The organism is Pseudomonas sp. Sample_21, assembly GCF_004307525.1.
Classification (GTDB): Bacteria; Pseudomonadota; Gammaproteobacteria; order Pseudomonadales; family Pseudomonadaceae; genus Aquipseudomonas; species Aquipseudomonas atacamensis.
This window is the reverse complement of the sequence record NZ_RCNZ01000044.1, coordinates 1-53,382: the sequence shown is the minus strand read 5'-3', so window position 1 is coordinate 53,382 and position 53,382 is coordinate 1. Positions and strand designations below refer to the sequence as shown.

General features: G+C 61.2%; 47 protein-coding genes. 19 read left to right on the top strand and 28 right to left on the bottom strand.

What is annotated here, in order from left to right; translation table 11 throughout:
* Positions 1-707: 707 nt before the first annotated feature.
* The 9 genes from D8U71_RS06425 to D8U71_RS06385 all read right to left on the bottom strand — a co-directional run bounded on the left by D8U71_RS06425 (position 708) and on the right by D8U71_RS06385 (position 8,898).
* A complete protein-coding gene (locus tag D8U71_RS06425) occupies positions 708-1,748 on the bottom strand; it encodes an AI-2E family transporter (protein ID WP_024013952.1) in 1,041 nt (346 codons plus the stop codon).
* A 69-nt stretch (positions 1,749-1,817) separates the two neighbouring features.
* Positions 1,818-2,624, bottom strand: coding sequence for a DUF4892 domain-containing protein (locus D8U71_RS06420; protein WP_130887413.1), 807 nt, complete (start codon positions 2,622-2,624; stop codon positions 1,818-1,820).
* Between the two features lie 115 nt (positions 2,625-2,739).
* Complete coding sequence (locus D8U71_RS06415; RefSeq protein WP_130887412.1) at positions 2,740-3,594, bottom strand: alpha/beta hydrolase; 855 nt, start codon at positions 3,592-3,594, stop codon at positions 2,740-2,742.
* Complete coding sequence (locus D8U71_RS06410; protein WP_130887411.1) at positions 3,591-4,397, bottom strand: alpha/beta hydrolase; 807 nt, start codon at positions 4,395-4,397, stop codon at positions 3,591-3,593. The genes D8U71_RS06415 and D8U71_RS06410 overlap by 4 nt, the downstream gene beginning before the upstream one ends.
* Positions 4,398-4,710: 313 nt before the next feature.
* Positions 4,711-5,154, bottom strand: a complete 444-nt coding sequence (locus tag D8U71_RS06405; RefSeq protein WP_016773655.1) for a hotdog fold thioesterase — start codon at positions 5,152-5,154, stop codon at positions 4,711-4,713.
* Between the two features lie 31 nt (positions 5,155-5,185).
* Positions 5,186-6,841: an AMP-binding protein gene (locus D8U71_RS06400; RefSeq protein ID WP_130887410.1), complete on the bottom strand. Its 1,656-nt coding sequence runs from the start codon at positions 6,839-6,841 to the stop codon at positions 5,186-5,188.
* Between the two features lie 204 nt (positions 6,842-7,045).
* Positions 7,046-7,498, bottom strand: a complete 453-nt coding sequence (gene sixA / locus D8U71_RS06395; protein WP_125926509.1) for a phosphohistidine phosphatase SixA — start codon at positions 7,496-7,498, stop codon at positions 7,046-7,048.
* The gene (locus D8U71_RS06390) at positions 7,495-7,842 is read right to left on the bottom strand and encodes a DUF4389 domain-containing protein (RefSeq protein ID WP_122507621.1); all 348 of its coding nucleotides are present in this window, start codon (positions 7,840-7,842) and stop codon (positions 7,495-7,497) included. The genes sixA and D8U71_RS06390 overlap by 4 nt, the downstream gene beginning before the upstream one ends.
* A gap of 30 nt (positions 7,843-7,872) precedes the next feature.
* Positions 7,873-8,898, bottom strand: a complete 1,026-nt coding sequence (locus D8U71_RS06385) for an NAD(P)H-dependent glycerol-3-phosphate dehydrogenase (protein ID WP_024013958.1) — start codon at positions 8,896-8,898, stop codon at positions 7,873-7,875.
* Positions 8,899-9,095: 197 nt separating this feature from the next.
* On the opposite strand from D8U71_RS06385, the gene D8U71_RS06380 reads away from it, so the two are divergent.
* The 6 genes from D8U71_RS06380 to D8U71_RS06355 all read left to right on the top strand — a co-directional run bounded on the left by D8U71_RS06380 (position 9,096) and on the right by D8U71_RS06355 (position 16,655).
* Positions 9,096-11,219: a TonB-dependent receptor gene (locus tag D8U71_RS06380; RefSeq protein WP_130887409.1), complete on the top strand. Its 2,124-nt coding sequence runs from the start codon at positions 9,096-9,098 to the stop codon at positions 11,217-11,219.
* A gap of 1 nt (position 11,220) precedes the next feature.
* A complete protein-coding gene (locus D8U71_RS06375) occupies positions 11,221-12,153 on the top strand; it encodes an ABC transporter substrate-binding protein (protein ID WP_130887408.1) in 933 nt (310 codons plus the stop codon).
* Positions 12,150-14,054, top strand: coding sequence for an ATP-binding protein (locus D8U71_RS06370; RefSeq protein WP_125926507.1), 1,905 nt, complete (start codon positions 12,150-12,152; stop codon positions 14,052-14,054). Before D8U71_RS06375 ends, D8U71_RS06370 begins: the two co-directional genes overlap by 4 nt.
* Before the next feature lie 247 nt (positions 14,055-14,301).
* Entirely contained in the window at positions 14,302-14,817 is a 516-nt protein-coding gene (gene fabA, locus D8U71_RS06365) for a 3-hydroxyacyl-[acyl-carrier-protein] dehydratase FabA (RefSeq protein ID WP_024013962.1), read from the top strand.
* A gap of 11 nt (positions 14,818-14,828) precedes the next feature.
* Entirely contained in the window at positions 14,829-16,049 is a 1,221-nt protein-coding gene (fabB, locus tag D8U71_RS06360; RefSeq protein ID WP_016773647.1) for a beta-ketoacyl-ACP synthase I, read from the top strand.
* A 417-nt stretch (positions 16,050-16,466) separates the two neighbouring features.
* A complete protein-coding gene (locus D8U71_RS06355) occupies positions 16,467-16,655 on the top strand; it encodes a hypothetical protein (RefSeq protein ID WP_016773646.1) in 189 nt (62 codons plus the stop codon).
* Between the two features lie 68 nt (positions 16,656-16,723).
* Here the strand turns inward: D8U71_RS06355 and D8U71_RS06350 are convergent, their stop codons facing one another.
* The 7 genes from D8U71_RS06350 to D8U71_RS06320 all read right to left on the bottom strand — a co-directional run bounded on the left by D8U71_RS06350 (position 16,724) and on the right by D8U71_RS06320 (position 25,225).
* The gene (locus D8U71_RS06350) at positions 16,724-17,266 is read right to left on the bottom strand and encodes a DUF2058 domain-containing protein (RefSeq protein ID WP_016773645.1); all 543 of its coding nucleotides are present in this window, start codon (positions 17,264-17,266) and stop codon (positions 16,724-16,726) included.
* A 26-nt stretch (positions 17,267-17,292) separates the two neighbouring features.
* A complete protein-coding gene (mazG, locus tag D8U71_RS06345; protein WP_130887407.1) occupies positions 17,293-18,126 on the bottom strand; it encodes a nucleoside triphosphate pyrophosphohydrolase in 834 nt (277 codons plus the stop codon).
* 133 nt (positions 18,127-18,259) lie between these two features.
* Entirely contained in the window at positions 18,260-20,503 is a 2,244-nt protein-coding gene (relA, locus tag D8U71_RS06340; protein WP_041479585.1) for a GTP diphosphokinase, read from the bottom strand.
* A 101-nt stretch (positions 20,504-20,604) separates the two neighbouring features.
* Positions 20,605-21,981, bottom strand: a complete 1,377-nt coding sequence (rlmD, locus tag D8U71_RS06335) for a 23S rRNA (uracil(1939)-C(5))-methyltransferase RlmD (RefSeq protein WP_130887406.1) — start codon at positions 21,979-21,981, stop codon at positions 20,605-20,607.
* Entirely contained in the window at positions 21,981-22,883 is a 903-nt protein-coding gene (cysM, locus tag D8U71_RS06330) for a cysteine synthase CysM (RefSeq protein WP_039757833.1), read from the bottom strand. The genes rlmD and cysM overlap by 1 nt, the downstream gene beginning before the upstream one ends.
* Positions 22,884-23,091: 208 nt before the next feature.
* Positions 23,092-24,516 (bottom strand): sensor histidine kinase, encoded by a 1,425-nt coding sequence (locus tag D8U71_RS06325; RefSeq protein ID WP_130887405.1) that lies wholly within the window; start codon positions 24,514-24,516, stop codon positions 23,092-23,094.
* The gene (locus D8U71_RS06320; RefSeq protein WP_130887404.1) at positions 24,503-25,225 is read right to left on the bottom strand and encodes a response regulator transcription factor; all 723 of its coding nucleotides are present in this window, start codon (positions 25,223-25,225) and stop codon (positions 24,503-24,505) included. Before D8U71_RS06320 ends, D8U71_RS06325 begins: the two co-directional genes overlap by 14 nt.
* A 206-nt stretch (positions 25,226-25,431) precedes the next feature.
* On the opposite strand from D8U71_RS06320, the gene D8U71_RS06315 reads away from it, so the two are divergent.
* Positions 25,432-28,185 carry a response regulator gene (locus tag D8U71_RS06315; RefSeq protein ID WP_051600774.1) on the top strand — a complete coding sequence of 918 codons (2,754 nt, stop codon included), beginning with the start codon at positions 25,432-25,434 and terminating at the stop codon, positions 28,183-28,185.
* Positions 28,186-28,266: 81 nt separating this feature from the next.
* Positions 28,267-29,256 (top strand): 2-hydroxyacid dehydrogenase, encoded by a 990-nt coding sequence (locus D8U71_RS06310; protein ID WP_024013969.1) that lies wholly within the window; start codon positions 28,267-28,269, stop codon positions 29,254-29,256.
* A 6-nt stretch (positions 29,257-29,262) separates the two neighbouring features.
* On the opposite strand, the gene D8U71_RS06305 is transcribed toward D8U71_RS06310, so the two are convergent.
* Complete coding sequence (locus D8U71_RS06305; RefSeq protein WP_130887403.1) at positions 29,263-29,721, bottom strand: hypothetical protein; 459 nt, start codon at positions 29,719-29,721, stop codon at positions 29,263-29,265.
* 134 nt (positions 29,722-29,855) lie between these two features.
* Here D8U71_RS06305 and D8U71_RS06300 point away from each other — a divergent pair, with 134 nt between their 5' ends.
* Both D8U71_RS06300 and D8U71_RS06295 read left to right on the top strand, forming a co-directional pair.
* The gene (locus D8U71_RS06300; protein WP_016773638.1) at positions 29,856-30,290 is read left to right on the top strand and encodes a hypothetical protein; all 435 of its coding nucleotides are present in this window, start codon (positions 29,856-29,858) and stop codon (positions 30,288-30,290) included.
* Positions 30,290-30,694 (top strand): META domain-containing protein, encoded by a 405-nt coding sequence (locus D8U71_RS06295; protein ID WP_130887402.1) that lies wholly within the window; start codon positions 30,290-30,292, stop codon positions 30,692-30,694. Before D8U71_RS06300 ends, D8U71_RS06295 begins: the two co-directional genes overlap by 1 nt.
* Positions 30,695-30,839: 145 nt before the next feature.
* Here D8U71_RS06295 and D8U71_RS06290 read toward each other — a convergent pair whose 3' ends face one another.
* The gene (locus tag D8U71_RS06290; protein ID WP_073472190.1) at positions 30,840-31,304 is read right to left on the bottom strand and encodes a TlpA disulfide reductase family protein; all 465 of its coding nucleotides are present in this window, start codon (positions 31,302-31,304) and stop codon (positions 30,840-30,842) included.
* 113 nt (positions 31,305-31,417) lie between these two features.
* On the opposite strand from D8U71_RS06290, the gene arsC reads away from it, so the two are divergent.
* Genes arsC through D8U71_RS06275 form a run of 3 tightly spaced genes read left to right on the top strand, consistent with a single transcriptional unit; the run spans position 31,418 to position 32,789 of the window.
* Positions 31,418-31,771, top strand: coding sequence for an arsenate reductase (glutaredoxin) (gene arsC, locus D8U71_RS06285; RefSeq protein ID WP_125926502.1), 354 nt, complete (start codon positions 31,418-31,420; stop codon positions 31,769-31,771).
* Positions 31,768-32,364: an NAD(P)H:quinone oxidoreductase gene (wrbA, locus tag D8U71_RS06280; RefSeq protein ID WP_041479575.1), complete on the top strand. Its 597-nt coding sequence runs from the start codon at positions 31,768-31,770 to the stop codon at positions 32,362-32,364. Before arsC ends, wrbA begins: the two co-directional genes overlap by 4 nt.
* A complete protein-coding gene (locus tag D8U71_RS06275) occupies positions 32,364-32,789 on the top strand; it encodes a DUF2069 domain-containing protein (RefSeq protein ID WP_073472188.1) in 426 nt (141 codons plus the stop codon). The genes wrbA and D8U71_RS06275 overlap by 1 nt, the downstream gene beginning before the upstream one ends.
* A gap of 135 nt (positions 32,790-32,924) precedes the next feature.
* On the opposite strand, the gene D8U71_RS06270 is transcribed toward D8U71_RS06275, so the two are convergent.
* Together D8U71_RS06270 and ttcA are read right to left on the bottom strand one after the other, a co-directional pair.
* The gene (locus tag D8U71_RS06270; RefSeq protein WP_016773632.1) at positions 32,925-33,599 is read right to left on the bottom strand and encodes a DNA-3-methyladenine glycosylase I; all 675 of its coding nucleotides are present in this window, start codon (positions 33,597-33,599) and stop codon (positions 32,925-32,927) included.
* A 167-nt stretch (positions 33,600-33,766) separates the two neighbouring features.
* On the bottom strand, positions 33,767-34,591 hold the full coding sequence (gene ttcA, locus D8U71_RS06265; protein ID WP_024013975.1) for a tRNA 2-thiocytidine(32) synthetase TtcA: 825 nt from the start codon (positions 34,589-34,591) through the stop codon (positions 33,767-33,769).
* A 425-nt stretch (positions 34,592-35,016) separates the two neighbouring features.
* On the opposite strand from ttcA, the gene D8U71_RS06260 reads away from it, so the two are divergent.
* Positions 35,017-35,619: a Yip1 family protein gene (locus D8U71_RS06260; RefSeq protein WP_016773629.1), complete on the top strand. Its 603-nt coding sequence runs from the start codon at positions 35,017-35,019 to the stop codon at positions 35,617-35,619.
* Between the two features lie 148 nt (positions 35,620-35,767).
* On the top strand, positions 35,768-36,262 hold the full coding sequence (locus tag D8U71_RS06255) for a SprT family zinc-dependent metalloprotease (protein ID WP_130887401.1): 495 nt from the start codon (positions 35,768-35,770) through the stop codon (positions 36,260-36,262).
* Between the two features lie 109 nt (positions 36,263-36,371).
* On the opposite strand, the gene D8U71_RS06250 is transcribed toward D8U71_RS06255, so the two are convergent.
* Together D8U71_RS06250 and D8U71_RS06245 are read right to left on the bottom strand one after the other, a co-directional pair.
* Positions 36,372-37,553, bottom strand: coding sequence for a CaiB/BaiF CoA-transferase family protein (locus tag D8U71_RS06250; protein WP_024013977.1), 1,182 nt, complete (start codon positions 37,551-37,553; stop codon positions 36,372-36,374).
* A 267-nt stretch (positions 37,554-37,820) separates the two neighbouring features.
* Complete coding sequence (locus D8U71_RS06245; RefSeq protein WP_024013978.1) at positions 37,821-39,155, bottom strand: dicarboxylate/amino acid:cation symporter; 1,335 nt, start codon at positions 39,153-39,155, stop codon at positions 37,821-37,823.
* Between the two features lie 346 nt (positions 39,156-39,501).
* On the opposite strand from D8U71_RS06245, the gene D8U71_RS06240 reads away from it, so the two are divergent.
* Positions 39,502-40,512 carry an AraC family transcriptional regulator gene (locus tag D8U71_RS06240; protein ID WP_130887400.1) on the top strand — a complete coding sequence of 337 codons (1,011 nt, stop codon included), beginning with the start codon at positions 39,502-39,504 and terminating at the stop codon, positions 40,510-40,512.
* On the opposite strand, the gene D8U71_RS06235 is transcribed toward D8U71_RS06240, so the two are convergent.
* From D8U71_RS06235 to D8U71_RS06220, 4 genes are all read right to left on the bottom strand, one after another.
* Positions 40,503-42,104: a hypothetical protein gene (locus D8U71_RS06235; protein ID WP_125926500.1), complete on the bottom strand. Its 1,602-nt coding sequence runs from the start codon at positions 42,102-42,104 to the stop codon at positions 40,503-40,505. The two genes, D8U71_RS06240 and D8U71_RS06235, sit on opposite strands and share 10 nt — an antisense overlap.
* 590 nt (positions 42,105-42,694) lie before the next feature.
* On the bottom strand, positions 42,695-44,041 hold the full coding sequence (locus tag D8U71_RS06230; RefSeq protein WP_130887399.1) for an ATP-binding protein: 1,347 nt from the start codon (positions 44,039-44,041) through the stop codon (positions 42,695-42,697).
* Positions 44,038-44,715 (bottom strand): response regulator transcription factor, encoded by a 678-nt coding sequence (locus D8U71_RS06225; protein WP_016773623.1) that lies wholly within the window; start codon positions 44,713-44,715, stop codon positions 44,038-44,040. Before D8U71_RS06225 ends, D8U71_RS06230 begins: the two co-directional genes overlap by 4 nt.
* A 148-nt stretch (positions 44,716-44,863) precedes the next feature.
* Positions 44,864-45,469 (bottom strand): hypothetical protein, encoded by a 606-nt coding sequence (locus tag D8U71_RS06220; RefSeq protein WP_122707481.1) that lies wholly within the window; start codon positions 45,467-45,469, stop codon positions 44,864-44,866.
* A gap of 143 nt (positions 45,470-45,612) precedes the next feature.
* Here D8U71_RS06220 and D8U71_RS06215 point away from each other — a divergent pair, with 143 nt between their 5' ends.
* Together D8U71_RS06215 and D8U71_RS06210 are read left to right on the top strand one after the other, a co-directional pair.
* Positions 45,613-46,404 carry a dienelactone hydrolase family protein gene (locus tag D8U71_RS06215; protein WP_130887398.1) on the top strand — a complete coding sequence of 264 codons (792 nt, stop codon included), beginning with the start codon at positions 45,613-45,615 and terminating at the stop codon, positions 46,402-46,404.
* Positions 46,405-46,556: 152 nt separating this feature from the next.
* Positions 46,557-47,282 (top strand): 4'-phosphopantetheinyl transferase superfamily protein, encoded by a 726-nt coding sequence (locus D8U71_RS06210; RefSeq protein ID WP_125926498.1) that lies wholly within the window; start codon positions 46,557-46,559, stop codon positions 47,280-47,282.
* Between the two features lie 107 nt (positions 47,283-47,389).
* Here the strand turns inward: D8U71_RS06210 and D8U71_RS06205 are convergent, their stop codons facing one another.
* A complete protein-coding gene (locus tag D8U71_RS06205; RefSeq protein ID WP_125926497.1) occupies positions 47,390-49,000 on the bottom strand; it encodes an ATP-binding protein in 1,611 nt (536 codons plus the stop codon).
* Positions 48,997-49,719 carry a response regulator gene (locus D8U71_RS06200; RefSeq protein ID WP_056788095.1) on the bottom strand — a complete coding sequence of 241 codons (723 nt, stop codon included), beginning with the start codon at positions 49,717-49,719 and terminating at the stop codon, positions 48,997-48,999. Before D8U71_RS06200 ends, D8U71_RS06205 begins: the two co-directional genes overlap by 4 nt.
* Positions 49,720-50,578: 859 nt before the next feature.
* Between D8U71_RS06200 and D8U71_RS06195 the strand changes: the two genes are divergently transcribed.
* Positions 50,579-53,382 (top strand): ribonucleoside-diphosphate reductase subunit alpha (locus D8U71_RS06195; protein WP_130887397.1); only part of this gene is annotated, 2,804 nt, incomplete at its 3' end.

Here is a 53,382-nt window from a genome sequence, read left to right as displayed (position 1 = left end):
GGCTCGCTCCCACAATGAAACTGAGTGTATTCGGTAGATATTGGTTGGATGTGAGGGCGCTATCGCTGGCAAGCCAGCTCCCACAGGGATCGAGTGGTTTCAGAGAGAGATGGGTTGGCTGCCAGGCCGCCTTCGCGAGCAGGCTCGCTCCCACAATGAAACTGAGTGTATTCGGTAGATATTGGTTGGATGTGAGGGCGCTATCGCTGGCAAGCCAGCTCCCACAGGGATCGAGTGGTTTCAGAGAGAGATGGGTTGGCTGCCAGGCCGCCTTCGCGAGCAGGCTCGCTCCCACAAAATCAAAAGCAAAAGCAAAGCAGCGCAGCTGCCCGCGGCGAAGCCGCCCCACTCAACAATGAGCGCAAGCTCGAGTGCTCTTGATCTTGATCCACCGGCGACGTCGGAAGGCTGAGTGGAGGGATTGATCCGGGCGTGGGAGCGCAGCGACCGTCTGGCGCAGCCAGACACAGCGGAAGGAGGTGCAGCGAAGCAAACCGGAGCCGCTGCGCCCGGATCAGTCCCGGAGCGAAGGGACCCGAGCCTGCGAGGGCCGAACGCAGGAGCTAGCGTTTTTTGCTTACTTTTTTTGGCGCTTGTAAAAAAGTAAGTCGCCGTCAGGCGAAACCGCCAGCCGCCGCAGCGAACCCTTCGGATATTCACACCAGACAAACCCAAGCATGGTCGGCCCAAAGGCCGCCAAGCCCCCCCTAGACCCGAGCCTGACTCTTACTCCAATCCGTCAAAAGACTATAAGCCACCGCCAACAAAGTAGGCCCAATAAACAACCCGATAAACCCAAACGCAATCAACCCACCAAACACCCCGAGCAACACAATCACCAATGGCAGATTGCCGCCACGGCTGATCAGATACGGCTTGAGCACATTGTCCACGCCACTGATGATGAACGTCCCCCAGATCCCGAGAAAGATCGCCATCCCGTACTCACCCTTCCACACCAGCCAAGCCGTGGCCGGCACCCACACCAGCGGTGGCCCCATCGGAATCAGACTCAGCATAAACGTGACGATCCCCAGCACCAGCGCCCCCGGCACCCCGGCAATGAAAAAGCCGATCAACGCCAGCACCGCCTGCGCCGCCGCCGTACCAATCACGCCGTTGACCACCCGCTGCACCGTGCCCGCCACCAATTCGATGTAATAACCGGCACGATCGCCAATCAAGCGCTGCAGCAGACTGTGCACAAACGCCGCCAGTCGTGGCCCGTCACGGTAGAAAAAGAACACGAACACCAGGCTCAGCGTCAGCTCGAGAATCCCGCCGCCGATCTGCGCACTGCGCGCCAGCAGCCAGTTACCGACCTGGCCCAGATACGGCTTGATCGAGACCATCAACGCCGCGCCCTGCTGATCGATGCTGTCCCACATCGCCACCAGTCGCTCACCAACCAAAGGCACGCTGCCAAGCCAGGTGGGCGCTTCCGGCAAGCCGTCGACCTGCACATCCTTGATCAATGCCGTGGCATCGCGCACATGATCGGCAAGATTGAAGCCCAGCCACACCAGCGGCGCCGCCACCAGCAACATCCAGCCCAGTGTCAGGATCAACGCGGCCAGCGATTCGCGGCCATTGAGCGCGCGGGTCAACAAACGCATCAGCGGCCAACTGGCGAACGCCAGCACCGCGCCCCAGAACAGCGCCGACCAGAACGGCGCCATCACCCACAGGCTGGCACCGAATAACACCAGCAGCAGAATCTGCACCAGCAGGCGATCGTTATTGAGCATGGGAAGTCTCGGCAAAGTCAGTCAGCGAAAGAGTAGGCGAACACTGCGTGCATGCTCGCCCGGCACAGCTTATCGCAACAGGTCGATGCGCAGGCCAGAGCCTTCGAGATTGCCGGTCTCCAGACGCGCCGCCCGCACACCCTGAGTGATCAACGCCTGGCGCCAGGCTTCGGCCTTGGGCCCGGAAACCGTGACCCGCAAGGTCGTGTCGAGATTCAGGCCACGGGAAATCAGGCGCAGCCAGGTGGCATTCGGCTCATCAGCGAGTTTCGGGAAATCCAGCTCGCGGGTGCTTTTCAACTGGCGCAGCAGGGTTGCCGAGGTCGGCAGCAGTTCGCCCAACGGCGCAGTCGCCTCGAACTGTTCGACATGCAGATAGGCTTTGCGATTGCCGCGAGTGATGCTGTAGAGCGCCACCAGCGTGTTGTCCTTTGGCGCCGCCAGCCGGAGCAACAGATAAGCCTGCTGCTCGTCAGCGCCATACAGCTTGGCGTTGCCGAACACCTCGTTGGCCCACAGGCTGCTTTCGCCGCAATCGCGGGCCTGGCACCAGAACAGCAACTCGGCGTCCTGCTGTTGCAGGGCTTCGCGGGCGGCGGTAAAGGCTTCGGTGGCGGAATGTTCCGGCGGCAACTCGTAAGTCACCGAGGTGGTCTGGCCACGGGCGGTGACCTGACCGTCGAAGCGCAACTGGCCGCTGATCTTGCGGATCGAGCCCAGCGGGTAGATGCGCTCCAGCTCGGCCGCCGGGCGATAGTCGACGATCTGTGCGTCGGCCAGACGCGGCACGATTTGCAGATCCTGGCTGCCCGGCACATCGGCAGCGAAGGACAAGGAGCTGAAGCAGCACAGCGCGAAAAGACTGAGTGGCCGCATAGTCAGGCTCACCGGACGGTCATAGCTGGGCGGGTCGGGGTCGCAGCGGTATAGAAATCCATCAAGTTTGTCTCCTGTTTCAACCCGCCCAGCCTCGGCAGTTGCCGGTAGCAAGTCAAGGCATGGCGAAGAAGCGATTGAAACAGTCTGCTACAAGACCTGCGCCAACCTCGTCATTCAGGTGCAGATGATGCCCGCCCGGCAACTGTTCGTGACCGAAGGGTAGACGCTGCAGCAACTCAGGATGCCTGGCCAGCATGCCATCCGCCGCGACCACCAGATGCGCCGGGCAACCGACGCGCGAGGCAAATGCCATTGCCTGTTCTTCCGTCAGGCGCAGCGGCGATGGCAGGGTCAGGCGATTGTCGGTGCGCCAGGTGTAACCGCCGGGCACCGGCATCAAACCGCGCTGGGCCAACAGTTCGGCGGCCTCGCGACTGACTGCCACCAGGCCTTTCATCCGCGCCTCGATGGCACGCTCAAGAGTGGTATAGACCGGTTTGCGCTTTTCCCGCAGATCAAGTTGCGCCTGTAGGGCCATGCCCATGCGCTCGGCGGCGTTTTCGCCTTTGTCTGTCGGAGGAATAACGCCATCGATGAGCGCCAGATGGCTGATGCGTTCAGGCAGCGAACCGGCCAGCACCATCGAGACAATCGCGCCCATCGAATGCCCGAGCAGGCCGAAACGCTTCCAGCCCAGCTGCTCGGCGACTTGCAGCACATCATGGGCGTAGTCCCACAGGGCATAACCGGCGCCGCTTGGCCGATGAGCGGAATGACCGTGGCCGGCCATGTCCAGCGCGACGATACGCAAACCGTGGAGCTTCGGCGCCAGCCGGGCAAAGCTGTTGGCGTTGTCGAGCCAACCGTGCAACGCGATCACCGGCAAACCGTCCTCGGGGCCGAACAGATGCACGGCCAACTCGATATGCGGCAGGTTCAGGCGCACTTCTTCGCAGGTCGCGCTCATGCGCAATCCTTGTTCTGCCGCTGTTCCCAGCGCATGAACAGGCTCTTAAGCAGCCGTGCCGTGTCCTGCGGGCGCTCCAGCGGGAACATGTGCCCGCCGGGCATGCTCAGCGCCTCGCCCTGGGGCAGGCGCGAGACGAAACGTGTGTGATGGCGCATGACCACCCGGCTCTTGTGCCCGCGCACGATGGCCAGCGGCACCTGCAACTGGCGGGTGCGCCCCGGACTGGTGTGCGGCACGCCGCGATAAATGCTGATTTCGGTGGCCGGGTCGAAACGCAGACGCAGCTTGTCGTCGACCTGATGCAAACCGTGTTGCAGGTAGGCATCGAAGCATTCCGGGTCGAAGCCGCGAAACAGGGTTTTGCCGGAAAAGTAACTGCGTGCACTGTCGAGATCGGCGAACTCTTCACGGCGTCCGAGGGTGCGCCCGGCCGGGGTCAGCCGGTCGATGAAACCAAAACGCTTGGCCGCGCGAATCACCCACTGATCGGTGCGGGTCAGCACCGGCGAGTCGAGCATCACCACGCCGCGATACAGCTCGGGACAGCGCAACGCCGCGTGCAAGTGCAGCAGACCGCCAAAGGAATGGCCAACGCCCCACACCGGCTGTTCCTGCAGCTCGAGGTGATGGATCAGTTCATCGACCAGGTTGTACCAGTTGTCGTCCGCCGGAAAACGCGGGTCATGGGCGTGCTGCTCCAGATGCACGACCCGATACTCCGGCGCCAGCGCCGCGAACAACTTGCCATAGGTCCCCGAAGGGAAGCCGTTGGCGTGGGCGAAAAAGATCGGTTGCGACATGCGGGCAAATCCATGAGCGGGAATCGTGGCGTTGATTGTCCGCAAGAGCCGGCGTCGCAGCAATGACTGTAAGTGCCAGGAATGATGACAGTCCGGTCAGGGTGATGTGCATCAGCGAGACCGCTGCCCCCTCACCCCAGCCCTCTCCCCCAAGGGGGCGAGGGGGAAAGGGAGCAGATCGGGGGAGTGTCCGGGACCTGAGCTCGACTCGAATTATCAGGTCGACGAGGATCGCGAAAACCACACGGCAGGCCCCCTCTCCCTCTGGGAGAGGGCTGGGGTGAGGGCTCGACCTGACGGAACCCGACAGATGTCAACGCAGCGGCGGCTGTTCCCCCAGCGGCACCACCGCCATGGTCAGGCGCGATACGCAACTGGCCTTGCCTTCGTCGCTGGTCAAACGGATGTCCCAGACATGCGTGGTGCGCCCGATATGGATCGGCGTGGCCACCGCCGTCACCCGCCCACTGCGCAAACCGCGCAAGTGATTGGCGTTGATCTCCAGGCCGACGCAATAGAATTTACTGGCATCGATGCACAGATAACTGGCCATCGAACCCACGGTTTCCGCCAGCACCACCGATGCGCCGCCATGCAGCAGGCCGTAAGGCTGGTGGGTGCGATGGTCGATGACCATGCTCGCGGTCAGCGACTGTTCGTCGAAGGCTTCGAAGCGAATATCCAGCACTTCGCCAATGGTGTTCTTCTGGATTGCGTTCAACTGTTCGATGTCGGGAGTAGTACGCCACAAGCTCATCGCAGACTTCCTTTGTTGTTGTAATCGATGCTCAATCCTGCCACAGCACCGCCTCGCTGCGCGCGCTCCATTCTTCGAAGCGTGCGCCGTAGCGGTCTTCGATGACGTTGCGTTTGATTTTCAGGGTTGGCGTGAGGAAGCCGTTATCCACCGCCCAGTTGTCCTTGACCACCACCAGCCGGCGCAGGCGTTCGTGCTTGTCGAGGGCGGCGTTGACCTCTTCCAGCAGCTTTTCCAGGCTCGCGTGCAGACTGGCACGAGGCTCTTGCTGATTGACCGTCGACAGCACGCACAACCCCAGCGGTGCACTCAGGCCATCGCCCACCACGCACACTTGTTCGATGCGTGAATGCACGGCCAGACGGTTTTCGATCGGTGCCGGCGCGACGTATTTGCCTTTGCTGGTCTTGAAGATTTCCTTGAGTCGCCCGGTCAGGCGCAGGCGCCCTTCGCTGTCCTGCTCACCCTTGTCGCCGGTGCGCAGAAAGCCGTCTGCGGTCAGCGTCTCGGCGGTTTTCTGCGGTTCCTTGAAATAGCCGAGCATGTTGGCCTGGCTGCGCACCTGCACTTCGCCGGACTCATCGATGCGCACCTCGACTTCCGGGCACGGCTGGCCGATCCAGCCCTGTTTGTATCGCCCCGGCAGGCAGATATGCGAATAGCCGCAGCCCTCGGTCATGCCGTACACCTCCAGCACATCGAGGCCAAGTTTCTGATACCAGGCGAGCAAGGTCTGCGGCACCGGCGCGGCACCGGACAACGCTACGCGCAAGGCATCCAGGCCGAGCCCGGCCAGCACTTTGTGCCCGACCCGCTTGCCGATGAAGGGCAACCCGAGGAGGAAGTCCAGACGCTGCGCCGGGATCTTGCTGTACACACCCATCTGGAATTTGGTCCAGATACGCGGCACGCCGAACATTGCCGTAGGCCGCGCGCGCTGCAGATCGGTGATGAAAGTCTCGAGGCTTTCGGCGAAGAACACGGTCTGTCCGGTGTAGATCGAGGCCAATTCGACAAACATGCGCTCGGCAACGTGGCACAGCGGTAGATACGACAGCAGCCGATCGTTCTCGTTGAGCCCGAACAGCTGCGTGCCACGACTGGTGGCGAAACCGAGATTGGCGAAACTGTGCATCACGCCTTTGGGCAGGCCGGTAGTACCGGAGGTGTAGATGATTGTCGCCAATTGCTCGGCGGCGGGACGTGGATCGTCCTGGATTGGCGAACAGCTCTGCAGGTCCGCCCAGCTGTAATCGAACTCGCCTGGCGGATGCAGTGGCAGGCTGATGGTCGGCAAACCCGTCGGCACGCCTTGCGCCATGCCTGCCCAGTCATCGAGCTTGCCGATGAACGCCAGCGCACTTTCCGAGTGAGTCAGCACTTGCGCAACGGATTCAGCGGTGAGATTGGGGTACAGCGGCACCGACACATGTCCGGCCATCCAGATCGCCAGGTCGGCGATGATCCAGTGCGCGCAGTTTTTCGAGATCAGCGCAATGTGGCTGCCGGGCGGCAGCTCCCGCGCCCGCAACCAGTGCGCGGCGCAGCGGGCCTGATGGCCGACATCGGCCCACGTCAGCGTCTCCACCTGACCACCGCCGATGGGCTGCACCAGAAAGCGCTGGCGCGGGTGCCGGGCTTCCCGTTCGTAGAACACGTCCAGCGGCAAACGGAAGGCGGCAGACATGCGACTCGCTCCTGTTTTTTTTGGTCTGGAGCAAGCGTAGTCAACCAAGCAAGTGCTTGGTTGGAATTTTCAAACAAATAATTTCATGGGTTGGCAGAAATCATTGTGGGAGCGAGCCTGCTCGCGAATGCAGTATGTCAGCCCCAAAAAGGGTGAATGACACGCCGCCTTCGCGAGCAGGCTCGCTCCCACAGGGATATGGCGTTAAGGGTGCTTGAGGCTGTTGAGCTTCATCGAGCCGATCAGCAGTTCGCTGTGCTCAAGCTCCGCCAGCCCCGCTGTACTGACCTTCTCCGACGGATGCCCGGCGCCGTGCTGCAGATAGCTGAGCAGATCGCCCACCAACGGGTTGTGACTGACCAGCAGCACATTGCTCACCGCGACCAATTGCTCGGCGACCTTGTCCGGATCGCTCTCCGGCGTCAGCCACTCGACCGTACGGATCTCCGGCTCGAACCCCAGCGCCTCGCGCACGATCTGCGCGGTCTGCTGCGCGCGCAGATAAGGGCTGGCGTAAATCGCCGTCAGCGGCTGGCCCATCAGATGCGCCGCGCTGCGCAGGACTTCTTTACGACCATGCTCGGTCAGCTCGCGCTCGGAATCGATTTTCGAGCCGTGAGGCACCGCCTCACCATGACGCAATACCCACAGTTTCATAGCTTGGGCTCCTCATCGCGCACCGGGTGCGCGGTCGGGGCGACGGTGTGCGGCGCTTCCCCTTCCGGGGTGCGCGGCGCTGGCCAGTCGGCGAACGGCCAGGGCTTCTGGTCACTGTGAAACGTGCCGAAGCGGCCGATCTGCGCGAGGAACTGGCTGAGGCTGTCGCCAAAATTCATCAGGCTGGCGCTCGGTGCGCCGTAGATCAGGCGGTAGATCAGTTGCACCAAGACCACCGCGCCGAGGATGAACTGCGCGACTTGCCAGACCAGCAGATAAACGATCATCCACAACACCCGCAGGAGGATGGATTCGTACTGGGTTTCGCTTTTCGAATCGTTCATGGCTTGCTTCCTGTCCGTGTAACAGCTGAATCAGTTGAAACCGCTGGTGGAAATAAAGTCGACGTCGGTTTTCGGCTCGGCACGCATCAGTAGACCGATCACCTGCTCCAGCGTGCGTCCTTCGAACAGGATCGCGTGCAGCCCGGCGACCAGCGGCATGTACACGCCGACTTCCTGGGACTTGGCCTTGAGCACCTTGAGGGTGTTGACCCCTTCGGCGACCTCGCCGAGACGCGACACCGCTTCATCGAGGCTCAAGCCCTGACCGAGGGCGAAACCGACCTGGTAGTTGCGGCTCTTGGGTGACGAACAGGTGACGATCAGATCGCCGACCCCGGCCAGACCAAGGAAGGTCATCGGGTTCGCGCCCTGATTCACCGCAAAGCGGGTCATCTCGGCCAAGGCGCGAGTGATCAGCATGCTCTTGGTGTTCTCGCCCATCTCCAGCGCCACCGCCATGCCGGCGATGATCGCGTAAACGTTTTTCAACGCCCCGCCCAGCTCGACACCGAAACGGTCGGCGCTGGCGTAAACGCGAAAGGTACGACCGTGCAGGGCGGCTTGCACCGCTTTGCACAGTTCTTCGTCTTCGCTGGCGACCACCGTGGCGGTCAGTGCGTGCTCGGCGATTTCCCGCGCCAGGTTCGGCCCGGACAACACGCCGATGCGCGCCTGCGGGGCGATCTCTTCGAGAATCTGGCTCATCAGCTTGAAGGTCTGCGCTTCGATGCCTTTGGTCAGGCTGACCAGCATCTTGCCGCTCAAGCGCTCGGCGTGGGCGGCGAGTACCGTGCGCAAGGCGCTGGATGGCAGCGCGACAAAGCACAGATCGCAGGCATCGAGAGTGGCTTGCAGGTCGGTGACAGCGGTCACCCCTGGCAAAATCTTGATGCCTTTGAGGTAACGCGGGTTTTCGCGATTGACCCGGATGGCCTCGGCCTGCTCGGGGTCACGCATCCACTGAAGGACTTGATGGCCGTTCTCGGCCAGCAGATTGGCCACGGCGGTACCAAAACTTCCGCCTCCCAGGACCGCAATCGGGCGCTGTTCAGTCATATGCAATCCGTTAATCCATACCAGTGGCGATGCCGGGCATTATACGGGGCGACCCGATGGCGGCCAGCCCCAGCAACAATTACCGACATTTGTAGGAAGAAGACCAATAAAACCTAGGAAAATGCCTGCAACGTCACTGGAAAAGTCGCCGCCCTCGGTTAACATGCGCGCCAATTCTTCTCTCTGCAGGCTGTGTCGTGTTTTCTGGCCCTCCTCCCCCGCGCTCGCCGCTGCTCCTGGCGCTGCTGTTCAGCCCGCTGGTGCTGGCGGACGATCTGTTCGTCGACAGCCAGACGCTGCCGCTGGTGCTGACGGCCACGCGACTGAAGCAGACGCCGGCGGAAGTGCCCGGAAGCATGACCGTTCTCGATAGCGAACTGATCAGCGCCAGCGGTGCCCGCGACATCAGCGAACTGCTGCGGCTGGTACCGGGAATGATGGTTGGCAGCATCAACGGCAATCAGCCGGCGGTGAACTACCACGGCACCAACGCCAGCGAAGCACGGCGCATGCAGGTGTTGATCGATGGCCGCTCGGTGTATCGCGCCGGCCTGGCGACGGTGGACTGGAGCGATATCCCGGTAGCGATGGAAGACATCGACCGGATCGAGGTATTTCGCGGCCCGAACACGGTCAGCTACGGCGCCAATGCGTTGATGGCGGTGATCAACATCATCACCCGCCACCCAGCCGACAGCCATGGCACGCGTTTGAAGATCACGCGCGGCCAGCGTGGCATCAACGACTTTTATGCCAGTCAGGGCACCGGTTGGGACGGCGGTGATCTGCGCCTGTCGCTGTCCGGCCAGGAAGACGACGGTTTCGACAGCGACCGCAACGGCGCCGATTATCGCGACAGTCGACGCTTGAATCGTCTGAGCCTGGCGGTCAGCCACGACCTCAATGAAGGGCAAAGCCTCGACTGGCAGCTCAACGCCAAGGACGGCAGCAATCAGCGACCTTATACCTACCGCCCGGTGTTCTCGGGGATTACCGACGCCGGGAACAATTCCGACGTGGTGGCCAAGGATTACGCCGGTTCGGTGCGCTGGAACCTCGATATCAACCCCGAACACAGCCTTTATGTGCAAGGTTCGGCGCAGCACTGGGATCGACAGCAAGTCTGGCGCGCCTGCGATGCCGAGGTGTCGTTCAGCCCCGAGCTGGCGCAGCTGTGGCAGCTCAACCCGAATTACACCGAACGGCTGGCGCGCAACATCAACCAGTTCACCGGCCCCGGCGCGGCACCCGGCACGCCGCAGGAAATGGCGCTGGCCAATCAAGTGCTCGAGCAATGGCGCAACGGCGCCAGCCGGACCTTGTGCGGCGATATCGACCAGAGCGCCCGCGAATCGCGCTACGACCTCGAACTGCAGGACACCCTCAGCCTGTCCGACAGCCTGCGACTGGTCAGCGGCCTCAACTACCGCTACGACCGCGCCGATTCCGAGACCTATTTCAACGGCACCCTCGACGACACCACCTGGCGCGCCTTCGGCCAACTGGAATGGCGCGCCACCGAGCACTGGCTGGTGCAGGGCGGAGCGATGTTCGAAGACACGCAACTGATCGGCAGTTCGCTGACCCCGCGCTTCGCGGTCAACTACCTGATCAACCCGCGTCATGGCCTGCGCGCGGTGTACTCGGAAGCGATCCGCTCGCCGGACATGTTCGAGAACAACGTCAACTGGAGCTATCAGGTCAGCAACCTGCGACCCTCGGCCTACGGCCAGTCGTCGGCGCGCTATTTCGTCAAGACCCGTGGCCCCGGTGATCTCGATCAGGAACACATGCGCTCGCGCGAGTTGGGCTACAACGGTTACTTCGCCGAACTCGGACTGGCCGTCGACGTGAAGCTGTTCTACGACGAAATCACCGGGATGATCAGCGAACCGCTGCGCAACAATCAGTACATCGCCAGCAACGCCAACAGCTCGCGCTTTCGCGGCACCGAAACGCAACTCGACTGGCGCCTCAGCAGCGCCGACCGTTTGCGTTTGACCTACGCCTTCGTCGACGCCGAGGCGAGCAATCCGCTGGACCAGCAGTTGACCTCGCGCAACAGCGGTTCCGCCGGTTGGCTGCGCAATTGGGGCCATGGCTGGAACAGCGCCCTCTTCTATTACGGCGACAACGCGCTCAACGGCTATCGCTTCGAACGCGTCGACACGCGCATCGCCAAACGCATCGCCATTGGCAAAGCTCAGCTGCAATTGGCCGGCGTGCTGCAACAGCGCCTCGATCATCAGCCGAACACCTTCGTCGACAATAATTACGATGAACGCCGGGTGATGTATTTCAGTGCCGAGCTGGAGTTCTAGGATGCGCACCGGCCCGTCACGGAAGACGCCCACCCTGGGCCACTGGCTGGCCGGGCTCTGCCTGTTCATGACTGCGTGGCTGCACGGCGTCGCGGTGCAAGCGGCGGACATTCTATTGACCGGCGCCGAGGAAAGCCCCGGCGTGCAGGCCTTCGTGCAAGCGCTGAGTGAACTGCGCCCGACCGACAACGTGCGGTTCCAGCCGCTGGCGAGTTTGCCGGCACCGGGCAAATTACCGACCAGTCTGCGCTTGATCCTGCTCGATCTGCCCAGCCTCGACTGGCGTCTGCAAGACTCACAAGGCCCGTCGACGCTGGTGTTGCGCATCAGCCGCTTGCAGGCGCGCCAGCGTTTCGCCGATGCCCAACCGGCGCGCCTGAGCCTGCTCTGGAGCGACCCGCCGTTGAGCCGGCAACTGCAACTCATCCGGCGGATTCTGCCGCAGGCCCGGCGGGTCGGTGTGCTGTTCGATGAACACGGCGAGTTTCTTCTCGACGAACTGCGCGCGGCTGCACGGCCGTTGAATCTGGAGATTGTCAGCCAGCGCTGGGACAACATTCATGACAGCCGTCCGCTGCAAGCGGTGCTGAAACGCAGCGACGTACTGCTCGGCCTCGACGCCCCCGATCTGTACAACTCGCAAACGGCGAAAAACCTCTTGCTCAGCAGCTACTCGCGTCAGGTTGCGCTGATCGGCCCCAACATTGCATTCGTTCGCGCTGGCAGCCTCGCCAGTACCTACAGCGACCAGAGCGACTGGCTGGCGATTCTCGACCATTTGCTCGATCAGCCCACCAGCGCATGGCCGCGAACGCTTTACCCCGCTCGTTTCAAAGTCTCAAGTAATGCGCAGGTGGCTCGTTCCTTAGGCATCGAACCGCTGAATGAAGCATCTGTCGCCAGTGCCTTGGCCGAAGGAGAGCGCCGCCCATGAGTTTTCGTCGCCGTTGGGACATCAACACCCGCACGCAGCTGATCAGCCTCGGCCCGGCGCTGCTGCTGACGTTGCTGTTGATCAGCTTCTTTACCTTCGTGCGTATTCAAGATCTGCGTCAGGAGTTGAACCACACCGGCCAATTGATCGCCAACCAACTCGCCCCGGCCACGGAATACGGGGTGATCTCCGGCAACAACGAAGTGCTGGAAAGCCTGCTCAAGGCGACACTGGCCACGCCCAACGTGCGTTTTCTCGAAGTGCAGGACAGCGCCAACCGGATTCTGGTGTATGTCGAACAACCGGCCGACAGCCACAGCCGCCCGCATCAGGTTGAAGTGTTCCAGGCGCCAGTGCGTTTGCAGCGGATCGCCTTACACAACGACTTCTTCCAGGACGGCAAGGTCAGCAACAGCACCGCCGGCGAGGATTATCTGGGGCGAGTGATCGTCGGGCTGTCCAATGACGCTTTCAGTCAGCGCCAGCAGGAGATCCTGTTCAAGGCCGGGATTCTCGCGCTGTTCGCCCTGCTCTTCACCTTCGTCGTCGCCCGTCGTCTGGCCGGCAGTCTGTCGCAGCCGATCCGTGACATCGGCGATGCGGTCAAGGCGATTCAGGAAGGCGATTACAAAACCCCGTTGCCGATTGTCGATGACACTGAATTGGGTGCGCTGTCGCAGCACATCAATAACCTCGCCCAGGCGCTGGAACAGGCCAGCCGCGAGCAGCAGCAGGCGATGGCGCAGCTGATCCAGACCCGCGAAGAGGCGGAAAAGGCCAACAACGCCAAATCGGATTTTCTGGCGATGATGAGCCATGAACTGCGCACGCCCATGAACGGTGTGCTGGGCATGTTGCAATTGCTCGAAACCACCGAGATGACCGAGGAGCAGGTCGAATACGCCGCGCTCGCTTCGGAGTCGACCGAACATCTGCTCAAGGTCATCAATGACATTCTCGACTTCTCGCGAATCGAACGTTCGGAGCTGGAGCTTGAGCACATCCCGTTCAACCTCGCCGAGCTGATCGGCGCCTGCGCGCAGTCGTTCCAGCACAGCGCGGTGCAGCGAGGCCTGGCGCTGAATCTGCGCATTCCCGACGACATGCGCGGCTTGCAGGTGCAGGGCGATCCGACGCGGATCCGGCAGATTCTGGTCAATCTGGTCGGCAATGCCTTGAAGTTCACCGAACAGGGCCGGGTCAGCATCGAGGCGCAATGGCAGTCGCTGGATCATGAACTGCTGTGGTTCACCTGCTCGGTGCGCGACAGCGGCATCGGCATTTCTTCGGAGAGTCTGGAACTGATGTTCAATGCCTTCCAGCAGGCCGACAGTTCGATCTCCCGTCGTTACGGTGGCACCGGGCTTGGTCTGCCGATCGCGCGGACCCTTGCCGAACGCATGGGCGGCACGTTGCGCGCGCAGAGTGAGGAAGGACGCGGTTCGGTATTCACTCTGGAAATTCCATTGGCGCTCTATAAGCAGGCAATGCCAGCGCTGGCCGCGCCGCGCACCCTGAACGGCAGTGGTCAGGGCGAGGGACGCCATGTGTTGCTGGTCGAAGACAATCCGGTCAACCAGACCGTGATCGAAGCGATGCTGCGCAGCCTCGGCTTTGCCGTCAGCGTGGCGACCGATGGCGCGCAGGCGGTGCGCAGTGCCGAGGGTGGCGAATTCGAAGTGATTCTGATGGATTGCCGGCTGCCGATCATCGACGGCTACGAGGCCACGCGGCAGATCCGCGACCTGCCCGGACGCCGCGATGTGCCGATCATCGCGCTGACCGCCAACGCCTTGCAGGGCGATCGCGAAACCTGTCTGGCGGCGGGGATGAACGATTACCTGGCCAAGCCGTTCAAACGCAATGACCTGCAGCAGATTTTGCAGCGCTGGGTGTCGTAGTGTGGGCCTTTCGACCATCTGCGACTGGCGTGAAAAGCGAAAGTGCGGCAGTCTTAGGCACCCGAACGAGCCCCAAAAGGGGCTTGATTAAAAATTTCAGTGCACAAGTGTACATTCATGTCCTTGGTGCTGTGACTTTCACCACAACGCAATAGTCTATGAGTAGGCTGCCGGTTCGAGGCATGAACGCCTTGAACGGTCGGGAAGATCTGCCCCACCTGCCGCATGGGATTATTGAGGAGCTCGCATGACCAAACAAAACGCCTTTACTCGGGAAGACCTGCTGCGCTGCAGTCGCGGTGAGCTGTTCGGCCCAGGTAACGCGCAACTGCCCGCCCCGAACATGCTGATGGTGGATCGCATCACCCATATCAGCGAAGAAGGCGGCAAGTACGGCAAAGGTGAATTGGTCGCCGAGCTGGATATCAACCCTGACCTGTGGTTCTTCGCCTGCCATTTCGAAGGCGATCCGGTGATGCCGGGCTGCCTGGGTCTGGATGCCATGTGGCAACTGGTCGGCTTCTTCCTGGGCTGGCAAGGCCTGCCGGGCCGCGGCCGTGCGCTGGGTTCGGGCGAAGTGAAATTCTTCGGTCAGGTGCTGCCGACCGCGAAGAAAGTCACTTACAACATTCATATCAAACGCGTCCTCAAGGGCAAGCTGAACATGGCCATCGCCGATGGTTCGGTCAGTGTCGACGGACGCGAAATCTACACCGCCGAAGGCCTGCGCGTCGGCGTGTTCACCTCCACTGACAACTTCTAAGGGTTATTCGCATGCGCCGCGTCGTTATCACTGGTCTGGGCATCGTTTCGTGCCTGGGCAATGACAAAGAGACCGTCTCCGCTAACCTGCGTGCAAGCCGCCCTGGCATCCGGTTCAACCCGGAATATGCTGAAATGGGTCTGCGTAGCCAGGTTTCCGGCTCCATCGACCTCAACCTTGAAGAGCTGATCGATCGCAAGATCTATCGCTTCGTCGGCCATGCAGCGGCTTACGCCTACCTGGCCATGAAAGACGCCATCACTGACTCCGGCCTGACCGAAGAGCAGGTGTCCAACCCGCGTACCGGCCTGATCGCCGGTTCCGGCGGTGCCTCCACGCTGAACCAGATGGAAGCGCTGGACATCCTCCGTGAGAAAGGCGTGAAGCGCGTTGGCCCGTACCGTGTAACGCGGACCATGAGCAGCACCGTTTCCGCTTGCCTGGCCACGCCGTTCAAGATCAAGGGCCTGAACTACTCCATCGCTTCTGCCTGCGCCACCAGTGCTCACTGCATCGGTACCGCCATGGAACAGATCCAGATGGGCAAGCAGGACATCGTCTTCGCCGGTGGCGGTGAAGAAGAGCACTGGAGCCAGTCGTTCCTGTTCGACGCGATGGGCGCTCTGTCCAGCAAGCGCAACGACACCCCGGAACAAGCTTCCCGCGCCTACGACAAGGACCGCGACGGTTTCGTCATCGCTGGCGGCGGCGGCATGGTTGTCGTCGAAGAGCTGGAACACGCTCTGGCCCGTGGCGCGAAGATCTACGCCGAGATCGTTGGCTACGGCGCAACGTCCGATGGCTACGACATGGTCGCCCCGAGCGGCGAAGGCGCGATCCGCTGCATGCAGCAGGCGCTGTCCACCGTCGACACCCCGATCGACTACCTGAACACCCACGGCACTTCGACTCCGGTCGGCGACGTCGCGGAAATGAAAGGTGTGCGTGAAGTGTTCGGCGACAAGGCTCCAGCGATCAGCTCGACCAAGAGCCTGTCCGGTCACTCCCTGGGCGCCGCCGGCGTGCACGAAGCGATCTACTGCATGCTGATGATGGAAGGCAACTTCATCGCCGGCTCCGCCAACATCGACGAGCTCGACCCGGAAGTGGCCGATCTGCCGGTGCTGACCAAGACCCGCGAGAACGCCACCATCAACACCGTGATGAGCAACAGCTTCGGCTTTGGCGGCACCAACGCCACGCTGGTGCTGAAGCGCTGGGAAGGCAAGTAATTCCCCACCGCTGAGCCGCACATGAAAACGCCCCGACTGGTTCGGGGCGTTTTTTTTTCGTCTGCAGAAATCAGCCGGGAAACTTCCGGTCAGTGTTGTTGATCGTTCCCACGCTCCGCGTGGGAATGCAGCCCGTGACGCTCCGCGTCACTGGACGCGGAGCGTCCCCAGAGGCATTCCCACGCGGAGCGTGGGAACGATCAAAGACAGGGATCCAGAGCGTTCTGGAGATGAAACTTCTGTCATGAAACTTACCGCCCTGCGACCGAATGTCGCGGTTTACGCGGCCTCCAGCTTTGTTGCGAAATCCGCAACAACACCTTGCGCCAATTGGCGGTTTACTTAGCTGACTAACAAATCCTATAACAGAGTCCTGCACACGCCTTGGTGCAGTAACTTGAGATTTGGAGCTAGCAGATGACTGTAAAAGTAACTGAACGCGACGATTCACACATGTCCCACGAAGGCCTGGCCGCCGGCATCCGTATCTGGGATGTGCATCAACAAGACTTGCTGGTCGGCATGTTCCACAACGAAATAGATGCCCATAACTACAAGGCCGAACTGGAAGTGCAGGAACAGCAAAGAGAACTGAAGTCCGCCTGAAACAACACAGCATTTGAAAACGACAAACCCCGCCATGAGCGGGGTTCGTCGTTGTTACAGCCGTGGATTTACCACATCAGATCGTCAGGGATCTGGTACGCCGCGTACGGATCGTCCTCAGCGTTGACCTCTTCGGTCTGCACGTTGAGCTGAACGATGCGCTGCGGGTCGCGCTCCTGGATCTTCAGCGCCGCTTCACGGGGAATCACTTCATAGCCGCCGTTGTGGTGCACGATCGCCAGCGAACCGCTGCTGAGCTTGTTGCGCATCAGCGTGTTGACCGAGATGCGCTTGACCTTCTTGTCGTCGACGAAGTTGTAGTAGTCCTCGGTGGTCAGCTTGGGCAGACGGGAGACTTCGATCAACTGCTTGACCTGCGCAGCGCGGGCCTTGGCCTCGGCCTTCTCCTGCTGCTGACGGTTCAGCTCCTGGTCGCGCTTGACCTTCTCGGCCATGGCTTCCTGGGCGGCGCGCTGCTGCGAATCGTCCAGCTCGGCCTGGCCTTTGTGGGCCAGGCGTTGTTGCTTCTGCTTGTCTTTGCTGACCTGCTTGGCCTGCTTTTGGTTGACCAGGCCTGCTTTGAGCAACTGGTCGCGAAGGGAAAGGCTCATCAATGCTTACTCACTTGGGCAACGGCTCAGCCGCAGCTGGGCTCATTCTTTTCCTGGCGTTTGGCTTCGCCCCACAGGGCGTCCAACTCTTCGAGGGTGCAATCTTCCATGGGACGATGGGTGTCGCGCAATGCCTGTTCGATAAAACGGAAACGTCTTTCAAACTTGCCATTGGCGCCGCGCAGGGCGGTTTCCGGATCGACCTTCAAATGCCGGGCCAGATTGACCACGGAAAACAGCAGATCGCCGATCTCGTCGGCCACCGCCACCGGATCATTTTCCGACATGGCTTCGAGCACTTCATCGAGCTCTTCGCGGACCTTGTCGAGGACCGGCAAGGCATCCGGCCAGTCGAAACCGACCTGCCCGGCGCGCTTCTGCAACTTGGCTGAGCGCGACAGTGCCGGCAAGGTGGCCGGCACATCATCAAGCAAGGACAACTGCTCGGGCGCAGAGGCTTTCTCGGCGCGCTCTTCGGCCTTGATCTCTTCCCAGCGCTGCTTGACCTGTTCTTCGCTCAAGCACGGCACGTCGAGCGGCGCGTACAGGTCGCCCGTCGGAAACACATGCGGATGACGGCGGATCAGTTTGCGCGTGATGCTGTCGATCACCCCCGCAAATTCGAACCGCCCCTCTTCCTTGGCCAACTGGCTGTAATACACCACCTGAAACAACAGATCGCCCAACTCGCCTTGCAAATGGTCGAGATCGCCACGCTCGATGGCATCCGCCACTTCATAGGCTTCTTCGAGGGTGTGCGGGACGATGGTCGCGTAGGTTTGCTTGATGTCCCACGGGCAACCGAACTGCGGATCGCGCAGGCGGGACATCAGGTGGAGCAGGTCTTCGAGGCTGTACATCATTTTTCTGTCTCACCACAAAACCATTGTGGGAGCGAGCCTGCTCGCGAAAGCGCTGTGTCTGCAACAAAGATGTCGACTGACACGCCCTCTTCGCGAGCAGGCTCGCTCCCACAGGGAACAATCAATTGCATCACGGGGTACGGTTACGCCGGGTTTCGATGATGTTCGGCAATTGCGAAATCCGCCCCAGCAGCCGTCCCAGCGCATCCAGACCGGGGATCTCGATGGTCAGCGACATCAGCGCGGTGTTGTCTTCCTTGTTCGAGCGGGTGTTGACCGCCAGCACGTTGATGCGCTCGTTGAGCAGCACCTGCGAGACGTCACGCAGCAGCCCGGAACGGTCGTAGGCGCGGATGATGATGTCCACCGGATAGGTGAGCACCGGCACCGGGCCCCAGCTGACCTGAATGATCCGCTCCGGCTCGCGCCCGCCCAGTTGCAGCACCGAGGCGCAGTCCTGGCGGTGAATGCTCACGCCACGGCCCTGAGTGATGTAACCGACAATCGCATCGCCCGGCAGCGGCTGGCAGCAGCCGGCCATCTGCGTCATCAGGTTGCCGACGCCCTGGATCTGGATATCGCCACGCTTGCCCGGTTTGTAACCGGTGGCCTTGCGCGGGATCAGTTCCAGTTGCTCGTTGCCGCGCTCCGGTTCGACCAATTGCTGGGCAAGGTTGACCAGATGCGCCTGACGCAGGTCACCGGCACCGAGGGCGGCGAACATGTCTTCGGCGGTTTTCATGTTGGCCTTTTCAGCCAGCTTGTCGAAATCCACCGCCGGCAGGCCGAGGCGATTGAGTTCGCGCTCGATCAGGGTTTTACCGGCCGCAACGTTCTGATCGCGAGCCTGCAACTTGAACCAATGGACGATCTTCGCCCGCGCCCGCGAGGTGGTGACGTAACCGAGGTTCGGGTTCAGCCAGTCGCGGCTCGGCGTGCCGTGCTTGCTGGTGATGATCTCGACCTGCTCGCCGGTCTGCAGGCTGTAGTTCAGCGGCACGATGCGGCCGTTGATCTTCGCGCCCCGGCAGTTGTGGCCAATTTCGGTGTGCACCCGATAGGCGAAATCCAGCGGCGTCGCGCCTTTCGGCAAGTCGATGGCGTGACCGTCGGGAGTGAAGATGTAAACCCGATCGGGCTCGATGTCGACGCGCAACTGCTCGGCCAGACCGCCGATGTCACCCAGCTCTTCGTGCCATTCGAGCACTTGACGCAGCCAGGAAATTTTCTCTTCGTAATGGTTCGAGCCGGATTTGACGTCGGTGCCCTTGTAGCGCCAGTGCGCGCAGACGCCAAGTTCGGCCTCTTCGTGCATCGAATGGGTGCGGATCTGCACCTCGAGGACCTTGCCTTCCGGGCCGATCACCGCCGTGTGCAGCGAGCGGTAGCCGTTCTCTTTCGGGTTGGCGATGTAGTCGTCGAATTCTTTCGGGATGTGCCGCCACAGGGTGTGAACGATGCCAAGCGCGGTGTAGCAGTCGCGCATTTCCGGCACCAGCACGCGCACCGCGCGAACGTCATAGATCTGGCTGAATTCCAGACCCTTGCGCTGCATTTTGCGCCAGATCGAGTAGATGTGTTTGGCCCGGCCGCTGATGTCGGCGTCGACGCCGGTGGCCTGCAGTTCGTCCTTGAGCTGGGTCATCACGTCGCTGATGAAACGCTCGCGGTCCAGCCGCCGCTCGTGGAGCAACTTGGCGATCTGCTTGTATTGATCGGGTTCCAGATAACGGAAGGACAAGTCCTCCAGTTCCCATTTGATATGACCGATGCCGAGGCGATGCGCCAGCGGCGCATAGATGTCGAAGACTTCGCGAGCGACGCGGTTGCGCTTTTCATCGTCGGCGGTTTTCACCGCACGGATGGCGCAGGTGCGTTCGGCCAGTTTGATCAGCGCAACGCGCACATCATCGACCATGGCCACGAGCATCTTGCGCAGGTTCTCGACCTGCCCTTGCGTGCCCATGACCATCGATTGCCGTGGGCTGAGGCTGGCGCTGATGGCCGCCATGCGCTGCACGCCGTCGATCAGCTTGGCCACTACCGGACCGAAGCGCTGGCCGATGGCCGCCAGCTCTATCTGGCCTTCGCGCACGCCGCGATACAACACGGCGGCGACCAGTGAATCCTGATCGAGCTTGAGGTCGGCGAGGATCTCGGCGATCTCAAGGCCCGTGCTGAAACTGCCGGAGCCTTCGGCCCACAGGTTCTTCTTCGCATTGGACTGCTGTTCGGCCTCGCGAGCGAACTCGCAGGCTTCTTTCAAGGCCTCGCGATCCAGTGCCAGATCGACACTGACCGCGTGATCGAGCCAGGCCTCGAGATTGATACTGCCGTCGGTGTTGATCGGCTGGTGTGCTCTCACCTGTACCATGCTGCTTTACCTTCCCTACGACGCAGATTCAATGCGTCAAATCGCTGATCCTCAGTGTCCGTTCGCGCTCGCGGGGCTCAGGCGAGCGCTGCGCGGACAGATCAGACGGATTCAGACGAGCCGTCCTGGCTCGCTTCAAATAACGCCATGGCCTCGACATGTGCCGTCTGAGGAAACATATCGAGAATCCCGGCACGTTTTAACCGGTAGCCCTGCTTGATCAATTCCTGCGTGTCGCGCGCCAGCGTGGCCGGGTTGCACGACACGTATACCAACCGTTTGGCACCCAGGGTCGCGAGCTTGCGCACCACCTCGAAAGCACCGTCACGCGGTGGGTCCAAGAGTACCGCAGAAAAGCCGTTTCCGATCCACTGGGCATCGCTCAAAGGCTGGGATAAATCGGCTTGAAAAAACTTTGTGTTATGCAAATTGTTACTGACGGCGTTGGCAGCGGCACGCTCGACCATGGTCTGCACACCCTCCACCGCCACCACTTCACGCACGCCTTTGGCCAGCGGTAGCGCAAAATTTCCCAACCCGCAAAACAGGTCGAGCACGCGTTCTTCAGCCGCTGGTTTCAGCCAGTCCAGCGCTTGGGCGATCATCGCTTCGTTGACCCCGGCGTTGACCTGAACGAAGTCACCCGGCCGATAAGCCAGCTCGAGATTCCACTGTTCCAGGCGATAACCGAGGCTCTGACCGGCCTCGACCGGTTGCGGTTCACCTTCGCCATGCAACCACAACTGCGCTTCATGAAACCGGCAGAAATCCTTGAGGATGCTCAGATCCGCTTCGGACAACGGCGCCATGTGTCGCAGCAATACCGCCAGTGATGAGCCGCTGAACAACTCGACATGGCCCAACGCTTGCGGTTTGCTCAGGCGCCGCAGCATCTCCGGCAAGCGGGTCATGATCGGCTGCAAGGGCTGTACCAGCACCGGGCATTCGCTGATCGCGACGATGTCCTGACTGCCGGCGGCGCGGAAACCTACTTCGAGTTTCTTTGCCTTCATGTCCCAGCGCACGGCGATCCGCGCACGCCGACGGTAACCGAATTCCGGGCCGGTGAGCGGCGCTGCCCACTCTTCAGGTTCGACACCAGCCACCCGCGACAATTGCTCGGCGAGCATGCGCTGTTTCAGGGCGAGTTGTTCGTCGTGGGGCAAGTGCTGAACGCTGCAACCGCCACAGCGACCAAAGTGCGCGCACGCTGCCGGACGACGCAATTCGCTGGCAGTGAATACCCGTTCGGTACGCGCCTCGACCACTTTGCCGTGGGCGCCGAGCACCCGCGCTTCGACCTCTTCCCCGGCAAGGGCGCCGAGGACGAACCAGGTTTTGCCTTCGAAAAACGCGATACCGCGACCGTCATTGGCCAGGCGCTCGATACTCAAGCGCTGCTTTTTGCCGGTCGGGATCTGTGGCGCCTTGCTGCCGCCGGTGGGCTGGAAGCGCAGGCCTCTCTCGTGTTTGGCCATCAGTTCGGCGCGTCGAAAATGCCGGTCGACAGGTAACGGTCGCCACGGTCGCAGATGATCGCGACGATCACCGCGTTTTCAACTTCTTTGGACAAGCGCAGCATCGCTGCCACCGCACCGCCCGAGGACACGCCGCAGAAGATGCCTTCTTCGCGGGCCAAGCGCCGGGTAACGTCTTCGGCTTCGCTTTGCGCCATGTCGACGATGCGATCGACGCGGTCAGCCTGATAGATCTTCGGCAGGTATTCCTGCGGCCAGCGGCGGATGCCGGGAATGGCCGAGCCTTCCATCGGTTGCAGACCGACGATCTGCACGCTGTCGCTCTGCTCTTTGAGGTAGCGCGACACGCCCATGATGGTGCCGGTGGTGCCCATCGAACTGACGAAATGGGTGATGCTGCCCTGGGTCTGACGCCAGATTTCCGGGCCGGTGGTGGTGTAGTGCGCTTCCGGGTTGTCGCCATTGGCGAACTGGTCGAGCACCTTGCCACGGCCTTCGGCTTCCATACGCTGGGCCAGATCGCGGGCGCCTTCCATGCCCTCTTCCTGAGTCACCAGGATCAGCTCGGCACCGTAAGCGGTCATCGCTGCCTTGCGCTCGGCACTGGAGTTGTCCGGCATGATCAGGATCATCTTGTAACCCTTGATCGCAGCGGCCATCGCCAGCGCGATACCGGTATTGCCAGAGGTCGCCTCGATCAGCGTATCGCCGGGATTGATCTGCCCGCGCAACTCGGCGCGAGTGATCATCGACAACGCCGGGCGGTCCTTGACCGAACCTGCCGGGTTGTTCCCTTCGAGCTTGAGCAAAAGGGTGTTGCTGGTAGCGCCGGGCAGGCGCTGCAAACGCACCAGCGGCGTGTTGCCGACGCAATCGGCGATGGTTGGGTACTGCAGGGTCATGGCGTATTCGCAATCCAGACGTGCGGGGGCGCCTATCATACCGGCAAACCCGCGCAGGCCATATCACGCAAAGTGCGGTGCTTATGGTTTATGGGAATAAGGCACAAAAGTCTCACCAGTGGTGAGACTTTTATTTGCGCAACACTCAGTTCTCGTGGTGCTGCTTGGAATTCGCGAGCAGGCTCGCTCCCACGGGGATGAATGTTGCTTATGCGATCTGCGGCGAATGCACAGCCATTGTGGGAGCGAGCCTGCTCGCGAAGGCGTCCGCATGGGCAACACCATCATCCGCCAACAAGCGCAAATTCAACCGCAACCCCGCCCCGGTGTTTTCCGCCCAGAGCAACCCGCCCTGGCGCTGCACCGAGTTGCGGGCAATGCTCAAGCCCAGGCCAAAGCCACCATCTCCGGGTCTCGATCCATCCAATCGAATGAACGGCGAAAAGATCCGCTGCAGATCTTCGTCAGCCACGCCGCCGCCCTGATCCTCCAGCCACAAATGCCAATACTCGCCATCGCGCCGTCCATCGAGCCGCACGATGCCGCCCTCGGGCGAGTGACGAATGGCGTTGCGCAGGATGTTTTCCAGCGCTTGCGCGAGGGTATTGAGGTTGCCGCGCACCCAACACGAAGCTTCGACCGAGCATTGCAATTGCAGGCTCGGCCAGCCGCTTTCATAACAGGCGTTGTCGGTGAGCATTTCCCACAGTGCCTGAATCTGGATCGCTTCATCCGGCAACGGCGAGCGGTCGGTGTCGAGCCAGGCCAGTTGCAGGGTGTCTTCGACCAAACGTTGCATGCCGTCGACCTCGCGGCCGATGCGCTCGCGCAATTGCGCCAAGCCCTGTTCGCTTTCACTGGCCACGCGCAGGCGGCTCAGCGGCGTGCGCAGTTCGTGGGACAGGTCGCGCAACAATTGCTGCTGCAAGGCGACCGTGGTTTGCAGGCGCTCGGACATGGAATCGAAGGCCCGCGCCAGTTCACCGAGTTCATCCGGGCGCTGGGTGATGCCGCTCGACAGGCGCACATTCAACTGGTCGGCGCGCCAGGCGTTGGCCTGTTCGCGCAGGTTGTTCAGCGGCACCACCAACAGGCGGTACAAGCCGACGCAGAGCAACAGGGTGAACAGCCCGGGAATCACGCCGTTGGTGATCACCCGCCAGAACACCCGGTACTTGCCCGGGACAAAACGCTCGGGCAATTCAATGACGAGAATGCCGACGGCCGGATCCTGCGGGAACGGCACCCGCAGCCAAGGTCGGCCCTTCTTGTGGATCGGCCAGTCGAGGCCGCGCAAAAAGGTCAGGTGCTGCACCTCTGCCGCGTTCAACGGCTGGCTGCTCAGCGACTGCAAATCAGCGCCGATCACGCCGACCCAACTGGCCTCGCGCAATTCCATGCTCTGCAACCAGTCATCGACGCCATTGGGCCCGCCGCGCTGCCACGCCTGTTCGGCTTGCGCGGCATAACGGCTGAGGGTGCTGCGCGCGTCACTGGAGAGGAACTGATTGCGCTCCTCCATGTAGCGGCCCCACGACCAGCTCAGCCAGATCATCAGCAGACAGAACGCCACCAGCAGGCACGCCAGTTTCCAGAACAGCGAATGCCGCCCCGGCAGCTCAGACAGTTTCATCAGCGCCACTCAAGACATAGCCCTTGCCCCACACCGTGCGCACTTCGCGCTCGGTGTAACCGATGGCTTTGAGTTTGCGGCGGATCTGGCTGATGTGCATGTCGAGGCTGCGGTCGTGCGCCGCAAAGCCGCGTTGCAGGACATGCTGATAAAGGAAGGCCTTGCTCAGCACCTCCTCGTTGTTGCGGTGCAGGGTTTCCAGCAGACGGAATTCGCTGCGGGTCAACCCGGCCGCTTGCTCGCGGAAGAACACGTCGCAGTGTTCGTCATCGAAACGCAGGGTGCCGCTGACCACCGCAGCGGTAACCGCAGGCGGGCGCCGATCCAATGCCACCCGGCGCAGGATCGCTTCGATGCGCACATGCAACTCGGCCATGCTGAACGGCTTGGGCAAATAGTCATCGGCGCCGAGGCGGAAACCACTGATGCGATCGGCCTCGGCACCCAGCGCCGACATCAGCAGCACCGGCGTCGAATGGCTCTGCCGCAATTGCGTCAACAACTGCAGACCATCGAGCCCCGGCAGCAGAATATCCATCAGCACCACGTCGAAAGGCTGGCACTGGGCGATGTTCAGACCTTCCTGGCCGTTCTGGCACCAGGTCACCTGAAAACCGCTGCGGCCCAGATGCTCGTGCACATACGCGCCGAGGACCGGATCGTCTTCAATGGAAAGGATGCGTGGCTGGCCAACGGAAACAGGAGTCATGAGTATCTGCAAGTAATTCTCAGTTGGCGGATTATTCAAGATTGTCCGACAGCGGGCAACACAAGCTTGACCTGTCGGACGAACGAGTGCGTGGGCGGCGCTGCATTTTCCGCAAGATTGCCCGCCTGCAAATCGCTACACTGCGCCCATGTCGCGTGCCGGATGCACGCATGTGTCAACAGATCAGCGGGATGCGGGAGATAGGCGTGCTCAAGAAACTGGGAATCAAAGGTCGCGTGCTGTTGCTGACCTTGTTGCCGACCAGCCTGATGGCGCTGGTGCTGGGTGGCTATTTCACCTGGACGCAGCAGACCGACCTGCACAGCCAGTTGATGCAGCGCGGCGAAATGATCGCCGAGCAACTGGCGCCACTGGTGGCCCCGGCGATGGGTCACGGCGACGCCGATCTGCTTGAACGCATCGCCACCCAGTCCCTTGAACAACCCGACGTGCGCGCGGTGACTTTCCTCGCGGCGGATCGCTCGCCACTGGCCCACGCCGGCCCGACCATGCTCAATCAAGCGCCAAGCGGCGACAGCGCGCTGCTGCAACGACGCAGCGGCAATGACGCGACGCGCTACCTGATGCCGGTGTTCGGCAAGCATCGCAACCTCGCCGGCGAAATCATTCCCGAAGAATCCGAACGCCTGCTCGGCTGGGTCGAGCTGGAGCTGTCGCACAACGGCATGTTGCTGCGCGGCTATCGCAGCCTGTTCGCCAGCCTGCTGCTGATCGCCGCCGGACTTGCCGGCGCCGCCCTCCTCGCGTTGCGCATGGGCCGCACCATCAACCGTCCGCTGAGCCAGATCAAACAAGCGGTTGCGCAACTCAAGGACGGTCATCTGGAAACCCGCTTGCCGCCGCTCGGCAGTCAGGAACTGGATGAACTGGCCTCCGGCATCAACCGCATGGCCGGCACCCTGCAGAACGCTCGCGAAGAATTGCAGCACAGCGTCGATCAGGCCACCGAGGACGTGCGGCAAAACCTGGAAACCATCGAGATCCAGAACATCGAACTGGACCTGGCGCGCAAAGAAGCGTTGGAAGCCAGCCGGATCAAATCCGAATTCCTCGCCAACATGAGCCACGAGATCCGCACGCCGCTCAACGGCATTCTCGGCTTTACTCACCTGTTGCAGAAAAGCGAACTGACCCCGCGCCAGCTCGACTATCTGGGCACCATCGAAAAGTCCGCCGACAGCCTGTTGGGAATCATCAACGAGATTCTCGACTTCTCGAAAATCGAGGCCGGCAAACTGGTGCTCGACCACATTCCGTTCAACCTCCGCGACCTGCTTCAGGACACCCTGACCATTCTCGCCCCGGCCGCGCACGCCAAGCAGCTCGAGCTGGTCAGCCTGGTCTATCGCGATACGCCGCTGTCGCTGGTCGGCGATCCGCTGCGCCTGAAGCAGATCCTCACCAATCTGGTCAGCAACGCGATCAAGTTCACCCGCGAAGGCACCATCGTCGCCCGGGCGATGCTCGAAGACGAACACGAAGACAGCGTGCAACTGCGCATCAGCATTCAGGACACCGGCATCGGTCTGTCGAGTCAGGATGTCCGCGCGCTGTTCCAGGCTTTCAGTCAGGCCGACAATTCGCTGTCGCGCCAACCCGGCGGCACCGGGCTGGGGCTGGTGATTTCCAAGCGCCTGATCGAGCAGATGGGCGGCGAGATCGGCGTCGACAGCACGCCGGGCGAAGGTTCGGAATTCTGGATCAGCCTGAGCCTGCCCAAGACCCGCGACGATGCCGAGGACCTGCCCGCCGCGCCGCTGCTCGGGCGTCGTGTGGCGGTGCTGGAAAACCACGAACTGGCGCGTCAGGCCTTGCAACATCAGCTGGAAGACTGCGGACTGCAAGTTACGCCGTTCAATACTCTGGAGAGCCTGAGCAATGGCGTCACCGGCGCGCATCAGACCGATCAGGCGATCGATCTGGCGGTGATCGGCATCACCAGCAACGACATGCTCCCGGAACGCTTGAACCAGCACATCTGGGACCTCGAACACTTGGGCTGCAAAGTGCTGGTGCTGTGCCCGACCACCGAACAGACGCTATTTCATCTGTCGGTACCCAACCCGCACAGCCAGCTGCAAGCCAAACCGGCATGTACGCGCAAGCTGCGCCGGGCGCTGTCCGATCTGGTCAATCCGCGCCAGCCGCGCAGCGAACCGGGCGAGCCGCTGTCCAGCCGTGCGCCGCGCGTGCTGTGTGTCGACGACAACCCGGCGAATCTGTTGCTGGTGCAGACCCTGCTCGAAGACATGGGCGCCCGCGTGCTCGCGGTGGAAAGCGGTTACGCAGCAGTCAAAGCGGTGCAAAGCGAATCTTTCGATCTGGTGTTGATGGACGTGCAGATGCCAGGCATGGATGGCCGCCAGACCACGGAAACCATTCGCCAGTGGGAAAGCGAGCGGCATTGCACGCCGCTGCCGATCGTCGCCCTCACTGCCCACGCCATGGCCAATGAAAAACGCGCGCTGCTGCAAAGCGGCATGGACGACTACCTGACTAAACCGATCAGCGAGCGGCAACTGGCGCAGGTGGTGTTGAAGTGGACCGGACTGGCCCTGCGCAATCAGGCGCCGGAGCGCAGCGGCGACAGCGCAGCGAGTCAGCAGGAACTGCCAGTGCTCGATCACGAAGAAGGCTTGCGTCTGGCGGCGGGCAAAGCGGATCTGGCGGCGGACATGCTCGCCATGCTGCTGGCCTCGCTGGAAGCCGACCGCGAAGCGATACGCGCCGCGCGTGACAGCCACGACCAGAATGCCCTGCTCGAACGCGTGCACCGCTTGCACGGCGCCACCCGTTATTGCGGCGTGCCGCAACTGCGCGCCGCCTGCCAGCGCAGCGAAACCCTGCTCAAGCAGGACGATCCGAAAGCCGCCGCCGCTCTGGATGAACTGGAGCGCTCGATCAATCGACTCGCGGCGCAGGCGCGCATCAGCGCCTGATCCACGGCAAGGCACGGCGCGCGCAAAGCGCTACAGTTGTCGCGGGCCATTGCGGCCCGCGTCGATGTTCCGGGAGGATTCATGCGCACGATCATTTTCAGTAGCCAGACCTACGACCGCGACAGCTTTCTCGGCGCCGACTGCGCGGCCGGGCTTGAATTGCACTTTCAAGCAGCGCGACTGAGCCTCGATACGGCGGCGCTGGCCGAGCAACACGAAGTGGTCTGCGCGTTCATCAATGACGACCTCAGCGCCCCGGTGCTCGAACGCCTCGCTGCCGGCGGCACGCGGCTGATTGCCCTGCGTTCGGCGGGTTACAACCATGTCGACCTGCCGGCGGCGAAACGCCTCGGCCTGGCCGTGGTTCGTGTGCCGGCCTACTCGCCGCACGCCGTGGCCGAACATGCCGTGGCGCTGATCCTCGCCCTCAATCGTCGCTTGCATCGCGCCTACAACCGCACCCGCGAAGGCGATTTCAGCCTGCATGGCCTGACCGGTTTCGATCTGGTCGGCAAAACCGTCGGCATCGTCGGCACCGGGCAGATCGGTGCAACGTTCGCGAAAATCATGCACGGCTTCGGCTGTGAACTGCTCGCTTACGATCCGTATCCCAATCCCGAGGTGCTGGCCTTGGGCGCACGTTATCTGAGCCTGCCGGAGTTGCTCGCGCAGTCGCGGATCATCAGCCTGCATTGCCCGCTCAACGAACAGAGCAAGCACCTGATCAATCGCGACTCACTGGCACACATGCTGGCCGGGACGATGCTGATCAACACCGGGCGTGGCGGGCTGGTGGACACGCCAGCGCTGATCGACGCGCTGAAGGACGGCCAACTCGGTTATCTGGGGCTGGATGTTTATGAGGAAGAGGCGCAGCTGTTTTTCGAGGATCGCTCCGACCTGCCGCTGCAGGACGATGTGCTGGCGCGTCTGCTGACGTTTCCCAACGTGATCATCACCGCGCATCAGGCGTTTTTGACCCGCGAAGCTCTGGGCGCGATTGCCGCGACCACCCTGCACAACATAGCGACCTGGGCGGCAGGTGCGCCGCAGAACCAGGTCGAGGGTTGAACGGTTTTACTTGGACAGCGAAGACGCCAGGATCAGCAAGCCCAGCCAGCCGAAGCCGAGCAGGCGCTGCTTGCTGGAATGGCCGTTGCGCAGCAGGAACCAGACGAAAAACGCCGGTAGCAGAAACACCATGATTTTCAGCCAGCCTTCCACCGGGCGACTGCCATCGGGATTGAGCGGTTGCTGCTCCTCGCGGGCCTGTTCTGCGGCCTGCTGACGACGGCGACGCCCTGCTGCTGCCGGCATCACTTTGGGTAAAGGCTCGGACACTGGCGGCGCAACCGCCTCGGGCACTGCGTTGTTGCGTGGCAGGCTGCCGAAGGAAATCGTCGAGGCTTGCACCGGTGCCGCCGTCGATTGCGCCTGCATGGCGGCGTGCTCGGCCATCGGCGCGCCGCAGTGAATGCACACCAGCGCTTCGGAACTGATGCTCCGCTTGCATTCATAACATTCGATCAGCGCCATGTTCCGTTCCTTCAGATTCGGGGGCCGGCAGTTTGCCATGACTGTCGGCGCATTTGAACCGGATCGAAGGTCGCACGCGTGCATCATTCTGCAATCGAGCCCGTGCTAGCATGTCGCGCATATTTGGAGGACCCATGGTCGAACACGATTTCCGCTACACCCTGATGAACCCGCAACACACCCTCACCGAATGCCGCGCCCTGGTTCCAGGCCGCTATCAAGTGACCGGCAACGGTGGCTCGATCCGTATCGGCGATGCCCTGTTGGTCACGCTCAAAGGCAGCAAGGATTTGTCCATGCGCCTGACCGTCGACACGGTGCGCCACCTGATCAATCCGCCAGGCCAATGGACCGCGATGACCACAGGCCCGGTGTTCGGCGAACTGGCCATTCACACCTGGCAGGTCAACTGCGACAGCTGCGCGAAAGAGCTGAGCTTCGAATTCGCCGTGGATGCCAAACTCGGCAAGTCCGCTGAGAAACCCGCCGCCACCGCGCGCATCGCCGAGCTGGGCTGGAAAGCCGTCGGCGACAAGCACCTGTGCCCGAAATGCCAGGAGCCTGCGTGATGAAACGCCTCGCCCTGACCGCACTGATCGGTGTCGGCCTGGCTGGTTGCGCCGCAGAGCCGGTGCAACTGCAGCACAACCGCAGCTACATTCTGGAATGGATCGGCGAGCGGCCACTGATGGATTACAGCCATCTGACCGTGACCCTTGGCGATGACGGCCGCGCCTACGGCAACGGCGGCTGCAACCATTGGTTCGCGCCGTACACGCAGGACGGCGACAAGCTGAGCTTCGGCAAGATCGGCAAGACCCGCAAGCTCTGCGCCCCGGCGTTGATGGAGCAGGAACAACGCTTCTTGCAGGCGCTGGAAAAAGTCGAGCGCTGGGACATTTCGCCCATCGAGCAGGTTCGCTTTTGGCCGGCTGAAGGCAAACCGTTGCGCTGGTGGCTGGAAGAGGGCTGAGCCCCTTCTGTGCCCGCAGGGGGTTACCTGTGGTGAGGGGATTCATCCCCGTTGGGCTGCGTAGCAGCCCTGAGTTTGCAGTTCGCCCGGAACTGCGCATGGGGCCGCTTCGCGACCCAACGGGGATAAATCCCCTCGCCACAGGTTACTTGTTCCGCAACGCCTCCAGCTTCGCCATCACGCCCGCCGCCGTCTGCTCACCCAGCAACTGCTCACGCACCTTGCCCTTGTCATCAATGATGAAGGTCACCGGCAGCGCCTCACTGCGCGGCAGGTCGAACAGCTCGGCCGGATCCTGCGCCAGCACGGTGAACTTGATGCCGAGTTTTTCGCTCGCCTCTTTCAGCTCCGCGCCCTGCACGTTGTCGAAGTTGACCCCGAACACCCCGACATTCTTGCTCTTGAGCTCATCAGCCAAATGATTCAGCTCGGGAATTTCCGTGCGGCACGGGCCACACCATTCGGCCCAGTAGTTAAGCACCACCCATTGTTTGTCCAGACGTTCGGACGCTACCTTCTGGCCGTTCTGGTCGATGCCGTAATCATTGCCGCAGCCCCCCAGCATCAACGCCCCGATTATCGTCAATGCCGCTGCCAATCGCCGTGTCATGTCGTGTTCCTTGTGAAAATTCGAAAGCGCCTGCGACCCATCGCCTCTGACGGTTCTGGATTGCGCGCCGCACAGTTAGAATAGCCGCCACTTTACGCCAGAAGCGACCCGCCATGACCGATCTGACGCTTTATCACAATCCGCGCTGCTCGAAATCCCGCGGCGCGCTGGAACTGCTCGAAGCCCGCGGCTTGCATCCGACTGTCGTGCGCTACCTGGAAACGCCGCTCAGCGCCACGCAGATCAAGGCCCTGCTCGGCAAGCTCGGGATCAGCGCGCGGCAGCTGCTGCGCAGCGGTGAAGAGGAATACAAAACCCTGAACCTGGCCGACGCCAGCCTCAGCGAGCAGCAATTGATCGACGCCATCGCCGCACACCCGAAACTCATGGAGCGGCCGATTCTGGAAGTCGGCGACAAGGCCGTCATCGGTCGCCCGCCGGAAAACGTGCTGGAGTTGTTGCCATGAGCACGCCGTACATTCTGGTTCTCTATTACAGCCGCAACGGTTCGACCAACGAGATGGCCCGGCAGATCGCCCGTGGCATCGAGCAGGCCGGCATGGAAGCGCGTCTGCGCACGGTGCCGGCGATTTCCACTGAGTGCGAAGCGGTGGCGGCGGAGATTCCCGCTGAAGGCGCGCTTTATGCCAGCCTCGATGATCTGAAGAACTGCGCCGGCCTCGCCTTGGGCAGTCCGACGCGTTTCGGCAACATGGCCGCGCCGCTCAAGTACTTCCTCGACGGCACCAGCAACCTCTGGCTGACCGGCGCGCTGGTCGGCAAACCGGCCGGCGTGTTCACCTCCACCGCCAGCCTGCACGGCGGTCAGGAAACCACGCTGTTGTCGATGATGTTGCCGCTGTTGCATCACGGCATGTTGATCACCGGCCTGCCCTACAGCGAATCGGCCCTGCTCGAAACCGAGGGTGGCGGCACGCCTTATGGCGCTAGCCATCACGCCGGTGCCGACGGCAAGAACGGTCTCGACCAGCACGAAGTGGCGCTGTGTCGCGCACTCGGTCTGCGCCTGGCGAAAACCGCGCAGAAACTGGTGGGCTGATGGCGAAGAAGCCGAAAGTCCTGCCCTCGATAGAGTGGCTTGAGCCACGGGTCAAGGCGATGCGCGTGCTCAGCCTGCTGAGCTTTTTCGCCCTCGCCGGTTTGCTGGCGGCTTATTACCTGCTGTTCGCCGACCTGCATGGCGCGCGGCCGTGGGTGATTCTGCTGGTCGAGCTGATCCCGTGGCTGGTGCTCGCCCCGGCGATGATCATGGGCAGCGCCCGTGGCCATTCGTGGATGTGTTTTGTGGTGAACCTGTATTTCATCAAAGGCGCACTGGCGGCGTACGACCCCAACCGGCAGCTGTTCGGCCTGCTGGAAATGGCCGCGAGCCTGGCGGTGTTCTGCTCGGCGCTGTTGTATGTGCGCTGGCGCTATCAGTTGAATCGCAAATTGGCGGGTGAAGGCGAGATCAGCGTCGCCTGACCGATCGCCATCAGTTGCTACACCGATCGTTCCCACGCTCTGCGTGGGAATGCATCCAGAGACGCTCTGCGTCTCAGGGACGGGGAGCGTCCCGGGCGGCGTTCCCACGCGGAGCATGGGAACGATCGGATGGACTCAATGGTTGACGGTATAGGCGAGCATCATCGAAATCTGGCTCATCGGCCGTCCGCCGCTCTGTTCGTGCCACTGGTTGAAGGCGTTTTGCACCGTTGCCAGATCACGCTGGCTGGTCGGCACTTTGTCGACGATCTTCTGTGCATTCAACGCTGCGACCACGTCGTAGCTCGGCACGAACGTGTCCTTGCCGACCATGCGCAAAAAGCGTGGCGCCGACAGCCCGCCGAGTTGGTGGCCGTGCTTTTTCAGGTAGGTCCACAGGCCGACGATATCGGTCACCGGCCAGTCGGCGATCAGCGCGCCGAAGCTGCCCTTGTCCTTTTCCACATCGAGAATGAACTGCGCATTGCGCGGCACGCTTTTCAGCTTGCCGAGGTGGCGGATGATCCGCGCGTCCTGCATCAGCCGCTCAAGGTGTTCGGCGCTCATCAGCACGACTTTTTCCGGATCGAACTTGAAGAACACTTCTTCGAACGCCGGCCACTTGGCGTCGACCAGGCTGTGCTTGAGCCCGGCGCGAAAAACCCGCAGGGCCATGGTCGAGAGGTAGCGGTCGTCGCGGATCTTGCGCAGTTGTGCGGGGGTCTTGGGAACGGGCAGATGGGCTTCCAGTTCAGCCGCCGAACCGAAACGGTTCAGACAGTATTCGTGCAGCCACTTGTAATCGCGCATGCCCTCTCCTGAGGTTTGGAAATGAATAACACCTGCAGAAGCAGGCCCCTGTGGCGAGGGGATTCATCCCCGCTGGGCTGCGCAGCAGACCCCGAGATTTTGGGGCCGCTTCGCGCCCCAGCGGGGATGAATCCCCTCGCCACAGGGCTCGCTTCTACAGGTTGTGTTTACAGATTGACGACATTGACGAAACGCGAAGCCGCGGTCTCGTCGATCTTCAGGCTGGTGAAGTCGAACAGGTTGCGGTCGGCCAGTTGCGACGGCACCACGTTCTGCAGGCTGCGGAAAATCGATTCGGTGCGGCCCGGGGTCTTGCGGTCCCAGTCCTGGAGCATTTCCTTGACCACCTGGCGCTGCAGGTTTTCCTGCGAGCCGCAGAGGTTGCACGGGATGATCGGAAATTGCTTGAGGTCCGAGTAGGCCTGAATGTCCTTCTCGTTGCAGTACGCCAGCGGGCGGATCACCACGTTGCGGCCATCGTCGGCGCGCAGCTTCGGCGGCATCGCTTTCAGGGTGCCGTTGAAGAACATGTTGAGGAAGAACGTTTCGACGATGTCGTCGCGGTGATGACCGAGGGCCATTTTCGTCGCGCCGATTTCGTCAGCAAAGGTGTACAGGGTGCCGCGACGCAGGCGCGAGCACAGCGAACAGGTGGTCTTGCCTTCCGGCACCAGTTCCTTGACCACCGAGTAAGTGTCCTTCTCGACGATGTGATACTCGATGCCCAGTTCTTTCAGGTAGGCCGGCAGCACGTGCTCGGGAAAGCCCGGCTGTTTCTGGTCCATGTTCACCGCGACGATGTCGAACTTGATCGGTGCAACCTTCTGCAGGTGCATCAGCACGTCAAGCATGGTGTAGCTGTCCTTGCCCCCGGACAGGCAGACCATGACCTTGTCGCCATCTTCGATCATGTTGAAATCGGCGACCGCTTCGCCGGCCAGGCGGCGCAGGCGCTTTTGCAGTTTGTTCTGGTTGACCGTAAGAGTGCCCATGACGCGAAATCCGTGAGGTGTGACGAAAGGCCGGCATTTTACGCAAAAACCCCAGTAGCGCGAAGCATCTGTGGCGAGGGGATTTATCCCCGCTGGGTTGCGAAGCAGCCCTGAAACCCGAGAACTCGTATCGCCTGACACTGCTCGGTGAATGGCTTGGCGACTGCTGCGCAGCCGAACGGGGATGAATCCCCTCGCCACAAAAGTGTTTCAACCTCATAAATGCCTTCACCGCAAGACTCCGAGGCGATTACCCACCCCGTTTACAGCGCGATTTGCTCTAAGCCCGGCATACCGGTGCGCTGGAGTCCTTTCTATACTGCGACATAAGGTCGCACACATCTGAAGACCTGTATTTGCTCGGCCATCTTGGCCCGTAGGCGCTCCGTTGGGGGGCGATGGCAATGACAAGAGGAGTGAATGGCATGATCCATCACGTAGTGGGACTGTTTACCCACCCCGATCAGGAATGGAAGGAGATTCGTGGCGACCAAGAGGAAAGCATCAGCCACATGTACCTGACGCACACGCTGATTCTGGCGGCGATCCCCGCTGTGTCGGCGTTCATCGGCACGACCCAGGTCGGTTGGGTGATCGGCAATCGCGCGCCGGTGATGCTCACGTTCGAAAGTGCCTTGTGGATGACCATCATGTCGTACCTGGCGATGCTCGGCGGGGTCGCGGTGATGGGCGCCTTCGTGCATTGGATGGCACGCACCTATGACGCCAATCCAAGCCTGGCCCGTTGCGTGGCATTTGCCACTTACACCGCGACACCGTTGTTTGTCGGCGGCCTGGCGGCGCTGTATCCGCACATGTGGCTGGGGATGATCGTCGGCACAGCGGCCATCTGCTACACGGTGTATCTGTTGTATGTCGGCCTGCCGACCTTCATGAACATCCCTTCGGATGAAGGTTTTCTGTTTTCCAGCTCGGTGCTCGCCGTCGGCCTGGTGGTGCTGGTGGCGATCATGGCGTTCACCGTGATTGTCTGGGGCCTGGGTGTCGGCCCGGTCTATACCAACTGACCTGCTTCCTCCCTGAGAAAAACAACATCTGCCAATACAGGCCGCCGCAAGGCGGCCTTCTCGTTGGGGCGACGACCATTCGGCAGGTCGGCGATTCGCAAGTCGCCGGGGTTGCGGCATACTCGGCGTCTCTGGAGATCCATCAAGCATGCCCGAGCAACTCAATACCCGCGTCGAAGATTGTTACCAACTCGCTGAATCCTTTTTCAAACGCTCCTTCAAACGCCCCGTCGTCAGCCTCAAGCTGCGCGGGCAGAAAGCCGGTGTCGCGCATCTGCACGAGAACCTGCTGCGCTTCAACCCGCAGCTGTACCGGAAAAACACCGAGCACTTCCTCAAGCAGACCGTGGCACACGAAGTCGCTCACCTGATCGCTCATCAACTGTTCGGCGACCGCATCCAGCCCCATGGCGAGGAGTGGCAACTGATCATGCGCGGCGTCTACGAATTGCCGCCGGATCGCTGCCACACCTATGAAATCAAGCGGCGCAGCGTGACCCGCTATATCTACAAATGCCCGTGCCCCGACAGTGATTTCCCGTTTACCGCCCAGCGCCATGGTCTGGTGCGGCAAGGGCGGCGGTATCTGTGCCGGCGCTGCCGCAGTACCTTGGTGTTCAGTGGTGAGATGCGGGTGGAATAGTTGGTTCCTGGGTTGTATTGACTGACCCCTTCGCGAGCAGGCTCGCTCCCACAGGGGAATGCATTTCAATGTGGGAGCGAGCCTGCTCGCGAAGGCGGCGGCATGAGCGCTACAGAATCACCTTGGCGGAACGCAACTCGGCGATCCGCTCAGCACTCAAGCCCAACTCCCCCAACACCTCATCCGTATGCTGCCCCAACCCCGCACCAACATGCCTTGGCGCCGGCAACGCCTCAGAAAATTTCAACGGACAGGCCATCTGCGCCTGCGTCGTGCCATCGCCGCGCGGTACCTGGGTCACCAGCTCCCGCGCCTGCATTTGCGGGTGGCGCAACGCCTCGCCCAGACTCAGTACCGGCTCGACACAGGCATCGACCCCGGCGAACAACTCACACAGTTCTGCAAAATCATGCCGTTCGAATTCGATGCGCAACGCCTCTTTCAAAGCCTGTTGTTGCTCAGGCCTGGGCGACAACCCTTGCGCGGCCAGTTCCGGCCGGCCCAGCGCCGTGCACAATTGCTGCATGAAGGCCGGCTCCAGACTGCCCACCGACATCCAGCGCCCATCCCGGGTACGGTAATAATCGTAAAAGCTGCCGCCATTGAGCATCTGGTCTTCCCGGCCCGGTTCCACGCCGCAGGCCAGATAGCCAGCGCCGGCCATGGCGTTCAGGCTGAACGCGCAGTCGGTCATGCTCACATCCAGATGGGTGCCCTGCCCGGTTTGCTGACGGGCAATCACCGCTGCCAGCAAGCCGATCACGCCGTGTAGCGAGCCGCCCGCCACGTCCGCCACCTGCATGCCCAGCGGCAACGGCCCGCTGTCGGCGCGCCCGGTATAGCTGGCAAGCCCGGCCAGCGCGAGATAGTTGATGTCATGCCCGGCGCGTTCCTTGTACGGCCCGGTCTGGCCGTAACCGCTGATCGACACATAAATCAGCTTTGGATTGATCGCTTTCAGCGCTTCATAACCCAGGCCCAGGCGCTCCATCACCCCGGGGCGAAACTGCTCAAGGACGATGTCGTATTCGCCCAGCAGTTGCTTGATGATCTCCAACGCTTCGGGCTGTTTCAGATCCAGCGCCAGACTGCGCTTGTTGCGGTTGAGGTAGGCGTGACTGGCCGAGACACCGCCATCATGCGGCGGCAGCACCCGCAGCAGATCCATACGGGTTGGCGATTCGATGCGCAGCACCTCGGCGCCCATGTCCGCCAGCAGCAACGAGGCGAACGGCCCCGGCAGCAAGGTGGAGAAATCGAGAATCTTCAGTGAGGCCAGCGGTGCAGACATGGGCGAACTCCTTGGGCGATGCACTCAGCCTAGGCAGCCATCGTCGATGCGGCAATCACCGCAAATGTCAGCAGGTGTGACCGTTGCGCTCAAATTCCGGGCAAGAAAAAACCCCTGTGGCGAGGGGATTTATCCCCGATGGGTCGCGAAGCGGCCCCTTCTCTGGAATTGGAAGAAGAGGCCCGCTGTGCAGTCCATCGGGGGTAAGTCCCTCACCACAAGGGATTTTTTACAACCTCACATCGTACTGATGCGCAGTTCTTGTATTTACTTCACATTGCTCGGGGTTGGGCCTTCAGCCACACCCAGGTCATCTTCTTCACGCTCATCGGAGATACCGCGACCGCCGGAAGCCAGCTCGGTCTGCAGTTGATCGGTGTCCAGTTCCTTGACCCACTTGGCGACGACGATGGTCGCAACAGCGTTACCGACCAGGTTGGTCAGGGCGCGGGCTTCGGACATGAAGCGGTCGATACCGAGGATCAGCGCCAGACCGGCAACCGGCAGGTGGCCTACCGCCGACAGCGTTGCGGCCAGGACGATGAAGCCCGAACCGGTCACACCCGCCGCGCCTTTGGAGGACAGCAGCAGCACCAGCAGCAGAGTGATCTGGTGGGTGATGTCCATGTGCGTGTCAGTCGCCTGGGCGATGAACACGGCCGCCATGGTCAGGTAGATCGAAGTACCGTCGAGGTTGAACGAGTAACCGGTCGGGATCACCAGACCCACGACGGATTTCTTCGCGCCCAGACGCTCCATCTTGATCAGCATGCGTGGCAGTGCCGATTCCGACGAGGACGTGCCCAGTACGATCAACAGTTCTTCACGGATGTAGCGCACCAGCTTGAACACGCTGAAACCGTGAGCCCGGCAGATCGCACCCAGCACCAGCACGACGAACAGAACGCAGGTGATGTAGAAGCAGATCATCAACTGGCCCAGTTGCACCAGCGAGCCGACACCGTAGGCACCGATGGTGAACGCCATGGCACCGAACGCACCCAGTGGCGCCAGTTTCATGATCATGTTGATGATGTTGAACATCACGTGGGCGAAGCGATCGATCATGTCCAGCAGCGGACGACCGTACGAACCCAGGCGATGCAGGGCGTAGCCGAAGATCACCGAGAACATCAGCACTTGCAGGATGTCACCGGTGGCGAACGCGCCGACGATGGTGTTCGGGATCACATTGAGGAGGAAACCGACAATGCTCTGGTCTTTACTGGCCGTCACGTAGGTGGCGATTTTCGAGGCGTCGAGGGTGGTGACGTCGATGTGCATGCCGGCGCCCGGTTGCACAACGTTGACCACGACCAGACCGATCAGCAGGGCAATGGTGGAAACGATTTCGAAGTACAGCAGCGCGTAGCCGCCGGTCTTGCCTACCGACTTCATGTTCTGCATGCCGGCGATGCCGCTGACAACAGTACAGAAGATGATCGGGGCGATGACCATTTTGATCAGCTTGATGAAGCCGTCACCCAGTGGCTTGAGGGCCACACCGGTCTGCGGATAGAAGTGACCAAGCAGGATGCCGATGGCGATGGCAACGATCACCTGGAAATACAGGGATTTGTACAGTGGCTGACGAGTCGTCATTGCAGGTTTCCTCAAGCGTCCAGCGGCAACATCCATCTGTCGAGCGCCGAACCTTAATTGCGAACCCTCCTGCACTGGAGGGATTTGTTGTTGGAACGGCATTTTTCCGGGCGGAGAAATGCACGCTTCTGTGGCTTGTATCGCAAACGTCGTGCCAGATTGGTGCGAATGGCAGCAAGCCTTTTGATATCAGGGGCTGCGGGATTTTCCTGTCACCAATCAGTGACTTGAGGCATGGCGGATTTCCGCCAACTGAGCGTTCAGTGTCCTGCAATTTGGCGGAAATCCGCCTTGTTGCGTTGCCGGCTCGCCGTTACGATCGGTGCCTGAACAAGGATTGCCGCTTATGCGCGAACGCACCATCGCCAGCCATTTCGCACGTGCCGCCCTTGGCGGTGCACGCCGGCGCGGCCTGGATTATTCAGGCCTGTTGCAGCAACTGGGGATCAGCGCGGAATTGCTCGACGAGCCCCGCGCGCGGATTGCCCCGGAGCAGTTCACCCGGCTGATTCAGGGTTTGTGGCTGGCGCTGGACGACGAATACCTGGGTTTCGGCAGCGCGCCGAGCAAGCCCGGCAGCTTCGCCATGATGTGCCACGCCTCGATTCACTGCCGCAACCTGGAGAAGGCTCTGCAACGTGGTTTGTTGTTCTACAGCCTGTTCCCCGACGCCCCACGCCTGACCCTGCGTCGCGAAGACGAATGGGTGCGTTTGAGCCTGGACGACGCGCAGTGGTGGGACCCGGATCATTTTCTCAGCGAGAGTTTGTTGGTGATCTGGCACCGCCTCGGCAGTTGGCTGATCGGCCAGCGCATTCGCCTCGAGCAGGCGACTTTCAGCTATCCGCGCCCCGAGCACGGCGGCGAATACGATCTGCTGTTCCCCTGCCCGCTGACCTTTGATGCCGAGCAAAGCAGCCTGCTGTTTCACAGTCGCTACCTGGCCATGCCGCTGTTGCAGGACGAACGCACGCTCAAGCATTTTCTCGAACGCTCCCCCGCCGACCTGCTCTCGCGCCCCGACGACGGCGACAGCCTGAGCAGCCGCCTGCGCCGCTTGCTCAGTCGCGACGCTGCGCACTGGCCTGATCTGGAAGCGGTTGCGGCGCATCTGCATATCAGCCCGCAGACCTTGCGCCGGCACTTGCGCGAGGAAGGCACCAGTTTTCAGGAGCTGAAAGATCAGCTGCGGCGGGATATCGCCATCTATCATCTGGGCCGCGCGGATCTGTCGTTGCAGCAGATTGCCGAGCAGCTCGGGTTCTCTGAGCCTTCGGCGTTTCACCGGGCGTTCAAGAAATGGACGGGGCTGACACCGGGGGCTTATCGGGCGCAGGAACAGTGGGATTACCCCTGATTGAATCGCCATTCTATTTTGTCGATCACTATGCCGTGATCCAGCCCAGGTTCTGAGACCCTCACCTCGAAGGAGGCACAAGGTCGTGTTCCTCTATAGACACAGAGTACCAGGAAGCCCGCAGTGAGAAACTGGCGCTCTATTTCACCATGTTCCGTATCAAAGAAAACGACAGTATTGCTTGGGTTTTGCGATTGTCCATATGCAAAGCTGATGAAATTCGCGATATCCCCCAGCTCAAACCGAACCGAGATATTCGAACCGGAAACCAAATGCTTGCTGCCGTAACCGCTTTGATCCGCAACAGTGATATAAGCCGCTACAGTGATATTTGCACCGGTCGGGATGACCGTGAGCCCGCTCTTCAATCGTGTAGGGCTATTGTTCGGCAATGCTCTTGGAGCCTCACTCTCCCAATCTTCAACTCCACCGCCACCAACGACTCGCGCAAGGGCAGGCAGGGAGGCGCCGATGGTTTGCCCATCCCTTTTCAATTCAAATGAAACAGAAATCTGACTGCCCGAAATCACCTGCACATTGGGGACCTCAATGAGGGACTGCAGGCGGCCCAAACTGTCTCTCTCAACCTTGCCAAGTACGGAAAATTCAGCGCTAGGTTGACTCGAGATATACGTTACTACAACGTCATCGTTCAATTGATAAGGCGCTTTGTCCGCCAGAACAACCACATACAGTGGCCGACCACCCAACTTGTCACGATCAATGATATTTGGATCATCACTGGAATCATCCAGGTCTTCACGCAAAATCGGTTTTTCCAAGGTGACGCGCTGCGAATTGACATCCGCCTCGATCACTTTCGACCAGCGCCGTTTATCCGTCGGATTGTTCACCTGATCGACCACGGTGTATGAGATGGGAAACTGCGCGTTATTGCCGGCCCGTTCAAACATGTCTCGGGTTACGGTCATTACAAAAGGGATGCCTTGCTGACCGGGCTGTACGGTAAAGGGAAAACGTTCGCGATTGAGCTCAAGGGTGATCCGATCATATGCCCTCATAAACGAGTAAGACACCGTCACCGCAACACCTCGATCCGCTTCTTCCTTACCGATATGCGGCGGGTCACCCAACTCAGCCGGCAGGCTGATTGCCAGGTCAGGATGGTCGCCCGTGCCGGGCACATCGTTGCCGCCGGGAAGGTCACGATGATACAGCGCCCACGACTCGATGGACGGCCCAGTGTTGCCGCTGACTCGCTCCACTTCATAGGTGAAAACATGCACACCGTCGCCGAGCGACGACTGATAGACGTCGAAATACACCGGATCATTCTGCTGGGCAGGTGGCACCGGCTTGCGCTCGAGCAACTGCGGCTGCGTATCCCAGGAGCCTTTCATGTAAAGCGCAATATTCAGATAACTGCCACCCAAGGGAGGTTCGACCACCGCTTGCACCGCGCCTTCACGGCTACCGTCGCGGCTGACCACCTCCCGGAAGCTCGCCTGTGGCAACCCCTCCACCGGCACTCCTGCGGGAGGCGCGGGGCTGACAATGACGTCCGGGGTGGCACCGGCGAACTTGATCGGATAATTGGCCAGCACACCGCCGTTTGACTGATCGTCTTTCATGACGCACCTTCCCTGTCGCTTAGGCCAACGAACGTCGGCCTGGATGAAGCTCATCAAACACGCGGCGAAGCCAAGGGGATACTGTCAGGTCTGACAGTTCAAAAGGATTTGCGACGAACGGTACTGTTGTATCAGCCGTTGTGGCGAGGGCCGAAGCCCCACGCCACAGGTGTGTAAGGATTTCGAGAACCGTGCTCAACCGGGTGGATCCAGATCATCCAGCACCCGATTCACCGCCCAGTTCCCTCCAGCATCCCAACCCGCGCAATCCCCAATGTCGTGTTGCGATATGGCACGCCCAGAGGTCCGGCGAGATCACTGAATCACACTCACCGAGGCGAGCGACTCAGGCGTTTACCAGCAGGGTTTAGTTATCGATGTCGGGATTGACGAGGCAGATCGTGCTGGGTTTGCGGGCGTCATGTGGCGAGGATGGTTTGAATTAATGGTCGAGGGCGCGGTAGGCGGCTTCTATGTGTTGACCGCAGCGACGGCAGCGCCAGCAAGCTGGCTTTTACAGGGGCTTTGTTAACACCACAGCTCCAATGTGGGAGCGAGCCTGCTCGCGAAGAGGCTGGCACCGCCAACCTTTACACAGCCGGAAAATGAACCCTGAACGCCGCCCCGCCCATCGGTGAATCACCCAAAGCCAAACGCGCGTTGTAGCTTTCGATGATGTCCTTGACCACCGCCAGCCCGATGCCCTGCCCGGGATGCTGGGCGTCCAGGCGTTCGCCACGCTCAAGAATTCGCGCGCGCTGATCGAGTGGCACCCCCGGGCCATCATCCTCGACGCACAATTCGATCCCGGCCAAGGACTCGCGCACGCTGACCCGCACTTCGCCGAGGCACAGGCGATAGGCGTTTTCCAGCAGGTTACCGAGCATTTCCAGCAAGGCGCCCTGCTCGATCGGCACGTAGCAATGCTCGGGCAGATCAAAGGTCACGCGCACGTGTTTGTCGCGGTAGACCTTGTCCAGCGTATCGCAGAGGCTTTTGAGCACCGGTTGCAGGCGCACCTGATGGCGCACCAGGCCGCTTTTGCGCAGGCTGGCCCGTTGCAGTTGGTAGCTGATCTGCTGGCTCATGCGTTCGATCTGACTTTGCAGGACCCAGGCCTGGTCGCGGTCTGCGGGGCGCTGGGCCATGTCTTCGCTGACGCCTTGCAGCACCGCCAATGGGGTTTTCAGGCTGTGGGCGAGGTCGTCGAGGGAGTCGCGGTAGCGGCTGCGTTGCTGGCGTTCGCTGAGCAGCAAGCGGTTGAGCGAGCCGGTCAGGCGCAGCAGTTCACGCGGGTGTTTTTCCGTCAGGCTTTCGCGGGTACCGCCTTCGATTTCGTCGAGTTCCTGGCTCAAGCGGCGCAAGGCCTTGAGGCCCCAGGTCAGGCCGATCCATAGCAGCGCCAGTAAGACCAGCAATGCCGCGCCGAAGCCCAGATAGAGATTTTCGCGCAGGCCTTCGAGGGTGGTTTCGTATTCACGCACCGGTTGCAGAGCGACGATGCTGAACGCTGCGCTTTTGCCGCCGAGCAATTTGACTTCGACGTCGTAGACGAAGAACTCCTGACCGCTGGCCTCGCGGATGCGCGCGAACTCGTTACCGAGGCCGTCGTAACGCGGTTTGTAGTTGATCTGTTCTTCCTGGGTGGCTTTCGAGCGCCACACCAGTTTGCCGTCGCGGTCGTAGATATAGCCGAGCAAGCGGAAATCGGTGAGGTTGAAACGCTCGTCGGGCAATTGCGACGGCATCACCAGCCGACCGTTTTCCACCCGCGCGGCGGAGATCAATGTGGTGACGTCGGAGGCCAGGCGTTGTTCGATCGAGTCCTGCAAGGCAAGGCTGAAGGCGCCCTGCATCGCCGGCAACAATGCGAGCATGAACAGCACCGCCAACGTGGTGGCGGCGAGCATCAAGCGAACGCGAAGGGAACGGATCAAGTGCAACGCTCATTGAACAGGTAACCGAGGCCGCGCACGGTGTCGATCGGTTTGAACCCGGCCGGGCCTTCGAGCTTGCGGCGCAGACGGCCGACCAGCACTTCGATGACATTCGGATCGCGCTCGTCGTCATCCGGATACAGCTGCTCCATCAAGCGATCCTTGGGCACCACTTGCTGGTGATGGCGCATGAGGTACTCGAGGATGCGGTATTCGTAAGCGGTCAGCGCCAGCGGTTGCTCATCGAGGCTGGCCTGTTTGCGATTGAGGTCGAGCAGCAAAGGCCCGGCAACGATGGTCGACTGGGTGAAACCGCTGGAGCGGCGCAGCAATGCGTTCAGGCGTGCGTCGAGTTCTTCGAATTGGAACGGCTTGACCACGTAATCGTCGGCACCGGCGGCGAGGCCTTCGACCTTGTCCTGCCAGTTGCCGCGCGCGGTGAGTATGAGGATCGGGAAGGTCTTGCCGCCCGAGCGCAACTGGCGGATCAGGTCGAGGCCGCCCATGCCCGGCAGGCCGAGATCGATCACCGCCAGATCGAAGTTGTACTGGCCGGTCTGGTACAGCGCCTCCTCGGCATTGGCCACGGACTCGACCACATGACCGCTTTCCGTCAGGCGGGTTTGCAGGTGATGACGCAACAGCGCCTCGTCTTCGACGACCAACAGTTTCATGCCTTTCCCCCTATCACTTGAACTCTCCAGGCAACTACCTGTGGGGGCGAGCCTGCTCGCGAATCCGGTGGATCAGCCAAGCAAGTGTCGGCTGATACACCCCTTTCGCGAGCAGGCTCGCTTCCACACTTCAAACTGCGACAACCGCTTAGAAATAGTAGTTGGCCGACAGGTAGGTCTGCGCGCTGCTGGTCAAGTCCAGCGAGCCCTGTTTGCTGCCGCCGCTCTCTTTCATTTCGGTGCTGGCGTTGCTGCGCAGGTAACGGTAACCGAGTTCTATCGAGGTGTTCTGCGAAACTTGCTGCAACACACCCACCTGGCCACCGATGGCGTAACCGATATCGCTGTCACGGCTGAAACCTGGCGAATCCTGCGTCAGCTTGGTCAGACCGGCCGTGGCGCCACCGAACAACTTGGTGCTGCCGCCCACCGGGTAGAACAGGTCATAGCTGCCGAGCAGATTTTCCTGGCGCAGTTTAACGCCATTGTGCGAGCCGGAAACGTTGTCGTAGGTGGCGTAGTAGCGGCCCTGGCTGTTTTGCTGACCGAGGCGCATGCCGTAGGTGTTGTTGCCGTCGATGGCCCCGGTGACGTTGGGGTTGCCGAGATTGTTGTTGAGCGCGTGGGACTTGTCGATCTTGTCGCTGGTCTGGCCGAACGTCAGACCGGCGAAGTTGCTGGTGTCGTCGGCGTTCGCCGCGATGCTGGAGCCTAACAGGGTAAAAGCCAGCAGCAATTTGTTTAAACGAGTCATGGATATTTCCTCTTTCACAGTGCTGTTTGGGTATGGCGCAAGGTTACTGAGCCGCCCCTGTACGGCCCCTGAACCGTCTCTGAACCTGACCTGAACCGGATCGACTAGGCTGTTCTGACCACTTTCAATAAGGAGACCCGACCATGCGCCTGTTCCTCGCCCTCACTTTGCTGGCAGTCAGCTGCCTCACCCAGGCTGCGATCAAGACTGCAGAAATCCCCTACCAAAGCGCCGACGGCAGCCAACTGATCGGTTACTACGCCTATGACGACGCGATCAAAGGCCCACGCCCCGGCGTTGTCGTGGTCCACGAATGGTGGGGGCTGAACGATTACGCCAAGCGCCGCGCGCGGGATCTTGCCGAACTCGGCTACAGCGCGCTGGCCATCGATATGTACGGCGAAGGCAAAAACACCGAGCACCCGAAAGACGCCATGGCCTTCATGCAGGCAGCGACCAAGGATGCCGATGCCGCCAGTAAACGTTTCGCCGCCGGGCTCGATCTGTTGAAGAAACAAAAGCAGACCGACCCGAACAAAATCGCCGCCATCGGCTATTGCTTCGGTGGCGCCGTGGTGCTGAATGCGGCGCGTCAGGGTGTGCCGCTGGCCGGCGTGGTGAGTTTCCATGGCGCGCTGGCAACCAAGACCCCGGCGACTCCGGGCAGTGTGAAGGCGAAAATCCTGGTCGAGCACGGTGCGCTGGACAGCATGGTCACTCAGGACCACGTCACCGCCTTCAAGTCAGAGATGGACAAGGCTGGGGCGGACTACCAGTTCGTAAGTCTGGATGGCGCCAAGCATGGTTTCAGCAATCCGGATGCCGATCGCCTGAGCCATGGCGAGCATGGTGGGCCGGACATTGGTTACAACAAGGCGGCGGACGAGAAGTCGTGGGCGGATATGCAGGCGTTCTTCAAGAAGATTTTCGGTTGAGTCAGTAACGACCGAGGCGCGGCTTTCGCGAGCAGGCTCGCTCCCACACCGGATATCTGTCGCCCAGAAGATCCCTTGTGGGAGCGAGCCTGCTCGCGAAGGCTTCACCGCCGATCTCGACCTCGCCCCGACTAACCGGCAAAATGCCCGCCATGCATACCACCCCCGCCCTGCCCGCCTGCTGCACTGCGCTCGACAGCCATTGGCCGTTGCCGACGGTCCTGGCCGATACCGTGCTGCTCAGTACCCACTTCGACCCGGCACGCCTGCTTGGCGATGACTTCCAGCGCAGCGCTGTGCTGGCGCCGCCGAGCATTCAGCGCTCGGTGGCCAAGCGCCAGGCCGAGTTTCTCGCTGGACGCATCTGCGCGCGGGCCGCGCTGCAACAACTCGAAGGCCTGAATATCGTCCCGCCGATTGGCGAAGACCGCGCGCCGGTGTGGCCGGCGCACATCTGCGGCTCAATCACCCACAGCACTGGCCGCGCGGCGGCGATTGTCGCCAACAAACAGCACTGGCGCGGCTTGGGCATGGATCTGGAAAACCTGTTGAGCCACGAGCGCGCTGAACGCCTGGCCGGGGAAATTCTCACGCCAGCGGAACTGCAGCGCATGGCGGCGGGTTCTCAGGAGCAACTGGCGCTGCGGGTGACCCTGACGTTTTCGGTGAAAGAGAGTTTATTCAAAGCGCTGTACCCGATCGTGCAGCAGCGCTTTTATTTCGAGCATGCCGAAGTGCTGGAATGGAGTGCGGCGGGTCAGGTCAGGCTGCGGTTGTTGACTGATTTGTCCAGCGAATGGCGCAACGGATCGGAGCTGGAGGCGCAGTTTGCAGTGCAGGATGGGCAGTTGTTGAGTCTGGTCAGCATTCCTGCCTGAAGTTTTGCATTGCCTGTTGTGGCGCCTTCGCGAGCAGGCTCGCTCCCACAGGGGATTGCATTTCAAATGTGGGAGCGAGCCTGCTCGCGAAGGCGGTATCCCGAATCTCAGCGGCGCTCCTGATTCCTCGGCCAGCTCAGACTGAAACAGGCCCCACCCAGACTCTTGCTCTTGCCAATGATCGCCCGGCCGTCGTGCCAGTGAATGATCCGCCGCACAATCGACAGTCCCAGACCATGCCCGCCCGAGGCCCGCGTGCGGCTATCGTCCAAGCGCAGAAACGGCGTGAAGATCCGCTCCCACGCCACCTCCGGCACCCCCGGCCCGTCATCCTCGACGTCGATCCGGCAACGCAACTGGCCGACCTGATAACTCACCGTCACCTGCGAATGCGCATGGCGCATCGCGTTGCCCACCAGATTCTGCAGCGCCCGATGCAAATAACGCGGTTCAGCCTCGACCCACGCGCCGTCATTGTCGGCCGATGACAGACACAAACCGCGCTGTACCGTGACCTCGGCGCGCAGCGGCGCCAATTCTGCGATCACCTGATTGACCAGCGCATCCAGATCGATGCGCTGGAAGGTCAGCGCCGGCGAGCCTTGCTCCAGTCGTGCGTAGGTGAGCATTTCGTCGACCAGCTTGTCGAGGTCCTCGATATCGTGATCCATGCCTTCGCGGTATTTTTCCAGCGCTTGCGGAGTGGTCGCCGTGCCGATCATTTCCAGACCGAAACGCAGCCGCGCCACCGGCGTGCGCAGCTCGTGAGACACCGCGCGCACCAGTTCACGCTGGATCGCCAGCAACTGTTGCAGGTGCTCGGCCATGCCATTGAACGCCAACGCCAGCCGTCCGACCGAGTCGGCACCGCGCGCCGGCACACGGGTTTCCAGGCTGCCCTTGGCGATGCGCGTGGCCGCTGCTTCGAGGCCGCGCAAACGTCGCTCGAGCTGACGCACCAACAGATAAACGATAAGGCCGATCAGGGTCAGGCCCAGCGCGGCAATCAATACCAGCCATTCCGGCGGATACGGATTCATCTGATACAGCGGGCCGATTTCCAGCACCCACGGCGTGCCGACCATACCGGCGAAGACGCGGATCGAATCGCCGCCCTTGCCCAGCGCCATCACCGTATCGCCCTCGGCCACGCGGCGGCTCTGGTCTTCGTCCATGTCGGCGTCATTTACCGTGACCAGACGCAGATCGAAGCCAAAGCCCTTTTCCTGCTTTATCTGCGCCAGACGCTTGGGCTGTTCGCCGACCGGTACCCGCACCAGTTCATCGGCCAGCAGGTAAATGGTCGCCCGGGCCAGTTGCTCGCTGATCTGCTGCACCTCGCCCACCAGCATCATTTGCTCTTTTTCGCTGATCAGCCGATAGACCCTGGCCGCGTGAGGCCCGGTCTGCTCGACCAGCGCCTGACCGCGCAGCACACGGGTGCGCTGGGCCAGATCGAGGTCGGTTTCGGCGAATTTCTTCAGTGTCAGCGGTATACCAAGCAGCCGCTCCCACACCAGCAACGCGCGATGGCGTTCGGTCTGATTCATCGGTTGCAGGTTGTCGGCCATCAGCGAGAAGGTGCCGTGGGCCAGGCGCTCGCGGTATTGCTCGCTGCGCACCTGATTGAGCAGGTTCAGCGCCAGCACGCCGAGCACCGCCACCAGAATCAGCGCGGCGCACATGCCGCCGTAGATGCGCAGGAAGATCGAATTCACAGCGCCAGGTCTGCGCAGGCTTCCGGGACGAACAGATAGCCTTTGCTGCGGATGGTCTTGATCAGGCGCGGATGGTCGGGGTCGTCACCGATTTTCGGGCGGATGCGCGAGATGCGCACGTCGATCGAGCGGTCCTGGCCGTCGTAGCCGATGCCGCGCAGGGCAGTGAAGATTTCTTCCCGGGAAAGTATCCGCCCGGCGTTGGACACCAGCAGCCACAGCAGGTCGAACTCGGCGCTGGTCAGCTCGATGCCGTTGTCGCTCAGCCAGGCTTCACGTAACGCGTTGTCGACCACCAGTGGACCGAATTGCAAACGTCGGGATTTTTCCGCGACCGGTTCCGGTGTGTCACTGCGGCGCAGCAACGCCTGGATCCGCGCCAGCAACAAGCGCGGACGCACCGGTTTGCATACGTAGTCGTCGGCACCGAGGTCGAGGCCGTGGATCTGATCAGCGTCATCGGTGCGCGCGGTGAGCATCAGGATCGGCCCGTCATACTGGCTGCGCACCTTGCGGCAGATGCTCAGGCCATCCTCGCCGGGCAGCATCAGGTCGAGGATCACCAGATCCGGCTGCTCCTTGATGATCCGCGCCGCCGCCAGCGCACCATTGCCTTCGATCTCCACGCGCAGGCCATTGGCTTGCAGGTAATCGCGGGTGAGCTCGGCCAGTCGCTGGTCATCCTCGACGATCAATACCTGCCAGGTTTGTTGCTCCACCGGTGACCTCTGCTTGCTGTTTTTATTAAAAGAAGAAAGACAATCGCCTGACACGGACAAAACCTGTGGGAGCGAGCCTGCTCGCGAAAGCGTCTGTTGCTCCAACCTGAATGCTCAGTGGTCAACCGATTCGCGAGCAGGCTCGCTCCCACAATCCTGCGTATACCTCCCGATCATCTGTCATGTTTCAGGAGGATAAAAATGCCCATGCACCCAGCGATTGTATAAACGCCGGTCACGCGGAAAACAAGTCGGTAAATGCGTTCGGACAAGGCGGAATTCTGTGATAGGGTTCGCGCCCTTAAAAAACCGCTGAAGCGTTTTTCCAGGCAAAAAAACAGTGACAAACGGTCTGGCTCAGCAGGTTCGCGGCCTACACGCGTTTTCGCTGTTTCTTACACAAATTACGCACAGGCTTATCCACAGGTAGTACGTTGCAATCCCCCCCTGAAACGCATTATCTTGTAGCACGGCGAAAACAGAGACCCTACATATAGGGTTTTCACCTAAAACGCCCAACCACATTTCAGACCTGAAACTCAAGTGCTTTATGGCCAGTTTCCGGTAGAACAAGCGAGTTTTTTCAAGCCCAAACCGCACTGGCGGATGGCACCGTTTTATTTGGTCCGAAACGGACAAAACGGTATGGGTGTTGCAGTCATGACTGCCACCCGCGAAGGAATCCGGTGGCGAGCTTCGGCTCGTAACCAAAACTTCGGCAAGGATGCGGCGTTGCAGCCTTTTTCCTACTGTTCCGAAGTTTGTAATGCCGACGCCCGTCGGTTGCAGTGCTTCGGTACAGAACGGTGAGCACCATGACGGTGCCAAACAAACATAGAGAATGTGGAGACCACCCCCCATGCAAACCGACACAACTCGCGAGAACCCGCAGGGCACCTTGCCGCAGGCCGCCGATTCGACTTCGGATCTGGCAGCCACCGCGCCTGGCCAGCTGCGCGTGATCAAGCGTAATGGCACTGTCGTTCCTTACACCGATGACAAGATCACCGTCGCTATCACCAAAGCGTTCCTCGCAGTTGAAGGCGGCACCGCTGCCGCCTCGTCGCGAATCCACGACACCGTTGCGCGCCTGACCGAACAGGTCACCGCGACCTTCAAGCGTCGCATGCCATCGGGCGGCACCATCCACATCGAAGAAATCCAGGACCAGGTCGAACTGGCCCTGATGCGTGCCGGTGAGCAGAAAGTTGCACGCGACTACGTGATCTACCGTGACGGCCGTTCGAAAGAGCGCGCAGCGCACGCTCCTGCCGAAGCAGCAGTCAACGCGCACCCGTCGATCCGCATCACCCGCGCCGACGGCAGCCTCGCGCCGCTGGACATGGGCCGCCTGAACACCATTGTCACCGAAGCCTGCGAAGGCCTGGAAGAAGTCGATGGCGACCTGATCCAGCGCGAAACCCTGAAGAACCTGTACGACGGCGTGGCCCTGACCGACGTCAACACCGCGCTGGTGATGACCGCCCGTACCCTGGTCGAGCGCGAGCCGAACTACTCGTTCGTTACCGCCCGCCTGCTGATGGACACCCTGCGTGCCGAAGGCCTGAACTTCCTCGAAGTCGCCGAAAGCGCCACCCATCACGAAATGGCCGACCTGTACGCCAAGGCACTGCCGGCCTACATCGCCAAAGGTATCGAGTTCGAACTGCTGAACCCTGTGCTGGCCACCTTCGACCTGGAAAAACTGGGCAAGGCGATCAACCACGAGCGCGATCAGCAATTCACCTACCTGGGCCTGCAGACCCTGTACGACCGTTACTTCATCCACAAGGATGGCGTGCGTTTCGAACTGCCGCAGATCTTCTTCATGCGCGTGGCCATGGGCCTTGCGATCGAAGAGAAGCAGAAAGAAGACCGTGCGATCGAGTTCTACAACCTGCTGTCCTCGTTCGACTACATGGCTTCGACCCCGACCCTGTTCAACGCCGGTACCCTGCGTCCACAGCTGTCGAGCTGCTACCTGACCACCGTGCCGGACGACCTGTCGGGCATCTATCACGCGATCCACGACAACGCCATGCTGTCGAAATTTGCCGGCGGCCTGGGCAACGACTGGACGCCGGTTCGTGCGCTGGGTTCGTACATCAAGGGCACCAACGGCAAGTCGCAAGGCGTTGTGCCGTTCCTCAAAGTGGTGAACGACACCGCCGTGGCCGTGAACCAGGGTGGCAAGCGCAAAGGCGCGGTGTGTGCCTACCTGGAAACCTGGCACATGGACATCGAAGAGTTCATCGAGCTGCGCAAGAACACCGGTGATGATCGTCGTCGTACCCACGACATGAACACTGCCAACTGGATCCCTGACCTGTTCATGAAGCGCGTCTTCGATGACGGCAAGTGGACCCTGTTCTCGCCATCCGAAGTACCGGACCTGCACGACCTGACCGGTAAGGCCTTCGAAGAGCGCTACGAGTACTACGAAGCGCTGACCGAGTACCCGGGCAAGGTCAAGCTGTTCAAGACCATCCAGGCCAAAGACCTGTGGCGCAAGATGCTGTCCATGCTGTTCGAAACCGGCCACCCATGGCTGACTTTCAAAGACCCGTGCAACCTGCGCAGCCCCCAGCAGCACGTCGGCGTGGTCCACAGCTCGAACCTGTGCACCGAGATCACCTTGAACACCAACAAGGACGAAATCGCCGTTTGCAACCTGGGCTCGATCAACCTGCCGAACCACATCGTCGACGGCAAGCTCGATACCGCCAAGCTGCAACGCACCGTGAACACCGCCGTGCGCATGCTCGATAACGTGATCGACATCAACTACTACTCGGTGCCGCAGGCGAAGAACTCCAACTTCCGCCACCGTCCGGTCGGTCTGGGCATCATGGGCTTCCAGGACGCTCTGTACCTGCAGCACATCGCCTACGGCTCCGACGCTGCCGTCGAGTTCGCCGACAAGTCGATGGAAGCGGTCAGCTACTACGCGATCCAGGCTTCCTGCGACCTGGCCGACGAGCGCGGCGCCTACGAGACCTTCAACGGTTCGCTGTGGTCCAAGGGCATCCTGCCACTGGATTCGCAACAGATCCTGATCGAGCAGCGCGGCGAGAAGTACATCGATGTCGACCTGAAGGAAACCCTCGACTGGGCACCGGTTCGCGCCCGTGTACAGAAAGGCATCCGTAACTCGAACATCATGGCCATCGCACCGACCGCGACCATCGCCAACATCACTGGCGTTTCGCAGTCGATCGAACCGACCTACCAGAACCTGTACGTGAAATCGAACCTGTCGGGTGAATTCACCGTGATCAACCCGTACCTGGTTCGCGACCTGAAGGCTCGCGGTCTGTGGGACTCGGTCATGATCAACGACCTGAAGTACTACGACGGTTCGGTGCAGCAGATCGAGCGCATCCCGCAAGAACTCAAAGAGCTCTACGCGACCGCGTTCGAAGTGGACACCAAGTGGATCGTTGACGCCGCCAGCCGTCGTCAGAAGTGGATCGACCAGGCCCAGTCGCTGAACCTGTACATCGCCGGCGCATCGGGCAAGAAGCTCGACGTGACCTACCGCATGGCCTGGTACCGTGGTCTGAAAACCACCTACTACCTCCGTGCCCTGGCCGCGACCAGCACCGAGAAGTCGACCATCAACACCGGTAAGCTGAACGCTGTTTCCAGCGGCGGCAACCACGG

What these genes read in the sequence shown, in the direction of transcription:
- D8U71_RS06425 (WP_024013952.1), bottom strand. Translation starts at nt 1,748, where the DNA reads ATGCTCAATAACGATCGCCTGCTGGTGCAGATTCTGCTGCTGGTGTTA.
- D8U71_RS06420 (WP_130887413.1), bottom strand. Translation starts at nt 2,624, where the DNA reads ATGCGGCCACTCAGTCTTTTCGCGCTGTGCTGCTTCAGCTCCTTGTCC.
- D8U71_RS06415 (WP_130887412.1), bottom strand. Translation starts at nt 3,594, where the DNA reads ATGAGCGCGACCTGCGAAGAAGTGCGCCTGAACCTGCCGCATATCGAG.
- D8U71_RS06410 (WP_130887411.1), bottom strand. Translation starts at nt 4,397, where the DNA reads ATGTCGCAACCGATCTTTTTCGCCCACGCCAACGGCTTCCCTTCGGGG.
- D8U71_RS06405 (WP_016773655.1), bottom strand. Translation starts at nt 5,154, where the DNA reads ATGAGCTTGTGGCGTACTACTCCCGACATCGAACAGTTGAACGCAATC.
- D8U71_RS06400 (WP_130887410.1), bottom strand. Translation starts at nt 6,841, where the DNA reads ATGTCTGCCGCCTTCCGTTTGCCGCTGGACGTGTTCTACGAACGGGAA.
- sixA (WP_125926509.1), bottom strand. Translation starts at nt 7,498, where the DNA reads ATGAAACTGTGGGTATTGCGTCATGGTGAGGCGGTGCCTCACGGCTCG.
- D8U71_RS06390 (WP_122507621.1), bottom strand. Translation starts at nt 7,842, where the DNA reads ATGAACGATTCGAAAAGCGAAACCCAGTACGAATCCATCCTCCTGCGG.
- D8U71_RS06385 (WP_024013958.1), bottom strand. Translation starts at nt 8,898, where the DNA reads ATGACTGAACAGCGCCCGATTGCGGTCCTGGGAGGCGGAAGTTTTGGT.
- D8U71_RS06375 (WP_130887408.1), top strand. Translation starts at nt 11,221, where the DNA reads ATGCGCACCGGCCCGTCACGGAAGACGCCCACCCTGGGCCACTGGCTG.
- D8U71_RS06370 (WP_125926507.1), top strand. Translation starts at nt 12,150, where the DNA reads ATGAGTTTTCGTCGCCGTTGGGACATCAACACCCGCACGCAGCTGATC.
- fabA (WP_024013962.1), top strand. Translation starts at nt 14,302, where the DNA reads ATGACCAAACAAAACGCCTTTACTCGGGAAGACCTGCTGCGCTGCAGT.
- fabB (WP_016773647.1), top strand. Translation starts at nt 14,829, where the DNA reads ATGCGCCGCGTCGTTATCACTGGTCTGGGCATCGTTTCGTGCCTGGGC.
- D8U71_RS06355 (WP_016773646.1), top strand. Translation starts at nt 16,467, where the DNA reads ATGACTGTAAAAGTAACTGAACGCGACGATTCACACATGTCCCACGAA.
- D8U71_RS06350 (WP_016773645.1), bottom strand. Translation starts at nt 17,266, where the DNA reads ATGAGCCTTTCCCTTCGCGACCAGTTGCTCAAAGCAGGCCTGGTCAAC.
- mazG (WP_130887407.1), bottom strand. Translation starts at nt 18,126, where the DNA reads ATGTACAGCCTCGAAGACCTGCTCCACCTGATGTCCCGCCTGCGCGAT.
- relA (WP_041479585.1), bottom strand. Translation starts at nt 20,503, where the DNA reads ATGGTACAGGTGAGAGCACACCAGCCGATCAACACCGACGGCAGTATC.
- rlmD (WP_130887406.1), bottom strand. Translation starts at nt 21,981, where the DNA reads ATGGCCAAACACGAGAGAGGCCTGCGCTTCCAGCCCACCGGCGGCAGC.
- cysM (WP_039757833.1), bottom strand. Translation starts at nt 22,883, where the DNA reads ATGACCCTGCAGTACCCAACCATCGCCGATTGCGTCGGCAACACGCCG.
- D8U71_RS06325 (WP_130887405.1), bottom strand. Translation starts at nt 24,516, where the DNA reads ATGAAACTGTCTGAGCTGCCGGGGCGGCATTCGCTGTTCTGGAAACTG.
- D8U71_RS06320 (WP_130887404.1), bottom strand. Translation starts at nt 25,225, where the DNA reads ATGACTCCTGTTTCCGTTGGCCAGCCACGCATCCTTTCCATTGAAGAC.
- D8U71_RS06310 (WP_024013969.1), top strand. Translation starts at nt 28,267, where the DNA reads ATGCGCACGATCATTTTCAGTAGCCAGACCTACGACCGCGACAGCTTT.
- D8U71_RS06305 (WP_130887403.1), bottom strand. Translation starts at nt 29,721, where the DNA reads ATGGCGCTGATCGAATGTTATGAATGCAAGCGGAGCATCAGTTCCGAA.
- D8U71_RS06300 (WP_016773638.1), top strand. Translation starts at nt 29,856, where the DNA reads ATGGTCGAACACGATTTCCGCTACACCCTGATGAACCCGCAACACACC.
- D8U71_RS06295 (WP_130887402.1), top strand. Translation starts at nt 30,290, where the DNA reads ATGAAACGCCTCGCCCTGACCGCACTGATCGGTGTCGGCCTGGCTGGT.
- D8U71_RS06290 (WP_073472190.1), bottom strand. Translation starts at nt 31,304, where the DNA reads ATGACACGGCGATTGGCAGCGGCATTGACGATAATCGGGGCGTTGATG.
- arsC (WP_125926502.1), top strand. Translation starts at nt 31,418, where the DNA reads ATGACCGATCTGACGCTTTATCACAATCCGCGCTGCTCGAAATCCCGC.
- wrbA (WP_041479575.1), top strand. Translation starts at nt 31,768, where the DNA reads ATGAGCACGCCGTACATTCTGGTTCTCTATTACAGCCGCAACGGTTCG.
- D8U71_RS06275 (WP_073472188.1), top strand. Translation starts at nt 32,364, where the DNA reads ATGGCGAAGAAGCCGAAAGTCCTGCCCTCGATAGAGTGGCTTGAGCCA.
- D8U71_RS06270 (WP_016773632.1), bottom strand. Translation starts at nt 33,599, where the DNA reads ATGCGCGATTACAAGTGGCTGCACGAATACTGTCTGAACCGTTTCGGT.
- ttcA (WP_024013975.1), bottom strand. Translation starts at nt 34,591, where the DNA reads ATGGGCACTCTTACGGTCAACCAGAACAAACTGCAAAAGCGCCTGCGC.
- D8U71_RS06260 (WP_016773629.1), top strand. Translation starts at nt 35,017, where the DNA reads ATGATCCATCACGTAGTGGGACTGTTTACCCACCCCGATCAGGAATGG.
- D8U71_RS06255 (WP_130887401.1), top strand. Translation starts at nt 35,768, where the DNA reads ATGCCCGAGCAACTCAATACCCGCGTCGAAGATTGTTACCAACTCGCT.
- D8U71_RS06250 (WP_024013977.1), bottom strand. Translation starts at nt 37,553, where the DNA reads ATGTCTGCACCGCTGGCCTCACTGAAGATTCTCGATTTCTCCACCTTG.
- D8U71_RS06245 (WP_024013978.1), bottom strand. Translation starts at nt 39,155, where the DNA reads ATGACGACTCGTCAGCCACTGTACAAATCCCTGTATTTCCAGGTGATC.
- D8U71_RS06240 (WP_130887400.1), top strand. Translation starts at nt 39,502, where the DNA reads ATGCGCGAACGCACCATCGCCAGCCATTTCGCACGTGCCGCCCTTGGC.
- D8U71_RS06235 (WP_125926500.1), bottom strand. Translation starts at nt 42,104, where the DNA reads ATGAAAGACGATCAGTCAAACGGCGGTGTGCTGGCCAATTATCCGATC.
- D8U71_RS06225 (WP_016773623.1), bottom strand. Translation starts at nt 44,715, where the DNA reads ATGAAACTGTTGGTCGTCGAAGACGAGGCGCTGTTGCGTCATCACCTG.
- D8U71_RS06220 (WP_122707481.1), bottom strand. Translation starts at nt 45,469, where the DNA reads ATGACTCGTTTAAACAAATTGCTGCTGGCTTTTACCCTGTTAGGCTCC.
- D8U71_RS06215 (WP_130887398.1), top strand. Translation starts at nt 45,613, where the DNA reads ATGCGCCTGTTCCTCGCCCTCACTTTGCTGGCAGTCAGCTGCCTCACC.
- D8U71_RS06210 (WP_125926498.1), top strand. Translation starts at nt 46,557, where the DNA reads ATGCATACCACCCCCGCCCTGCCCGCCTGCTGCACTGCGCTCGACAGC.